This is a genomic window from Nocardioides sp., assembly GCF_964228225.1.
Classification (GTDB): Bacteria; Actinomycetota; Actinomycetes; order Propionibacteriales; family Nocardioidaceae; genus Nocardioides.
In genome coordinates, this window is record NZ_CAXQZB010000022.1 from 1 (window position 1) to 57,108 (window position 57,108).

49 protein-coding genes (1 of these 49 only partly in view) are annotated in these 57,108 nt (G+C 74.8%); 26 read left to right on the top strand and 23 right to left on the bottom strand.

Annotated elements, in window-relative coordinates:
• Nucleotides 1–48: 48 nt before the first annotated feature.
• Nucleotides 49–219, bottom strand: a complete 171-nt coding sequence (locus tag ACERUJ_RS05405) for a hypothetical protein (protein ID WP_370247440.1) — start codon at nt 217–219, stop codon at nt 49–51.
• A 250-nt stretch (nt 220–469) separates the two neighbouring features.
• On the opposite strand from ACERUJ_RS05405, the gene ACERUJ_RS05410 reads away from it, so the two are divergent.
• From ACERUJ_RS05410 to ACERUJ_RS05460, 11 genes are all read left to right on the top strand, one after another.
• Nucleotides 470–2,023, top strand: a complete 1,554-nt coding sequence (locus ACERUJ_RS05410) for a methyl-accepting chemotaxis protein (protein WP_370247443.1) — start codon at nt 470–472, stop codon at nt 2,021–2,023.
• Nucleotides 2,024–2,037: 14 nt separating this feature from the next.
• Complete coding sequence (locus ACERUJ_RS05415) at nt 2,038–2,862, top strand: protein-glutamate O-methyltransferase CheR (RefSeq protein WP_370247445.1); 825 nt, start codon at nt 2,038–2,040, stop codon at nt 2,860–2,862.
• Nucleotides 2,863–2,942: 80 nt separating this feature from the next.
• Nucleotides 2,943–5,966: an MMPL family transporter gene (locus ACERUJ_RS05420; RefSeq protein WP_370247446.1), complete on the top strand. Its 3,024-nt coding sequence runs from the start codon at nt 2,943–2,945 to the stop codon at nt 5,964–5,966.
• Nucleotides 5,967–6,078: 112 nt separating this feature from the next.
• Complete coding sequence (locus tag ACERUJ_RS05425) at nt 6,079–6,699, top strand: superoxide dismutase (RefSeq protein ID WP_370247447.1); 621 nt, start codon at nt 6,079–6,081, stop codon at nt 6,697–6,699.
• Nucleotides 6,696–6,971, top strand: a complete 276-nt coding sequence (locus ACERUJ_RS05430; RefSeq protein ID WP_370247448.1) for a hypothetical protein — start codon at nt 6,696–6,698, stop codon at nt 6,969–6,971. The genes ACERUJ_RS05425 and ACERUJ_RS05430 overlap by 4 nt, the downstream gene beginning before the upstream one ends.
• A 127-nt stretch (nt 6,972–7,098) precedes the next feature.
• Nucleotides 7,099–7,545 carry a hypothetical protein gene (locus ACERUJ_RS05435; RefSeq protein WP_370247449.1) on the top strand — a complete coding sequence of 149 codons (447 nt, stop codon included), beginning with the start codon at nt 7,099–7,101 and terminating at the stop codon, nt 7,543–7,545.
• Between the two features lie 117 nt (nt 7,546–7,662).
• Complete coding sequence (locus tag ACERUJ_RS05440; protein WP_370247450.1) at nt 7,663–8,760, top strand: hypothetical protein; 1,098 nt, start codon at nt 7,663–7,665, stop codon at nt 8,758–8,760.
• Nucleotides 8,761–8,823: 63 nt separating this feature from the next.
• The gene (locus ACERUJ_RS05445) at nt 8,824–9,279 is read left to right on the top strand and encodes a hypothetical protein (protein ID WP_370247451.1); all 456 of its coding nucleotides are present in this window, start codon (nt 8,824–8,826) and stop codon (nt 9,277–9,279) included.
• Nucleotides 9,276–10,040 (top strand): copper resistance protein CopC, encoded by a 765-nt coding sequence (locus ACERUJ_RS05450; RefSeq protein WP_370247452.1) that lies wholly within the window; start codon nt 9,276–9,278, stop codon nt 10,038–10,040. The genes ACERUJ_RS05445 and ACERUJ_RS05450 overlap by 4 nt, the downstream gene beginning before the upstream one ends.
• Nucleotides 10,037–10,657, top strand: coding sequence for a copper resistance protein CopC (locus tag ACERUJ_RS05455; RefSeq protein WP_370247453.1), 621 nt, complete (start codon nt 10,037–10,039; stop codon nt 10,655–10,657). Before ACERUJ_RS05450 ends, ACERUJ_RS05455 begins: the two co-directional genes overlap by 4 nt.
• Nucleotides 10,639–11,580 (top strand): DJ-1/PfpI family protein, encoded by a 942-nt coding sequence (locus ACERUJ_RS05460; protein ID WP_370247454.1) that lies wholly within the window; start codon nt 10,639–10,641, stop codon nt 11,578–11,580. The genes ACERUJ_RS05455 and ACERUJ_RS05460 overlap by 19 nt, the downstream gene beginning before the upstream one ends.
• 3 nt (nt 11,581–11,583) lie before the next feature.
• Here the strand turns inward: ACERUJ_RS05460 and ACERUJ_RS05465 are convergent, their stop codons facing one another.
• The 5 genes from ACERUJ_RS05465 to ACERUJ_RS05485 form a co-directional block, all read right to left on the bottom strand.
• Nucleotides 11,584–11,889, bottom strand: coding sequence for a DUF2087 domain-containing protein (locus ACERUJ_RS05465; protein ID WP_370247455.1), 306 nt, complete (start codon nt 11,887–11,889; stop codon nt 11,584–11,586).
• Between the two features lie 77 nt (nt 11,890–11,966).
• On the bottom strand, nt 11,967–12,557 hold the full coding sequence (gene lepB / locus ACERUJ_RS05470; protein ID WP_370247456.1) for a signal peptidase I: 591 nt from the start codon (nt 12,555–12,557) through the stop codon (nt 11,967–11,969).
• A 9-nt stretch (nt 12,558–12,566) separates the two neighbouring features.
• Nucleotides 12,567–14,126 (bottom strand): RNA polymerase sigma factor, encoded by a 1,560-nt coding sequence (locus ACERUJ_RS05475; RefSeq protein WP_370247457.1) that lies wholly within the window; start codon nt 14,124–14,126, stop codon nt 12,567–12,569.
• A gap of 138 nt (nt 14,127–14,264) precedes the next feature.
• Entirely contained in the window at nt 14,265–14,837 is a 573-nt protein-coding gene (locus ACERUJ_RS05480) for an HhH-GPD-type base excision DNA repair protein (protein ID WP_370247458.1), read from the bottom strand.
• A gap of 18 nt (nt 14,838–14,855) precedes the next feature.
• Nucleotides 14,856–15,230 (bottom strand): universal stress protein, encoded by a 375-nt coding sequence (locus ACERUJ_RS05485; protein ID WP_370247460.1) that lies wholly within the window; start codon nt 15,228–15,230, stop codon nt 14,856–14,858.
• A gap of 90 nt (nt 15,231–15,320) precedes the next feature.
• Between ACERUJ_RS05485 and ACERUJ_RS05490 the strand changes: the two genes are divergently transcribed.
• Nucleotides 15,321–15,776, top strand: coding sequence for a hypothetical protein (locus ACERUJ_RS05490; RefSeq protein WP_370247461.1), 456 nt, complete (start codon nt 15,321–15,323; stop codon nt 15,774–15,776).
• A gap of 3 nt (nt 15,777–15,779) precedes the next feature.
• Here the strand turns inward: ACERUJ_RS05490 and ACERUJ_RS05495 are convergent, their stop codons facing one another.
• A complete protein-coding gene (locus tag ACERUJ_RS05495; RefSeq protein WP_370247462.1) occupies nt 15,780–16,763 on the bottom strand; it encodes a DUF4192 domain-containing protein in 984 nt (327 codons plus the stop codon).
• A 99-nt stretch (nt 16,764–16,862) separates the two neighbouring features.
• Between ACERUJ_RS05495 and ACERUJ_RS05500 the strand changes: the two genes are divergently transcribed.
• Together ACERUJ_RS05500 and ACERUJ_RS05505 are read left to right on the top strand one after the other, a co-directional pair.
• Nucleotides 16,863–18,197 (top strand): DNA polymerase IV, encoded by a 1,335-nt coding sequence (locus ACERUJ_RS05500; RefSeq protein WP_370247463.1) that lies wholly within the window; start codon nt 16,863–16,865, stop codon nt 18,195–18,197.
• A gap of 10 nt (nt 18,198–18,207) precedes the next feature.
• Nucleotides 18,208–19,239 (top strand): GNAT family N-acetyltransferase, encoded by a 1,032-nt coding sequence (locus tag ACERUJ_RS05505; protein ID WP_370247464.1) that lies wholly within the window; start codon nt 18,208–18,210, stop codon nt 19,237–19,239.
• Here ACERUJ_RS05505 and ACERUJ_RS05510 read toward each other — a convergent pair.
• The 3 genes from ACERUJ_RS05510 to ACERUJ_RS05520 are packed head-to-tail and all read right to left on the bottom strand — an operon-like array spanning nt 19,217 to nt 21,368.
• A complete protein-coding gene (locus tag ACERUJ_RS05510) occupies nt 19,217–20,083 on the bottom strand; it encodes a biotin-dependent carboxyltransferase family protein (RefSeq protein ID WP_370247465.1) in 867 nt (288 codons plus the stop codon). The genes ACERUJ_RS05505 and ACERUJ_RS05510 overlap by 23 nt on opposite strands.
• On the bottom strand, nt 20,080–20,670 hold the full coding sequence (locus tag ACERUJ_RS05515; RefSeq protein WP_370247466.1) for an allophanate hydrolase subunit 1: 591 nt from the start codon (nt 20,668–20,670) through the stop codon (nt 20,080–20,082). Before ACERUJ_RS05515 ends, ACERUJ_RS05510 begins: the two co-directional genes overlap by 4 nt.
• Nucleotides 20,667–21,368 (bottom strand): LamB/YcsF family protein, encoded by a 702-nt coding sequence (locus tag ACERUJ_RS05520; protein ID WP_370247468.1) that lies wholly within the window; start codon nt 21,366–21,368, stop codon nt 20,667–20,669. Before ACERUJ_RS05520 ends, ACERUJ_RS05515 begins: the two co-directional genes overlap by 4 nt.
• A gap of 35 nt (nt 21,369–21,403) precedes the next feature.
• On the opposite strand from ACERUJ_RS05520, the gene ACERUJ_RS05525 reads away from it, so the two are divergent.
• From ACERUJ_RS05525 to ACERUJ_RS05535, 3 genes are all read left to right on the top strand, one after another.
• Nucleotides 21,404–23,542 carry a S9 family peptidase gene (locus tag ACERUJ_RS05525; protein ID WP_370247469.1) on the top strand — a complete coding sequence of 713 codons (2,139 nt, stop codon included), beginning with the start codon at nt 21,404–21,406 and terminating at the stop codon, nt 23,540–23,542.
• 225 nt (nt 23,543–23,767) lie between these two features.
• Complete coding sequence (locus ACERUJ_RS05530) at nt 23,768–24,736, top strand: RNA polymerase sigma factor RpoD/SigA (RefSeq protein ID WP_370247470.1); 969 nt, start codon at nt 23,768–23,770, stop codon at nt 24,734–24,736.
• Nucleotides 24,737–24,825: 89 nt separating this feature from the next.
• Nucleotides 24,826–25,284 (top strand): GNAT family N-acetyltransferase, encoded by a 459-nt coding sequence (locus tag ACERUJ_RS05535; protein WP_370247471.1) that lies wholly within the window; start codon nt 24,826–24,828, stop codon nt 25,282–25,284.
• On the opposite strand, the gene ACERUJ_RS05540 is transcribed toward ACERUJ_RS05535, so the two are convergent.
• Both ACERUJ_RS05540 and coaE read right to left on the bottom strand, forming a co-directional pair.
• Entirely contained in the window at nt 25,268–26,512 is a 1,245-nt protein-coding gene (locus tag ACERUJ_RS05540) for an MFS transporter (protein WP_370247472.1), read from the bottom strand. The two genes, ACERUJ_RS05535 and ACERUJ_RS05540, sit on opposite strands and share 17 nt — an antisense overlap.
• Nucleotides 26,509–27,108 (bottom strand): dephospho-CoA kinase, encoded by a 600-nt coding sequence (gene coaE, locus ACERUJ_RS05545; protein ID WP_370247473.1) that lies wholly within the window; start codon nt 27,106–27,108, stop codon nt 26,509–26,511. The genes ACERUJ_RS05540 and coaE overlap by 4 nt, the downstream gene beginning before the upstream one ends.
• Nucleotides 27,109–27,151: 43 nt before the next feature.
• Here coaE and ACERUJ_RS05550 point away from each other — a divergent pair, with 43 nt between their 5' ends.
• Together ACERUJ_RS05550 and ACERUJ_RS05555 are read left to right on the top strand one after the other, a co-directional pair.
• Nucleotides 27,152–28,402 carry a class I adenylate-forming enzyme family protein gene (locus ACERUJ_RS05550; protein WP_370247474.1) on the top strand — a complete coding sequence of 417 codons (1,251 nt, stop codon included), beginning with the start codon at nt 27,152–27,154 and terminating at the stop codon, nt 28,400–28,402.
• A 48-nt stretch (nt 28,403–28,450) separates the two neighbouring features.
• Nucleotides 28,451–29,707, top strand: a complete 1,257-nt coding sequence (locus tag ACERUJ_RS05555) for a hypothetical protein (RefSeq protein ID WP_370247475.1) — start codon at nt 28,451–28,453, stop codon at nt 29,705–29,707.
• A gap of 22 nt (nt 29,708–29,729) precedes the next feature.
• Here ACERUJ_RS05555 and ACERUJ_RS05560 read toward each other — a convergent pair whose 3' ends face one another.
• Entirely contained in the window at nt 29,730–30,695 is a 966-nt protein-coding gene (locus ACERUJ_RS05560; protein ID WP_370247476.1) for a GlxA family transcriptional regulator, read from the bottom strand.
• A gap of 93 nt (nt 30,696–30,788) precedes the next feature.
• On the opposite strand from ACERUJ_RS05560, the gene ACERUJ_RS05565 reads away from it, so the two are divergent.
• On the top strand, nt 30,789–30,935 hold the full coding sequence (locus tag ACERUJ_RS05565) for a hypothetical protein (protein WP_370247477.1): 147 nt from the start codon (nt 30,789–30,791) through the stop codon (nt 30,933–30,935).
• A gap of 68 nt (nt 30,936–31,003) precedes the next feature.
• Here the strand turns inward: ACERUJ_RS05565 and rpsA are convergent, their stop codons facing one another.
• Nucleotides 31,004–32,467 (bottom strand): 30S ribosomal protein S1, encoded by a 1,464-nt coding sequence (rpsA, locus tag ACERUJ_RS05570; protein WP_370247478.1) that lies wholly within the window; start codon nt 32,465–32,467, stop codon nt 31,004–31,006.
• A gap of 311 nt (nt 32,468–32,778) precedes the next feature.
• Between rpsA and ACERUJ_RS05575 the strand changes: the two genes are divergently transcribed.
• On the top strand, nt 32,779–35,487 hold the full coding sequence (locus ACERUJ_RS05575) for a hypothetical protein (protein ID WP_370247479.1): 2,709 nt from the start codon (nt 32,779–32,781) through the stop codon (nt 35,485–35,487).
• A gap of 28 nt (nt 35,488–35,515) precedes the next feature.
• Here ACERUJ_RS05575 and ACERUJ_RS05580 read toward each other — a convergent pair whose 3' ends face one another.
• Nucleotides 35,516–36,385: a phosphotransferase family protein gene (locus ACERUJ_RS05580; protein ID WP_370247480.1), complete on the bottom strand. Its 870-nt coding sequence runs from the start codon at nt 36,383–36,385 to the stop codon at nt 35,516–35,518.
• Between the two features lie 54 nt (nt 36,386–36,439).
• Between ACERUJ_RS05580 and ACERUJ_RS05585 the strand changes: the two genes are divergently transcribed.
• From ACERUJ_RS05585 to ACERUJ_RS05595, 3 genes are read left to right on the top strand one after another with little or no spacing between them, the layout of a single operon-like run.
• On the top strand, nt 36,440–37,315 hold the full coding sequence (locus ACERUJ_RS05585) for a class I SAM-dependent methyltransferase (protein WP_370247481.1): 876 nt from the start codon (nt 36,440–36,442) through the stop codon (nt 37,313–37,315).
• Between the two features lie 10 nt (nt 37,316–37,325).
• Nucleotides 37,326–38,021 (top strand): class I SAM-dependent methyltransferase, encoded by a 696-nt coding sequence (locus tag ACERUJ_RS05590; protein WP_370247482.1) that lies wholly within the window; start codon nt 37,326–37,328, stop codon nt 38,019–38,021.
• Nucleotides 38,018–39,073 (top strand): hypothetical protein, encoded by a 1,056-nt coding sequence (locus ACERUJ_RS05595; protein WP_370247483.1) that lies wholly within the window; start codon nt 38,018–38,020, stop codon nt 39,071–39,073. The genes ACERUJ_RS05590 and ACERUJ_RS05595 overlap by 4 nt, the downstream gene beginning before the upstream one ends.
• A gap of 7 nt (nt 39,074–39,080) precedes the next feature.
• Here the strand turns inward: ACERUJ_RS05595 and ACERUJ_RS05600 are convergent, their stop codons facing one another.
• The 7 genes from ACERUJ_RS05600 to ACERUJ_RS05630 all read right to left on the bottom strand — a co-directional run bounded on the left by ACERUJ_RS05600 (nt 39,081) and on the right by ACERUJ_RS05630 (nt 49,895).
• Nucleotides 39,081–40,106 (bottom strand): DUF3068 domain-containing protein, encoded by a 1,026-nt coding sequence (locus tag ACERUJ_RS05600; RefSeq protein ID WP_370247484.1) that lies wholly within the window; start codon nt 40,104–40,106, stop codon nt 39,081–39,083.
• Entirely contained in the window at nt 40,103–41,326 is a 1,224-nt protein-coding gene (locus ACERUJ_RS05605; protein ID WP_370247485.1) for a glycosyltransferase family 4 protein, read from the bottom strand. The genes ACERUJ_RS05600 and ACERUJ_RS05605 overlap by 4 nt, the downstream gene beginning before the upstream one ends.
• Nucleotides 41,323–42,111, bottom strand: a complete 789-nt coding sequence (locus tag ACERUJ_RS05610; RefSeq protein ID WP_370247486.1) for a glycosyltransferase — start codon at nt 42,109–42,111, stop codon at nt 41,323–41,325. Before ACERUJ_RS05610 ends, ACERUJ_RS05605 begins: the two co-directional genes overlap by 4 nt.
• A gap of 99 nt (nt 42,112–42,210) precedes the next feature.
• Entirely contained in the window at nt 42,211–42,333 is a 123-nt protein-coding gene (locus ACERUJ_RS05615) for a DUF2613 family protein (RefSeq protein ID WP_370247487.1), read from the bottom strand.
• A gap of 58 nt (nt 42,334–42,391) precedes the next feature.
• The gene (locus ACERUJ_RS05620) at nt 42,392–44,125 is read right to left on the bottom strand and encodes a hypothetical protein (protein WP_370247488.1); all 1,734 of its coding nucleotides are present in this window, start codon (nt 44,123–44,125) and stop codon (nt 42,392–42,394) included.
• Nucleotides 44,122–45,921, bottom strand: coding sequence for a hypothetical protein (locus ACERUJ_RS05625; RefSeq protein ID WP_370247489.1), 1,800 nt, complete (start codon nt 45,919–45,921; stop codon nt 44,122–44,124). Before ACERUJ_RS05625 ends, ACERUJ_RS05620 begins: the two co-directional genes overlap by 4 nt.
• The gene (locus ACERUJ_RS05630; RefSeq protein WP_370247490.1) at nt 45,918–49,895 is read right to left on the bottom strand and encodes an alpha-(1->3)-arabinofuranosyltransferase family protein; all 3,978 of its coding nucleotides are present in this window, start codon (nt 49,893–49,895) and stop codon (nt 45,918–45,920) included. Before ACERUJ_RS05630 ends, ACERUJ_RS05625 begins: the two co-directional genes overlap by 4 nt.
• 90 nt (nt 49,896–49,985) lie before the next feature.
• Here ACERUJ_RS05630 and ACERUJ_RS05635 point away from each other — a divergent pair, with 90 nt between their 5' ends.
• Complete coding sequence (locus tag ACERUJ_RS05635) at nt 49,986–51,218, top strand: polysaccharide biosynthesis protein (RefSeq protein ID WP_370247491.1); 1,233 nt, start codon at nt 49,986–49,988, stop codon at nt 51,216–51,218.
• A 6-nt stretch (nt 51,219–51,224) separates the two neighbouring features.
• Here ACERUJ_RS05635 and ACERUJ_RS05640 read toward each other — a convergent pair whose 3' ends face one another.
• Nucleotides 51,225–54,017 carry an AAA family ATPase gene (locus ACERUJ_RS05640; RefSeq protein WP_370247492.1) on the bottom strand — a complete coding sequence of 931 codons (2,793 nt, stop codon included), beginning with the start codon at nt 54,015–54,017 and terminating at the stop codon, nt 51,225–51,227.
• A 129-nt stretch (nt 54,018–54,146) separates the two neighbouring features.
• Here ACERUJ_RS05640 and ACERUJ_RS05645 point away from each other — a divergent pair, with 129 nt between their 5' ends.
• A protein-coding gene (locus tag ACERUJ_RS05645) for a hypothetical protein (RefSeq protein ID WP_370247493.1) crosses the window boundary here: on the top strand, nt 54,147–57,108 show its 5' portion. It continues 14 nt past the right edge of the window; 2,962 of the gene's 2,976 nt are visible here — the first part of the coding sequence; it begins with the start codon at nt 54,147–54,149; the stop codon falls past the right edge of the window.

Consider the following 57,108-nt stretch of genomic DNA (forward strand, 5'->3'; position numbering starts at 1 on the left):
CGGGCCCCCGGCGATCGCCGGGGGCCCGTCGCCGTTCTCAGCCCGTCCTCAGAGCCCGAAGGGTCCGGAGCTCTGGTTGCGGATGCCGTCGGCCTGGCGCGACATCGCGTCGTAGCCGGCACGGTGGTCGAGGTGGCGGGAGGCACGCGGGCCACGCCGCAGGAGCAGCAGCAGGACGACGGCGACGACGACGCCCGAGATGATCAGCACAGTGGTCATGCCCCATCGTGGCACCGGCGTGGTGAGGGCACCAGCACCAGCGACTCCGGAACGGCGGATCCGCCGATTCCTGCCCCGAACCACGACACCGGAACGTAGGATCGCGGGGCGGCCCCGAACGCCCCGATCCCTTGCAACTTTCAAGCACAACGCCTCAGATCGGATTGGTCGCGAGCGATCTATCCGGTGCGCGCCGACGCTGCGCGCCGCCCGCCGGAAGGCGGGTGAGGAGCCTGGGGCAAGGATCACGATGAAGATCACCTGGTCGGTCGGACGTCGACTCACCGCACTGTCCGGGGCCGGCGCCCTCGGGATCCTGGTCATCGGCGGGGCCGCCTGGGTCGCGGTCGGGGGGATCCGCAGCGACACCGCCGTCGCCACGCAGATCAGCGACGGCCGCACGCTGATGACGACGCTGGCCGAACGGGCCACCGAGATGCGCGTCGACGTCTACGACACCGTGCTCGTCGGGGCCTCCCGCGAGGCCTTCACCACCCACGAGCAGGAGGCGAAGGACCTCGTCGGCCAGATGCGCCAGCTCGACCTCGACGAGCACAACACGACCCAGGTCGAGACGATCGCCGGTGAGTTCGACACCGTCGCCTCGCAGTACGACGCCTTCCTCACCCGGGCCCAGGCGCAGCCGGTGGCCGCGCGGCAGGAGCTGGCGACGGTCGGGGAGATCTCCGACGCCCTCGAGCAGCAGATCGCCGCCTCCCTCGACGACTTCGCCATGGATCGCGGGGTCTCCCAGGACGCCGTGTCCGGCTCCATCGACCGGCTCCGCCTGATCGTCGCCCTGGTCGGCGGCCTGTGCCTGGCCGCGCTGCTCGGCCTGGGCCTGATCATCTCGCGCAGCATCACCCGTCCGCTCACCTCCGTGACGCGCGCCTTCGGCGCCTTCGCCCGGGGCGACCTCACCCAGCAGGTGGCGGAGGACGCCTCGGCCGAGCTCGGCGACCTGCAGCGGTCGCTGAACTCCTCCCTGTCCGCCGTGGCGTCGGTGGTGTCGACGGTGACCGAGTCGACCGACCAGGTGGCCGCGGCCGCCGTGCAGCTCTCGGCGTCGTCCCAGCAGATCGCGGCCGGCGCCGAGGAGACCTCGGTGCAGGCCAGCGTCGTCTCGAACGCCGCCGAGGAGGTCTCCGCCAACGTGCAGACGATCTACGAGGGCTCGGAGCAGATGAGCGCCTCGATCGTGGAGATCTCCCAGTCGGCCATCGAGGCCTCCCGGGTGGCCCACGAGGCGGTGTCGGTGGTCGAGCGCACGCACGGCGAGGTGGCCCGGGTCGGGCAGTCCAGCCAGGAGATCGGCAACGTCGTGCAGATGATCACCTCGATCGCCGAGCAGACGAACATGCTGGCCCTCAACGCCACCATCGAGGCGGCCCGGGCGGGCGAGGCCGGCCGCGGCTTCGCCGTCGTGGCCAACGAGGTCAAGGACCTCGCCCAGGAGACGGCCAAGGCCACCGACGACATCGTGCGACGGGTGCAGACCATCCAGGCCGACAGCGAGCGCGCGGTCAGCGCCATGGGCGAGGTGCTCACGATCATCACCGCGATCAGCAACCACCAGATGACGATCGCCGCCGCGGTGGAGGAGCAGACCGCCACCACGAGCGAGATGAACCGGATCCTCGACGCCGCCTCCACCGGGGCCGGCGAGATCGCCCACAACATCTCCGGGGTCGCGACCGCGACCGCGATGACCACCCAGGCGGTGGGCGCGAACCTCGGGGCGGTCGGCGCCCTGAGCGAACTCGCGGAGCGCCTGCGCCGCGAGGTCAGCCACTTCGGGATCTGAAGCGGCGGCCGAGGATGACCCCGACCGCACTGACCCGCGAGACCGTCGACTACCTGCGCGAGCTCGTGCAGCGCGAGAGCGGGATCGCCATCGAGGACGGCAAGGACTACCTGGTGCTCAACCGGGTCACCCCGCTGGCCCAGGAGCTCGGCTTCCCCGACGTCACCCAGCTCGTGCGGCACCTGCGCCGCTCGGCGACGACGCCGCCCGGCACCGTGGTGGCGCTGGTGAGTGCCCTGACCACCAACGAGACGTCGTGGTTCCGCGACCCCGCTGTGTTCGCGGCCCTGGCCGACCACGCGCTGCCCAGCCTCGCCGCCGCCCGCGCGGGGCGACCGCTGCGGATGTGGAGCGCGGCCTGCTCGACCGGCCAGGAGGTGTACAGCCTGCTCATCGCCGCCTCGGAGACGCCGGCGTGCGCCGCCACGGACCTGCAGGTGCTGGCCAGCGACATCAACCCGGCGATGGTCGAGCGCGCGCGGGCCGCGCGCTACAGCGACGTCGAGGCGGTGCGGGGGTTGAGCCCCGAGCGTCGGGCGCGCCACTTCGACCAGGTGGGCACCGAGTACGTGGTCGCCGCCCCGCTGCGCGCGAAGGTGTCCTTCAAGACCATCAACCTCACCCGGCCCTACCCGATCACCACGCCGTTCGACCTCGTCCTGCTGCGCAACGTGCTCATCTATTTCGACGTAGCGACCAAGGTCGAGGTGCTCACCCGCGTGCGGCGCGTGATCGCACCCGACGGCTTCCTGGTGCTCGGCACCGCCGAGTCGACCCTCGGGATCAGCGACGCCTGGGCGCCCGTCGCGGGCCGCCGCGGCCTGTACCGACCCGCCTGAGGTCGGCGAGCGGGGCCAGGCCCTACCCTCGGGGCACCCGCTCCCCCGATCGTCAGCACCGCTCCCCGAGGAGATCCGCCGTGTCCGCTCCGACGCCGTCGCGCCTCGCCGCGATCAGCACCCGCCGTCCGTGGCTGGTGGTGCTGGTCTGGGTGGGGCTCACGGTGCTGCTGAACGTCGCGGTGCCGCAGCTGGAGGAGGTCGCCGGGCGCGACTCCTCCCCCGTCGTGCCCCCCGAGGCCCCGTCGCAGCGGGCGGCGCAGCTGATGGGGTCCTCGTTCGGGTCGGCCGGCAGCCAGAGCGTGGTGGTGGTGGCCATGGAGCGCGACGGCGCCCGGCTCGGCCCGGCCGACCGGCGCTACTCCGAGCAGCTCGGCGACGCACTGGCCGCGGACCCGCAGGACGTCGTGTTCGTGCAGGACCTCACCGATCCCGCGCTGCGGCGCGCGCTGACCAGCGAGGACCAGCAGGCCCGCTACCTGCTGGTCGGGATCACCGGCGCGACCGGGGCACCGACGTCGCTGCGGCAGGTGGAGGCGGTGCGCGAGATCGTGCGCGCCGCGGCCCCGCCGGGCCTCGACGTCGTCGTGACCGGCCCGACCGCCACGGTCGTGGACGCGACGCTGGCCACCGAGAGCAGTGTCCTGCGGATCACGGTGGTCACGATCGGTCTCATCGCGCTGATCCTGCTGCTCGTGTACCGCTCCCTCGTGCTGACCGCGCTCATCCTCGGCGTCGTCGGGATCGGGCTCGGGCTCGGGCGTGCGGCGGTCGCGCTGTGCGGCGACCAGGGGCTGTTCACGGTCTCGACCTTCAGCGGCACCTTCCTCACCGCCGTCGTGCTCGGCGCCGGCACCGACTACGCCGTCTTCCTCATCGCCCGCTACCACGAGCAGCGCAGGCTGGGTCTCGCCCCGGCCGACGCCGCCGCGATGGCCGCCACCCGCATCGGCTCGGTCATCACCGGCTCGGCGGTCACGGTGATCCTGGCGACGCTGGCGATGTCGCTGGCCCAGGTCGGCTTCTTCACCACGACCGGACCGGCGGTGGCGGTGAGCATCGCGGTGAACCTGGCGCTGGCGCTCACGCTCACCCCGGCACTGCTGGTGCTCGCCGGTCGTCGCGGACTCGGCGAACCGCGCGGCGCGACGACGCCGGCCGGCTGGCAGCGGGTCGCCCGCCTGGTGATGCTGCACCCGGTGCGCGTCGCCGTCGGCGCCCTGACGCCGCTGGTGCTGCTCGCGGCCCTGCTCCCGCTCGCCGACCTGTCCTACGACTTCCGGGAGCCGCTACCCGACTCCGCCGAGAGCAACCGCGGCTACGCCCTGCTGGCCCGGCACTTCCCGGTGAACGAGGTGCTGCCCGACTACGTGGTGCTGCGCGCGGACCGCGACCTGCGCACCAGCGCCGACCTCGCGCTGCTGGAGCGGGCCGCCGCCGCGGTGGCCCAGCACCCGCAGGTGGACCTGGTCCGGACGCTGACCCGGCCTGCCGGCACCCCCATCGCCCAGGCCTCTCTGGCCGGCCAGTCCGGACGGGTCGGGGGACGGCTCGAGGCCGCCGGCCGCCAGGTCGCCGACGGCGTCGACGGGGCGCGGCGGCTCTCCAGCGGGGCCGGTGCGCTGGCCGACGGCGCCGAGCTGGCGGCCGAGGGCGCCGGCCGGCTCGCCGACGGGGCCAGCGCCGCCACGGAGGGGGCGGCGCGGATCGCCGCCGCCGGCGGTCGTCTGGCGGGCGGCCTGGACCGGCTCCTCGACGGCGCAGAGCGGGCGGCGTCGGGCAGCGGGGACCTGCGCCGCGGGATGGCCACGCTGGCCGACGGTCTCGCGGCCGGCTACGACCAGGTCGCGCTCGGGGTCGACGGGCTCGGGCAGGTCTACGACGCCCTCGACACCGCCAGCCTGGGCTGCGACGCCGACCCGGTGTGCCGGCAGGCCCGCGAGGGGCTTCGGGTGATCTACGAGGCCGAGCGCGACCAGCTGCTGCCCGGCCTGAAGCAGGCGGCCGCCGCGGCGCGGGCCCTCGCCCGTGGCGCGGGCGACCTGGAGGACGGCCTCGCGCGGCTGCGCGACGGCCTCGAGGTGGCGCGCAGCGGCACCCGGCAGCTCGCCGAGGGACAGCGCACGTTCGCCGCGCGGCTGGGCGACCTGCAAGGTGGCGCCGCCGACCTCGCCTCCGGCACCGACCGGGTGGCGCAAGGCACCCGTCGTCTGGCCGAGGGCACCACCGAGGTGGCCGCCTCGCTCCCCCAGCTGCGCGCCGGCCTGGCCCGCGCGGCGGCGCTGCTGCGCTCCACCGACCGCCAGCTCGGCGAGGACCCGCTCACCAGCGGCTTCTACCTCCCGCCGGCCGCCCTCACGAACCCCGACTTCCGCGACGCCGCCCGACTGTTCATCTCCGACGACGGCCGCGTGGTGCGGTTCGTCGTGCTCGGCACCACCGACGCCTTCGGCGAGCAGGCCTCCCAGCGGGCGCGGGCGATCGAGCGCATCGTCACCGACTCCCTGCGCGACACGCGGCTGGCCGACGTCGAGGTGAGCGTCACCGGCGTCGCCGCCACCAACGCCGACCTGCGCGAGTACGTCGCCGACGACCTGCGCACGATCGCCCTGGGCTCGCTGCTCGCGGTGTTCCTCGTGCTGCTGCTCCTGCTGCGCAGTCCGGTGGCCGCCACCGTGCTGATGGGCACCGTCGTGCTGTCCTGGCTCGCGGCCATGGGCGTGGCGACGCTGGTGTGGCAGTACCTGCTCGGCATCCCCCTGGACTGGACCGTGGCCGCGGTGTCGCTGGTGATCCTCGTGGCGGTCGGCGCCGACTACAACCTGCTGCTCACCAAGCGCATCCACGAGGAGGCGCCCGACGGCTCGGCCGACGGCGTCGCGCGCGCCACCGCCGCGACGGGCAGCGTCATCACCACCGCCGGGGTGATCTTCGCGGTCAGCATGCTCGCCCTGCTCGCGGGCCAGATCAGCACGATCGGACAGGTGGGCTCGACGATCGCGGTGGGCCTGCTGCTCGACACCTTCGTCGTGCGCAGCCTGCTCGTGCCCGCCCTCGCCACCCTCCTCGGCCCGCGGCTGTGGTGGCCGCGCTCGACCACCTAGGACCTCAGACCCCGCCGAGGTCGACCGTGCCTCCGCAGCGCGGCGTGGTCGGGACGGGCCTCACCCCTGCGCCTTGTTGCAAAGACTTTGCAAGAACAAGAGACTTGCAATCATGAGCGTCTACGCCCTCCCGGACCTGCCGTACGACTACGCCGCCCTCGAGCCCTACATCTCGGGCGCGATCATGGAGCTGCACCACGACAAGCACCACGCGACCTACGTGAAGGGGATCAACACCACCGTCGAGCAGCTCGCCGAGGCGCGGGAGTCGGAGTCCTTCGGGTCCCCCTCGACGCTGGAGAAGAACCTGGCGTTCCACCTCGGCGGACACGTCAACCACTCGGTCTTCTGGCCCAACATGAGCCCCGACGGGGGCGACAAGCCGATCGGTGAGCTGGCCCAGCTGCTGGAGGAGTACTTCGGCGGCTTCGACACCTTCCGAGCCCACTTCGAGGCCAACGCCCTCGGCGTCCAGGGATCGGGGTGGTCGGTGCTGACCTGGGACATGGTGGCGCAGCGCCCGTTCATCATCCAGCACTTCGACCACCAGGGGAACGTGCCGATCTGCATGGTGCCGCTGCTCATGCTCGACATGTGGGAGCACGCCTACTACCTGCAGTACCGCAACGACAAGGCCACCTTCGTGCAGCAGTGGTGGAACATCGTCAACTGGGAGGACGTGCAGGCCCGGTTCGAGAGGGCACGGACCCAGACTCCCGGACTGATCCTGTGACCGCGCCGGGCTACCGCCACGACCTCGCCCCCGTGGTCGCCTCGGCCCAGCGGGTCGCCGGCCTCCTCGCCGCCCGCCACCGGGGTGACGCCGAGGGGGCGCGACAACTGATGGACGGCTTCGACGGCGAGCAGGACCTCGCGCGCGGCGCCCTCCTCGTCGCCGAGCTGAGTCTGGGACTCCTCCAGCGGGAGTCGGGGCAGTCGCTCGACCAGTGCGTCCACGACCTGTGCCTGCACCTGGAGCAGGCGCTCACCGCGCCCCCGCACTGAGCCGGGTCCGGCCGGGCGCCCGCATCTCAGGTGCGGTCGCCCGGCGCGGGCGCTGCGGCACGCTGTGCCATCCTGACCCCACCTCGGTCCTCCCCACCGCGAGGGCCGTACTCCCCGAGGATCGCCGATGCCCGCCCCGACCGACGCTGCTCAGCGCCGCCGACGCACGCGCGCGCGCCGCCGGTCCGCCGTCGTCGGCGCCCTGGTCGTGGGGAGCCAGTGGTGGACCCACGGCCAGCTCGGCACCGCGTCCCACGGGACTCCCGGCGAGCACGGGGCCGGTGGACACGCCGCAGGCGGGCACGGACAGAACGTGGTCGTCCTGCACCTGGTCGGGCACACCGTGGCCGCCGTCCTGCTGCTGATGGTGCTCGCCTCGATCGAGGCCACCCTGCGTCACGTCGTGGGCATGATCAGCCTGCGGCGGCGCCCTCGCTCCGGTCTCGACCGGATCTGGGCGCTCGTGGAGCATCGGGTCTCCCCGGCGACCGCACGGGTGGACCCCCGTTCCTGCATCGACGTCGCACGCGGCCCCGCACCGCGGCGGGGACCGCCGGTCGTCGCCCTCGGCTGACCGCGCCTCCCCTTCCTTCGTGACGGGGACCGGTCGGCCTCCGCTGTCGACCATTCCCCTGTCGCCCCGTCCGTGGGCGACCGGCGCACGCCTGCGCCCCCATCCGAAGGAATCAGCATGCCCCTGCGTTCCCGCATCCCCGCGACCGTCGCCGCAGCCGCCGGCGCCGCCACGCTCACGGCGCTGCTCGCCGCCCCCGCCCAGGCCCACGTCGGCCTGACCTGGGACGCGCCCCAGCCCCCGCAGCTCAGCAAGACCACCTTCTTCAAGCTCGCCGTGCCGCACGGCTGCTCGATCACCGACGCCGCGATGCCCGCAGCGCTGGAGAAGCTCGGCCTCGGCAGCGGCTTCCTGCCGGTGGCGGTGCCCGGCCACGCCGAGAAGGCCGGCACCACCTGGGAGTTCTCCACCACGTCCGTGGAGGTCTCCCTCCCCCGCCAGGACGCCACCAAGGACGACGCCGTCGAGTGGCTCGGCGTGCGGGCCGGCGGTGTGACGGCCGAGTTCAAGCCCGGCTCGGGCTGGCGCACCTCGCTCACCGAGGGCAGCACCACCACGACCGCGACCTGGGCCATCAACACCGAGGCGCCGATCGCCGAGCAGGACTCGGCTCTGCCCTACCACGACGTGATGCAGTTCGGGCTGCGCGCCAGCATCCGCACCAACCAGAACGCCGACGGCAGCTACCAGCAGCCGACCGTCTCCCAGCCCTACACCGACCTGGCGCCGAACAAGTTCGTGCTCCAGACCCGCCAGGGCTGCGAGGTGGACTTCTCCGACGGCACCACCACCGTGCGCAAGACGATCTACGCCGGCGACATCCTCAACGGCTGGGGCAAGGAGTCGCCCACCGCGACCGTCGGTCTCGACCCGACCGCCGACCTCACCCGGGGCCCGCAGGGTCCCGCCGGCCCCGAGGGCCCGGCCGGTCCGGCGGGCCAGAACGGTCAGGACGGCGCGAGCGGCACCCCGGCCTGGGGTGGTGAGTTCACGGCCCGCTCCGCGAAGGGCGCGCTGGTGGTGAGCGTCGACGCCGCGCGTCGCTACGCCGGCAAGATGGCGCAGGTCCGCTCGGCCGGCGGCACGGTGCTGCTGAGCCGCAAGCTCGACAAGGCCGGCGACCTCGATGCCCGCGTGGCGAAGGCGGCGGCACGCGCCGGCTCCTCGGTGACCCTGGTCATCGCGGGCAAGGCCGTCGCGACGGACGCCGTCTGACCTGATCGGACACACCGGGCGCGGGACCATGCGGGTCCCGCGCCCGGTGGACCGGTCGTCGCCATGGCCCGCCACCTGCTGCGGCCCCTCGCCGCTGCCCTGTTCCTCACGTTCGTCGCCGCGATCGCCGGCTGCTCGCCGTCGTCCTCATCGTCGTCGGCTACCGCCTCGCCCTCGGGCATCGTGCTCGCCGTCACCCCGTCCCAGGCCGCCCTCACCTTCGCCGACGGCACCACCGGCAGGGCCACCTTCGGCGTCGCGGACGGCGCCACCACGATCGCCGTCGTCGTCCCGTCCTTCCCCGGATCCGGATCCGGGGCCGAGCTGGTCGGCGTGGTCAGCAGCCCCGAGGTCGCCGATCTCGAGGTCGACCTCAGTGCCGACCAGCAGGGCTGGTCGGGGGACGTCACGCTCCCCGCGGGGAGCTGGGAACTCCACCTCACCCTGTCCTTCACCGACGCCGGCTTCGTGACCACCACCGACGCCACCACGTCCTTCACCCTCCAGGAGTCATCATGATCCGTCCTGTTCCGCGACGCCGCCGCACCACCTCGGTCGTAGCCGGCGTCGCCGGCGCCCGCCTGCTGTCCCCCCTGGTCGCTACTGCCCCCGCCTCCGCCCACGCCACCCTGGTGGGCCGGACACCACAGGACGGCGCCGTCCTGCGCGTCTCCTCGACCCCGACCACCGTCTCGGTGACCTTCGACGAGGAGGTGACCATCACCCCCTCGTCCCTGCGGGTCCGGGGCCCCCGCGGCGCCGTGCTGTCGGGGAACGCCTCGCTCATCCTCCTCGAGGGCGACCAGTCACGGGTGCAGGCGACCACCCGGAAGGCCCTCCCCCGCGGGGGGTACGCGGTGGAGTACTCCATCGAGAGCGCCGACGGCCACCGGCTCACCCAGGCCACCGGCTTCGGCGTCGGCGTGTCCACGCCGGCCTCCTCCACCGCTCGGATCGCGCTCGGCTCCAGCAGCAGCGGCGCCGCGCCGCGCACCACGATCTCCGGCACCCGCGTCGGCGCGCGCTCGATCAGCGTCCGGATGCCCGCCGACACCAACGGTGGCCAGGTGCAGCTGACCTGCAACCGCGAGGGCAGCACGGCCGCCAAGGTCGGAGCACCCTTCGTCTGGGAGCTGGGCCGCACGGTGAACGGCGTCGCGACGGCGTCGGGGTACCTGCCGACGGCCTGCCGCTACACGGTCGTCGTCACGCTGAGTCGACCGTTCCCCCAGGCCGCCGGGTCCTGGCGCACCGGCACGCCGATCCCGATCACCGCATGAGCGGGACCCGCCGGATCGGACGTCTGGGAGCCCTGGCCCTCGGCCTGACCCTGCTCGCATCCGGGCCCGCAGCGGCCCATGACGACCTCGACCAGTCCACCCCCGCGGCGGACACGACCGTGGCCGCGATGCCCTCCGAGCTCGATCTGGAGTTCACCGCGACCCCGCGGGCCGTCTCCGTCACGATGCTCGACCCCGCCGGTCGGCCCGTACCGCTCAGCCAGCCCGCACGCTCCGGGAGCACGGCGACGGTCGCCCTGCCCGACGCCGCCTTCGCCACCGGCGGCTACACCGTCTCGTGGCGCATCGTCTCCTCCGACGGCCATCCCGTCGGCGGGAGCTACGGGTTCATCCTCGACCCCACCGCACCGCCCTCGACGTCGTCCGAGGGGTCGGTGCCGGCCTGGGTCGCGCCGGCCGGGCTCGGCGTCCTGGTCCTCACCGGCGGCGGGGTGTGGCTGCGCCGTCGACGACCCCGCGGCATCACCGTGTTCGGGGTCAGCTCGGAACTGGGGACCCACCCGATCACCGGCCGCCCCCACCTCAGCGTCGCCCTGCCGGACGCCCCGATGACGGACCTCAGGAACGGAGACGACCCATGCAGCTCGCCATCGTGATCTTCGAGGGGTTCACCGCCCTCGATGCGATCGGCCCGAACCAGGTACTGGCGCACACCCCCGGCATCGATCCGGTGATCGTCGCCGAACAGCCCGGCCCCGTGCTCGACAACCGCACCCTCACCGTCGTCGCCGAGCGTGGCCTGGCCGACGTGCCTCGACCCGACGTCGTCGTGGTCGCCGGCGGGGTGCCCGCCGTGCATCGCGCCACCGAGGACGACCCGATCGTGCGATGGCTCGCGCAGGTCGCGCCCACCACGACCTGGATGACCTCGGTGTGCACCGGCTCCCTGCTGCTCGGCGCCGCCGGCCTGCTCCGAGGCCGTCGCGCGACCAGCCACTGGTACACGCTCGATCGGCTCAGCGCATTCGGCGCGACCCCGGTCGAGGACCGCTACGTCGTCGACGGCCGCGTCATCACCGCCGCCGGGGTGTCGGCCGGGATCGACATGGCACTCGACCTCGCCGCCCGACTCTCCGATCCCCACATGGCCCAGATGCTGCAGCTCGACCTCGAGTACGCGCCCTCGCCCCCCCCTTCGACGCCGGCACCCCGCGCCGCGCACCCGCCGAGGTCACCGCCCGCCTGCGCTCGATGTACGACCAGATCATGGGCCCCCCGACCCCGACGCCCGACCGGTGACCGCGGCCCTCCAGTCGCTCGGCCTGTGACTATGGTGGCCCCGCGCCACCGGGGGCGCATCCTTCTCGGGGAGGTCGTCGTGAACGCACGGGAATCGAACGGTCCGCAGGTCTCAGGCGTGCGTTGTCTGCACTGCCAGGGCACCGATCTGGTCGTGGAGGAGGCGCGGCTCCCGACCAAGTGGAACGCCCGCACCCACCTCATCGAGCTGCACGTGTGCCAGGGCTGCCGATTCGTCATGCCCTTCTACGTGAAGAAGTCCTGGGTCACGAACAACTAGGGCTCACACCCCGTCGAGGTCGACCGTGCCTCCGCAGCGCCAGTACCGACCGTCCTCGCGCGCGAGGAAGCCGTCCTCGACCAGGTAGCGCCGCAGCGCGGCGTGGTCGGGGTGGGCCTCGGAGAGCAGCGCCCGCACCTCGGACTCGGGGTAGACCACGCCGAGCTCGAAGCGCTGCACGAGGTGGTCGAGCACCACCTGCCGCTTCACGTGGCGCACCGGGATCGTCATCAGCCGGCCATCGGGGGTGAAGAAGCGCTGCAGGACGCGGCGCCGGTCCTCCTCCGCGCTCAGGGGATCACTGGCCATCCGCCCAGCCTCGCCGCCCCTGCACTCGCGCGCCACCGGAATTCCGGTCTCCCCGACGCCCCGCGACGAGACCGAGGTCATGGGTCCAGGACGGCGATGATGCTGCTGATCGGGACGAACGGATCGTTCGCGTGCTCCGCGCATCGCGCTTCTCCGGCAGCCGGCGGACAGATCTGGTCGGAACTGTCGGCGGCGTAGGCGCGGTTGTCCCCCATGAGGAAGACATGCCCCTCGGGCACGGTCACCGACCAGTCGTCACGGCACAGGGAGACCATCGGACCGTTGCAGTCCTCCTGCTCCGCGAGGTAGCCCTCCACGAGGGGCTGCCCATCGAGCACCAGCGAACCGTCCGAAGCACAGCACATGACCGTCTCGCCCGGCAGCCCGATGACCCGGTGGGCGAGCGCCTCGGCGATCGGACCCCACGCCGCAGGCGGCGCGTACACGACGACCTGGCCACGCGCGGGGCTGAAGCCCTCGTCCACCCGCGAGCCCCAGACCCGCGTTCCGGCCGGGATCGTCGGTTCCATCGAGGCACCGGAGACCACGTACCGCGTGCGATCCCCGGAGACGACGTCCCCGACCTCAGCACACGAGGTCAGGAGGAGCGCACACGACAGCGCGGCGACAACCCGCGCGATGGGCCGGGGCACGTCGCTGGTCCCCACAGGAGCAGATCAGTCCAGGTAGTCGCGCAACACCTGGCTGCGGCTGGGGTGGCGCAGCTTCGACATGGTCTTGGACTCGATCTGGCGGATCCGCTCGCGGGTGACGCCGTAGACCTTGCCGATCTCGTCGAGGGTCTTGGGCTGACCGTCGGTGAGGCCGAAGCGCATGCTCACCACGCCCGCCTCGCGCTCGGAGAGCGTGTCGAGGACGGCGTGCAGCTGCTCCTGGAGCAGGGTGAACGACACGGCGTCGGCCGGGACGATCGCCTCGGAGTCCTCGATGAGGTCACCGAACTCGGAGTCGCCGTCCTCGCCGAGCGGGGTGTGCAGCGAGATGGGCTCGCGGCCGTACTTCTGGACCTCGATGACCTTCTCGGGGGTCATGTCGAGCTCCTTGGCGAGCTCCTCCGGGGTGGGCTCGCGGCCCAGGTCCTGCAGCATCTGGCGCTGGACGCGGGCGAGCTTGTTGATGACCTCGACCATGTGCACCGGGATGCGGATCGTGCGGGCCTGGTCGGCCATGGCACGCGTGATCGCCTGACGGATCCACCAGGTGGCGTAGGTCGAGAACTTGGACCCCTTCGTGTAGTCGAACTTCTCGACCGCACGGATCAGACCCAGGTTGCCCTCCTGGATCAGGTCCAGGAACAGCATGCCGCGGCCGGTGTAGCGCTTGGCGAGGGAGACGACCAGACGCAGGTTGGCCTCGAGGAGGTGGTTCTTGGCGCGGCGCCCGTCCTCGGCGATCCACTCCAGCTCCTCGCGGACCTTCTCGCTGACCTTGCCGCCCTTGCCGAGCTTCTCCTCCGCGAAGAGGCCGGCCTCGATCCGCTTGGCGAGCTCGACCTCCATCTCGGCGTTGAGCAGCGGGACCTTGCCGATCTGCTTGAGGTAGTCCTTGACCGGGTCGGCCGTCGCGCCGGCCACCATGACCTGCTGCTCGGGCTCGTCGGTGTCGTCGGCCGCGGAGACGACGAAGGTCGCCTCCTTCTCGTCCTCCTTGATGGAGGGGTCGGAGGCGACGTCCTTCTCGAACTGCTCGTCCGAGACGTCGGGCAGGATCTTCTTGCCGTCGGGGCCCACGGCGGGCGCGGCCACGGCCGTGCCGCCGGCCTCGCCGGACTCGGTGGCGTCGTCCTCCACCAGCACCTCGAGGTCGAGGTCCTCGACCGCCTCGACGTCGCTGAGGTCGGGCTCGTCGCCCTCGGGGGCGTCGGCGGCCGGCGCAGCCTTCGCGGGGGCCGCCGCAGCCGCCTTGGCGGGCGCGGCCTTCTTGGCCGGGGCGGCCTTCTTCGCCGGTGCCGCCTTCTTCGCGGTGGCGGTGGCGGTCTTCTTGCTCGTGGTGGCGGCCGCGACCTTGGCCTCGGCGGGCAGGACGACGTTGAGCCCCAGGTCGCTGAGGTGGGCGAGCAGCGCCTTGAGGTGGCGCGGTTCCACGCCGGCGTCGTCACTGGCCTGGCGCACCTGCGCCGGCGTGAAGGTCCCGGTCGGACGTGCCTGGTCGATGAGCGACACCACCGCGGGGTGGGTGAGGACGTCGTCAGGGAGCTTGCGTGCGTTCGAGGACACGAACACCTCTCGTGGGGCTGGCGGAATCTGCGGCCTGGCGCGGAGCCGGACGACGGTGGGCGCGACAAGGCCCGCTGTCGTCAAGAGCCGCTCGCGCCATTCTGCCACGCGGATCCCAGGACCCGTGCCCGAGGGGCCTCACTCGGCCGCGGCCGCCTTGGCGGCGGCCTTCTTCTCCTTCTTGAAGTCGCGCACCTTCTGCAGGCTGTCGGGGTCGACGACGTCGGCCACCGAGCGGAACCCGGGCAGCGCGTAGTCGCCGGCCGCGGCCTCCCAGCCGGGCGGACGGACGCCGAGCTGCTTGGCGAGCAGGGCCACGAAGATCTGCGCCTTCTGCTTGCCGAAGCCGGGCAGCTGCATCACCCGGGCCAGCAGCTCCTTGCCGGTCCCGGCCTCGGTCCACAGCCGGGTGACGTCGCCGTCGTAGCGCTCCTCGACCAGGGCCGCGAGCTCCTGCAGCCGACCGGCCATCGACCCCGGGAAGCGGTGGATGGCGGGCGGCTCGCTGCACATCCGCTTGAACTCCTCCGGATCGGCCGCGGCGATCGCGGCGGGCTCCAGGGTCCCGAAGCGGCTCAGCACCTTGTAGCCGCCGCGGAAGGCGTGCTCCATGCCGTACTGCTGGTCCAGCATCATGCCGACCACGACGGCGAAGGGGTGGGAATCGAGGACGGCGTCGGCCGCGGGCTCACCGGCGATCTGGAAGGCCATGGCCCCCATGATCCCAGGTCAGGCCTTGACCGCCAGCACGGGGCAGTGCGCGTCGAGCAGCACCCGCTGCGCGTTCGAGCCCAGGATCAGCTTGCCCACCGGCGTGCGCCGCCGCAGGCCGATGACGATGAGGTCGGCGTCGTGGGACTCCGCCACGCTCACGAGGTCCTCGGCCGCCTCGAACCCGCGCGCGAGCTGCCGCACCTCGTAGGCGATCCCGGAGTCCTCCAGCCGGGCCCGCACCGCGCCGAGATCGACCTCGCCGTCACCGCGCTCGCGGTGCGAGTTGACGACGACGAGGGCGGCGCCGCGCAGCGTGGCCTCCTCGATCGCCCGCTCGAGCGCGGCCTCCCCCTCGGGCTTGGGCACGTATCCCACGACGACGGTCGGCATGGGCCGCACGCTACCCCGCCGACGTGCTGCTGCCGAGGGCCTGTGGAGGACCGGCGCGCCGCCCGACCCCGAGGGCGCAGGCTGGGGCCCATGACCCCCTCCGTGCCCGCGCCACCCGAGCTCCAGGATCGGCTGCGCCTCGCCGTGGTGCAGCACGGCGCCGCCGAGTCCCGGCGGGTCCACCCGGCGGTGGTGCGGGTCGGCGATCCGGGGGACCCTCGCGGACCGCTGGCGTGTTGGGAGCTGGCGGGCCCGCTGGCCCCCGCCCACTGGGACCACGCGCTGCGACTGGACGTGCTGGGAGCCGCGTCCCGTCGGCTGACGCCGACCGCTCCCCCGCCGGCGCTGGTGTGGGTCACCCGCACCGGCGGGCTGGAGCTGCAGGACCTCGACCTCGCGTGGTTCGCCGCCACCACGGCCGCAGCGGGCGAGACCGGCGTCCCGCTGACGATGGCGGTGGTCACCCGCTTCGGGTGGCACCTGCCGGGCACCGGCATGCGGCGCTCGTGGGTGCGCCCGCGCCGCGGCCGCTGGGCGACGGCCTAGGCCTCAGGCCGCCTCGATCTCGGCCCAGGCCTCGGGCGGGATCGCCCGGACGAGCACCTGGGCCATCAGCTCGGAGAAGCGGTGCCCCGGCCGGGCTGCGAGCGCGGTGTCGACCGCACACCACGCCAGGGCGCCGTCCCCGGACTGCCACGCCGCCCACGCCAGGAGCCCGGCGGCGCCGGCGCGGACCTGCGCCGGGCTGCTGCGCACGAGGTCGCACAGGGCGTCGATCGCGCGCCGAGGGCGTCCCTGGCGCAGGTGCACCAGCGCCTCGTCGCGCAGCACCGGCACCATGAGGGCGGTGAGCAGGCGCGCCCGGTCGTCGGCGTCCAGCCCGCAGGTGGCCTGCGGTGGTCGGGCCTCGTCGGCCCAGCGCCGCATCGCGGTGGCGACCAGCCCGATCTGGTTCCACCGTTCCTCGGGGCCCGGCGCCGCGGGCAGCCGGCCGAGCGCCGCGGCGACCTCGGCGACCCGCACCGGGTCGGGCGCCAGCAGGGCCGCGAGCTCGGCGCGGTCGCGCCGGGTGACACGCCCCGACAGCACCGCCGCCGCCACGAACGGGTGGTCGGCGAGGTCGAGCGTGCGCCACGGCTCGGGCGGACCGGGCACGCACCGCCGGACCCTCCCGCCGGTGCACCACCACACGCCCACGACCTCGACGCCGGCCCCCTCCAGGCCCGCCACGACCGCCTCCCAGCGCCAGGGGCGCGCCTGGGCAGCCTCGCCGTAGAGCACCAGGGCGGCCTGCCGGACGCCGTGGCGGCGGGCGGGCTCGACCAGCGCTCCCGCGACCGTGGCGGCCTCCTGCCGGGTCGCGGGCAGGTCGACGCGGGCGTGGAACGAGCGCACGGCACCGAAGGTGAGCATCACCACCGAGTGGGTGGGGTGGAATCCGAGCACGAGCGGCGGCAGCGCGAGGACGTCCTCCTCGGTGCGCACGGTGAGGTCGAGCCGGTCGGGGTTCAGGGGCAGGTCGGGCGTCGTCATGCGCCCGACGCTCCCCGAGACCGCCGTCGCCGCACCGGGCCGGCGAGGTCGACCGGTGGAGATCGTCGGCCTGCGGGCGGCTGGGGATAACGTGCGGCCATGCGCACCCACGCATCGGTCCTGCACCTGGACCTCGATGCGTTCTTCGCCGCCGTGGAGCAGCGCGACAAGCCCTCGCTGCGCGGCCGGCCCGTGATCGTGGGCGGCACCGGCGGTCGCGGCGTCGTGTCGACCGCGTCCTACGAGGCCCGGGCCTTCGGGGTGCGCTCAGCGATGTCCACCCGCGAGGCCCGGTCGCGGTGCCCGCACGCGGCCTACCTCGGCGGCCGGTACGAGGTGTACCGCGAGGTGAGCGTCGTCGTCATGGGGCTGCTGCGCGAGGTCTCCCCCCTCGTGGAGCCGCTCTCGCTGGACGAGGCGTTCGTCGACCTCGCCGCCGCCGACCTGCCCGACCTCGAGCTGCCGACGGTGACCGCGCTGGCCCGCGACCTGCGCGCACGGGTGCAGGAGGCGACCGGCGGCCTCACGGCCTCGGTGGGGCTGGGCACCAGCAAGTTCATCGCCAAGATCGCCAGCGACCTCGACAAGCCCGACGGCCTCGTCGTGGTGCCGCCCGGCACGGAGCAGGAGCTGCTGCGGCCCCGGCCGGTGACCGTGATCCCCGGCGTCGGCGCCGCCACGGCCCAGCGGCTGCGGGGGGCCGGCGTGCAGACCGTGGCGGACCTGGAGGCCCTGGGGCTGGACGAGCTGGTGCGCCTGCTCGGGCAGGCCCAGGGCGCCGCGCTGCACCAGCTCGCGCGGGCCGAGGACCGCCGGCCGGTGGTGCCCGAGCGCGAGGCGAAGTCGGTGAGCACCGAGAACACCTACGCCACCGACCTCACCGACCGCACCCTCATGGCCGAGCTGCTGCGCCGCCAGGCCGGCGACGTCGCCCGGCGTCTGCACGCCTCGGGACTCTCGGGGCGCACGGTGTCGATCAAGGTCCGGCTGCACGACTTCACCACGCTGAGCCGCTCGGCCACGCTGCCCGAGCCGACCGACACCGACCGCGTGATCGCCCGCACCGCCACCGCGCTGCTGGGCGAGCTCGACACGACCGGGGGCGTGCGGCTGCTCGGCGTCGGCGTCAGCGGGCTGGCCGACTGGGTGCAGGACGACCTGTTCGGCGAGAGCACCGCCGACCCCGCGCCCGAGCCGGAGCTGCCGCTGCCCGAGACCGTGCGGTCGCGCTCGACCTGGCACCCCGGTCAGGACGTCGAGCACGACGAGCACGGCCGGGGCTGGGTGTGGGGCTCGGGCCGGGGGGTGGTGACCGTGCGCTTCGAGACCGCCGAGACCGGGCCGGGCCCCGTGCGGAGCCTGGCCGTCGACGATCCCGCCCTGCACGCCTGGGCGCCGCCGAAACCCGTCGCGCCGGAGGACGGCGAGGGCTAGCGTCACGGCGGTGACCGCCCTGCGCCCCCTGCGATCCCTGCGACCGCTCGACACCGCCGACGACGCCGCACTCGCCGAGGCCCACCGGATCTGCGCCGCCGCCCTGCAGCAGGGACGCCCGCACGCGCCCGTGTGGAGCCTGGCCGAGCTGGCACACACCTTCCGCGATCCCGACCCGGGCGAGGAGGCACGGCTCTACGGCTGGTTCGCCGACGGCGCCATGGTCGGCACCGGATCGTTGTTCCTGCCCCTGCTCGACAACCGGGAGAAGGCCTGGTTGCTGGTCTTCGTCGACCCCGCCGCGCAGGGGCGCGGTCACGGCACCGCGCTGCTCGCCGCACTCGTGGCCGAGGCGCAGGCCGCGGACCGCACCACCCTGCTCGTCGAGGCCTTCCTGCCCGCCGGCGCGGGCCCGGCGCACCCGGCGCACCGGATGGCCGCGCGGGCCGGGTTCGAGCTCGCCACCAACGAGGTCGTGCGCCACCTCGACCTGCCCGTGCCCGAGGAGCGCCTCGACGCCTGGTGCGCCGAGGCCGCCCCGCACCACGAGGGCTACGACGTCGTGACCTACGTCGACGACGCGGTCCCCGACGACGTCGTCGCCTCGCTGGTGGTGCTGCACGGCCAGCTCGCCGTGGACGCCCCCACCGGGTCGGTGCAGTGGGAGGAGGAGCGGATCACCCCCGAGCGGTTCCGCGCCCAGCGCGCCTCGAGCATCGCCAGCGGACTGCGGATGTACGAGACCCTGGCGATCGCCCCCGACGGCGCCGTGGCGGCGCAGTCGACGCTCGCGGTGCGCCTCGCCGACGACGACGTCGCCCAGTGGGGCACCTTCGTGCACCGGGAGCACCGGGGCCACCGGCTCGGGCTGGCGGTGAAGGCGGCCAACCTCCGTGCCGTGCAACGGGCGCATCCCACCGCCTCGCGCGTGCACACGCAGAACGAGGAGACCAACCGCTGGATGATCGCGATCAACGAGCGGATGGGGTTCCGGCCGGTGGAGGACTGTCTCGCGTTCGTCAGGAACGCCGCGAGGCCGTGAACCGCACCGCATCGCCCGGGGCGACCTGCGCCAGCAGCGCGAGGTCCTCGGCGTCGACGACCGCCACCACGGGGTAGCCGCCGGTGGTGGGGTGGTCGGCGAGGAACACCACCGGTCGGCCGCCGGGCGGCACCTGCACCGCCCCCGGCACCAGGCCCTCGCTCGGCAGCTCCTCGGTGCGCACCCGGGTCAGCGGCGGGCCGTCGAGGCGCACCGCCACGCGGTCGGAGTCGGGCTGGACCCGCCACACCGACCCCGTGAGCACGCCGAGGGTGTCCGGCGCGCACCAGTCCAGCCGCGGACCCACGGTGAGGCCCACCGGCCCGGCACGACCGGCCACCGCCGCCGGGGCCACGACGTCGGCGAAGCGCGGGGGCGCCACGGGAACGCCGAGCGGCACGACGTCGCCCGCCCGCAGCGGCGCCGGGCCCAGGCCGCCCAGGGTGTCGGTGGCCCGCGACCCGAGGACGGAGGGGACCTCGAGGCCCCCGCCGACCGCGAGGTAGCGCCGCACCCCGCGCACCGGCCGCCCCACCCGTACCCGCGCACCGGGCTCCCAGCGGAAGGGCACTCCGTGGGCCCGGGGCCGGCCGCCGCAGACGAGCGGACCGGGCGCGCCGGTGACCACCGCCCAGCGCGCCGGGCCGAGGAGCCCGACCTCGAGGGTGCCGAGCACCTCCAGCAGCGCCCCGCCCTCGGGCTCCCCCACCGCCCGCAGCGCCGCGCGCGCGGCCGGGTCGTCCAGCCAGCCGGCCCGCGGCACCCCGAGGTGCGCGTGACCGCGCCGTCCGGCGTCCTGCACGGTCACCTGGCCGATCGCCTCGTGCACCTCCAGCCCCCTCATCGCGGCACCAGCCTCACGCGGGTGCCCGGGGCGAGCAGGGCGGGCGGGTCGCGGTCGACGTCGAACAGCGCGACGTCGGTGCGGCCCAGCAGCCGCCAGCCGCCGGGCGAGGCCGTGGGGTAGAGCCCCACCCATCCCCCGCCGATCGCGAGCGAGCCGGCCGGCACCCGCGGTCGTGGGGACGCCAGCCGGGGCAGCGCGAGCCGCGCCGGCAGCCCGGCGAGGTAGGCGAACCCGGGCGCGAACCCGCAGAACGCCGAGGTGAGCCGCAGGTCGGCGACGCGGGCGGCCACGCCGTCGACGTCGGTGTCCCAGGCCCGGGCGACGTCGGCGAGGTCGGCGCCGTCGAGCACCACCGGCACCTCGACGGTGCGTGTCGGGGCGACATGCTCCGGCGGGGTCCAGTCCGCGACGGTCCGCAGCAGCGCCGCCCGGTCGGCGGGCTCGCGCACCAGCACGGTGGCGGCCCCCGGCACGACCTCGCCGGCCTCGGCACGCCCGCGCAGCCACGTCGTCAACGCCACGGCCTCGCGGGCGTCGGCCACCTCGATCAGCAGCGCGTCGCGGCCCATCGGGCGGACGCTCACCGCCACCGGTGCAGCCCCACGAGCCGGTGGCCGGCAGCCTCCAGCGCCGCGCGGCAGGCGCGGGCGTGGTCGACCGCCGTCGGACTGTCGCCGTGCACGCACACCGAGTCGACCTCGGCGGCGAGGACGACCGCGCGGGCGGCGATCTCGTCGCTGTCGTGGAGCAGCGCACCGGGCCGGTCGCGCGGCAGCAGCCGGCCGTCGGGACCGTAGCCACGGTCGGGGAATCCCTCGCGCAGCACGGTGCGACCCGCGGCGGCGGCCCGGGTGAGCAGCTCCCCCGCCATGCCGAGCACGGGGAGGTCGCCGGAGCCGGCGAGCACGGCCTCGGCCTGCTCGGGATCGACCATCGTGCGGTGGTAGAGCGCCCCGTGCGGCTTGAGGTAGCTCACCACGAGCCCGGCGGCCCGGGCCGCCTCGGTGAGCACCCCCACCTGGTCGGCCACCTGCGCGCGCAGCACGTCGGGGTCTACGTCGCGCGCCACCCGGCCGAAGTTCGCCCGGTCGTCGTAGGACACCTGCGCCCCGATCGCGACGTCGCGGCGGGCCGCCTCCTCGCAGACCGCGCGCATGATCGCCGCACTCCCGGCGTGGTAGCCGCAGGCCACGTTGGCGCTGGTGACGACGGCCAACAGCGCGGCATCGTCGGTGACCTCCTCGCCGAGGTCGGCGTTGAGGTCGATCGGACGGGTCGCCACAGGCAGCAGGGTGCCACCTGACTACCGTTCACAGCATGTCCGACCAGATCGCCGCCGCACCGCTGGCACCCGCCCGCCCCGTGACCACCACCCACCACGGCCGGACCCGGGTGGACGACCACGACTGGCTGCGCGACAAGGAGTCGCCGGAGGTGCTGGCGCACCTGGAGGCCGAGAACGCCTGGACCACGCAGCGCACCGCCCACCTGGCCGACCTGCGCGAGACGATCTTCGGCGAGATCAAGGCCCGCACCCGCGAGACCGACCTCTCGGTGCCCACCCGGGTGCGCGGGCACTGGTACTACGGCCGGTCCTTCGAGGGCCGCGAGTACGGCGCCTCCTGCCGGGTGCCGGTGGGCGACCCCGACGACTGGACGCCGCCGCAGCCCGCCGACGACGCGCGTCCCGACGAGCCCGCGCTGCCCGGCGAGGAGGTGCTGCTCGACCTCGACGCCCTCGCGCAGGGCCACGACTTCTTCAGCCTCGGCGGCTCGAGCATCAGCCGCGACGACCGGCTGCTGGCCTACGCCACCGACGTCGTGGGCGACGAGCGGTACACGATCCGGGTCAAGGACCTCGCCACCGGCGAGCTGCTCGCCGACGAGATCACCGGGGCGCTGGGCGGCGCCACGTGGGGTGCGGACTCCGGCGAGTTCTACTACACGACGGTCGACGCCAGCTGGCGGGCGGACACGATCTGGCGCCACCGCGTGGGCACCCCGCAGAGCGAGGACGAGGTCGTGTTCCACGACCCCGACGAGCGGTTCTGGGTGGGGGTCGGACGGACCCGCAGCCAGGCCTACCTCGCGATCGCCACCGGCTCGAAGACCACCAGCGAGTACCACCTGATCGACCTGCGCGAGCCCGGCGCCGCCCCGGTGTGCTTCCACCCCCGCGAGGAGGGCCTGGAGTACTCGGTGGAGCACGCCGTGATCGGCGGGGAGGACCGCTTCCTGGTGCTGCACAACGGCACCAGCGCCGACTTCGAGCTCGCCGTCACCCCGGCCGCCCCGACGCCGCGCGCGCAGTGGGTGCCGCTGCTCCCGGCCGCCGAGGGCGTGCGCCTGGAGGACGTTGACGCCTTCGCGACCCACCTGGTGGTCAACCAGCGCAGCGCCGGGCTCACCCAGCTGCGCATCCTCGACCTCGGCCCGGACGGCATCACCGACGACCACCTGGTCGAGTTCGACCGGCCGGTGTACACCGTGGGCTCGGGCAGCAACCCCGAGTTCGCCCAGCCCACCGTGCGGCTGGGCTACACCTCGATGGCGCTGCCGTCCTCGGTCTACGACTACGAGGTCGCGACCCGCTCCCTGCGGCTGCTGCGCCAGGCGCCCGTGCTGGGCGGCTACGACCCGGAGGACTACGAGGAGCACCGGATCTGGGCGCCCTCCACCGACGGCGCCTCGGTGCCGGTCTCGATCGTGGTGCGCCGCGACGCGCGCGCCGCGGGAGCCCCGGTGCCGCTGCACCTGTACGCCTACGGCGCCTACGAGGCCTCGATGGACCCCGGCTTCTCCATCGCCCGGCTCTCCCTGCTCGACCGCGGGGCGGCGTTCGCCATCGCCCACGTGCGCGGCGGCGGCGAGATGGGGCGGCACTGGTACGACGACGGCAAGCTGAGCCGCAAGCAGCACACCTTCGACGACTTCGTGGCCGCCGCCCGCCACCTCGTCGCGACCGGCTGGACCACCCACGACCGGCTCACCGGCGAGGGCGGCAGCGCGGGCGGGCTGATGATCGGCGCGGTCGCCAACCAGGCCCCCGAGGCGTTCGCCGGGCTCGCGGCCGGCGTGCCGTTCGTGGACCCGCTGCGCAGCATGCTGGACGCGAGCCTGCCGTTGACGGTCACCGAGTACGACGAGTGGGGCAACCCCGAGGCCGACCCCGAGGCCTACGACACCATCGCGGCCTACGCCCCCTACGACAACGTCACCGCCCAGCGCTACCCGCGGATCCTCGCCGAGACCTCGCTGCACGACACCCGGGTGCTCTACGTCGAGCCTGCGAAGTGGATCGCCCGGCTGCGGGAGCGGGCGATCGAGCCCGACGTGCTGCTGCGCATCGAGATGGCCGGCGGCCACGGCGGCGCGTCGGGGCGCTACCAGGCGTGGCGGGACCGGGCGTTCACCCTCGCCTGGATCCTCGACGTGCTCGGCCTCGCCGAGGCGTGAGGCCCCGAACCTGAGGATCATCCTCAGGAGACTGAGAAGTCGCTGAGATCTCCTCCTGCATGCAACTCCGGCGGCATCCGGTTCGTCGTCACCTTCGAAGGCCCAGTGAGGGAGCGAGCACCACCGGCTCCCCGCTGTGGGACTTCGGGGTGTGGCGGGAATCCTCCGCACCTCGTCACCGTTGACGTGGATGGACCGATGACCCGGTCCAGTGAGGAGGGCCTCATGGCCACCCGGACCGCCACCCGCCCCGCGGGCGGACAGACCCGAGAGATCGAGGGCCGCGACAGCGTCGGCCTCTACCTGGACGAGATCGCGCGCAACCCGCTGCTCGACGCCGCCCAGGAGGTCGAGCTCTCCAAGACCATCGAGGCCGGCCTGATGGCCGAGTACCTCCTGCGCGAGGGCCGCGTCGGTCGCAAGAACGGCGGTGCCCCGCTGCGCGCCACCCGCGAGGAGCTGGAGTGGCTCGCGGAGGAGGGCCAGCGCGCCGTCGACACCTTCATCACCGCCAACCTGCGCCTGGTGGTCTCGATCGCCCGCAAGTACGGCCGCTCGCAGATGCCGATGCTCGACCTGATCCAGGAGGGCAACACCGGCCTGATCCGTGCGGTCGAGAAGTTCGACTACACCAAGGGCTACAAGTTCTCCACCTACGCCACGTGGTGGGTGCGCCAGGCCATCACCCGCGGCATCGCCCAGCAGGCCCGCGTCGTGCGGCTGCCCGTGCACGTCGTGGAGGAGCTCAACCAGGTCTCCGGCGCGCGACGCACGCTCGAGCGCCAGCTGGGCCGCGACCCCGAGCCCGAGGAGATCGCCGCCGAGCTCGGCATGGAGGTCGAGCGGGTGCTCGACCTCATCGCCTGGGGCCGCGAGCACGTCTCCCTCGACACCCCGGTCGACGAGGACGGCGACACCTCGCTGGGCGACCTCATGGCGCAGGAGACCTCCCCCGCCCCCGACTCCACCGTGCTGGACGCCGACGCCCGCGAGCGTCTGAACAGCCTGGTGGGACAGCTCGACGACCGCGCCGCGGACATCATCCGCAGCCGGTACGGGCTCACCGACGGTCGGCAGCACAAGCTGGCCGACATCGGCGCCAAGCACGGCATCTCCGCCGAGCGCGTGCGCCAGCTGGAGCGGGAGGCGCTGCAGAAGCTGCGTCGACTCGGCGACCCCGACCTCGCGGCCTGACCTCCGCACCCCCGGTCCCCCCGCCACAGCCCCGGCTCACCCATGGCCGGGGCTGTGGTGCGTCCGGCGCCGGCCCTACGCTCGGCCGTGTGCTGATCGCCCCCGACCCGCTCGCCGACCACGCCATCGCGGCGTTCCTCACCGCCCACCTCGCCCAGATGCACGCCACCAGCCCCCGGGAGTCGGTGCACGCCCTGGACCTCGACGCGCTGCGGGCGCCGGGGATCCACTTCCTGTCCGCACGCGACGACGCCGGGCGGGTGCTGGGCTGCGGCGCACTGAAGGACCTCGGCCGCGGTGAGGGCGAGCTGAAGTCGATGCGCACCGACCCCGCGCTGCGGCGTCAGGGCATCGCGTCCGCGATCCTGGCGCAGCTGCTGGACCACGCCCGCGGCCTCGGGATGCACCGGGTGAGCCTCGAGACCGGCAGCCAGGACTTCTTCGCCCCGGCGCGCGCCCTCTACGAGCGCCACGGGTTCACCCCGTGCGGGCCGTTCGGGGGCTACCGGCCCGACCCGAACAGCGCCTTCCTCACCCGGAGCCTGTGACGCCGGCGCCCACCGCGGCGGGCAGCTCGTCCTCCACGTGGCGCGGGCGCGAGAGGGCCACCGAGCCCAGCGCCAAGGGCACCGCGAGCACGGAGAGCACCATCAGGGGCACCTGCCAGCCGCCCGTGGCGTCGTGCAGCACCCCGACCCCGAACGGACCGATCGAGGCGATGAGGTAGCCCACCGACTGGGTGAACCCCGAGAGCGCCGCCGTGCCGCCCGGGGTGCGGGCCCGCAGGCCGATGAGGGTGAGGATCAGCGGGAAGGTGCAGGTGGCGGCGCCCACCACGAGCGCCCACACGACCGGAGCGGCGGTGGGGGCGAACGCCAGACCGCTGTAGGCGATCGGGTAGCAGACGGTGAGCCCGAGCATCAGGGGCCGCAGGTCGTACCAGCGGGCGGTGGCCAGCGGCACGAGCAGCGAGAGCGGGATCGAGATGCCGGTGACCAGGCCCATGTAGCCACCCGCCTGCGCATCGGTGTAGCCGGCGTCGCGGTAGACCGCCGGCACCCAGCCGAAGATGGCGTAGGCCTGCAGGGCCTGGAGCCCGAAGGTCACCGCCATCAGCCAGCCCGTGCGGGTGCTCGCGATGGCGCCCAGCGGGACCGCGGCCCCCGCCTCGCCGCCCCCCGCCGCCTGGGCCGGTGCCCCGCGACCGTCCAGGCGCGCCAGCCACAGCCACGGCGCCAGGGCGAGGAGGGCCAGCAGGCCCCAGATCCCGAGGCCCTCCCGCCAGCCGTCGGCACCGCCGGCGGTATCGGCCACCGGCACCGTCAGGGCCGCGGCGGCGGTGACGCCGATCGCCAGGCCGGTGGAATAGACGGCCGTGAGCGGTCCGACCCGGTCGGGGAAGTGCTGCTTGACCAGCGAGGGCAGGACGACGTTGGCGGCGGCCATGCCCCCCAGCGCCACGAAGGACCAGGCGAGGAAGGCGGGCGCGGTGTCGACCGTGGCCCGGAGCAGCGCCCCGAGCGCGACGACGAGCAGCGCGAGGGCGGTGAGCCGGTGGCGCCCGACCCGTGCCGCCAGCCGGGGCGCCAGCGCTCCCACCGAGGCGAAGGCGAGCACCGGCAGCGACGTGAGCAGACCGGCCCCGCCCGCGCCCAGCCCGAGGTCGGCGCGCAGGTCGTCGAGCACGGGACCGACCGAGCCCGCGACCGGTCGCAGGTTGAGGGCGAGCAGCACGATGCCCGCCACCATCAGGGCGCCCCCGCGCGTGCGGGTCATCCGGCGGCCGCCGCGGCACGCAGGAGGGCGTCGACCTCCGCGACCCGCGCCGCCAGCTCCTCCCGGGTGCCGGTGTTCTCGATGACGTGGGTGGCGATCGCCAGCCGCTGCTCCCGGGTGGCCTGGGAGGCGATCCGGGACTCGGCGTCCTCACGCGTCCACCCGCGGTCGCGCAGCATCCGCTCGATGCGCAGCTCGTCGGGGGCGTCGACCACCACGACGGCGTCGAAGTCGGCGGCGCGGCCGGTCTCGGCCAGCAGCGGGATGTCGTGCACGACCAGCGCGGCGTCGGCCGCGCCGGCCTCCAGTGCGGCGTAGCGCTCGAAGATCAGCGGGTGGGTGATCGCCTCCAGCGCCCGGCGCCGCTCGGGGTCGGTGAACACGATCGCCCCGAGCCGGGGCCGATCCAGCGAGCCGTCGGGCAGCAGCATCTCCTCGCCGAACTCCGCCACGACCTGCGCCAGTCCCGGCGTGCCGGGCGCCACGACCTCGCGCGCCAGCTTGTCGCCGTCGATGATCACCGCACCGCGCGCCTCGAACAGGTCGGCCACGGTGCTCTTGCCCGAGGCCACGCCTCCGGTGAGTCCCACACGCATGGCCTCACCGTACGCAGCCGCGGCGCGATGCGACGATGGCGGGGTGAGCGAACCCCTGGCCCCCGGCTCCCGGGTGGCGCTGCTGGTGCCCGGGTCGCCGGCCTACCTCGACGCCGTCCTCGCCCTGCTCGAGCGCGGGGTGTTCCCGATCCCGCTGGACCCGCGGCTCACCGATCACGAGCGCGAGCGCATCCTCACCCCGCTGGCCCCGGACCTCGTGGTCACCGATCCCGACGGGCTCCGCGGGCTCGGCGGCTGGCGGGGCGGGCTGCCGCAGGGCCGGCCGATGCACTGCACGAGCGGCACCACCGGGGTGCCGAAGGGCGTCGACAGCGGACTGCTCGGTCCCGAGGCCGCCCGGGCGCTGGTGCAGGAGGAGCGCGAGCTGTGGGGGTTCGCGGCCGACGACGTGAACCTCGTGCTCAGCCCGCTCTACCACTCCGCGCCGCTGCGCTTCGCGATGGGCACCCGGCTGGCCGGCGGCCGCGTCGTGCTGCCCGGGCCCTTCGACCCCGCCGTCGTCACCGCCGCGATCGTCGAGCACCGTCCCACCACGATGTTCTGCGTGCCCACCCACCTGCAGCGGCTCTTCGCCCACTGGGACGAGGTCGGCGTGCCGGACCTGAGCAGCTTCCGGCTCGTCGCCCACGCCGGCGCGCCCTGCCCCACCGACCTGAAGCGGCGGCTGATCGCGACCTTCCCGCCGGGCAGCACCTGGGAGTTCTACGGCGCCACCGAGGGGCAGTTCACCGCCTGCCGCAGCGAGGAGTGGCTGGAGCGTCCCGGCACGGTCGGGCGCGCGCGTCCCGGGCGCCGGCTGCGGCTCGACGACGACGGCACCATCTGGTGCGCCGTGCCCGACCACGCCCGGTTCACCTACGTCGGTGCCCCCGAGCAGACCGCCCGGGCCTGGCGGCCCGGCCCGGAGGGATCCGCGGGCCCGTGGGAGTTCAGCGTGGGCGACCTCGGCCGCCTCGACGAGGACGGCTACCTCTACCTCGACGGCCGTCGCAGCGACCTCCTCATCACCGGCGGGGTCCACGTCTACCCGCTGGAGGTCGAGCAGGTGCTGGGCGAGCACCCCGACGTCGTCGACGTCGCCGTGTACGGCGAGCCCGACCCGACGTGGGGCACCCGGGTGTGTGCCGCCGTCGTCGGCGAGGTGGACCTCGAGGACCTGCGCGCCTTCGCGCGGGAACGGCTCGCGCCGCCCAAGCGGCCCAAGACCTACCGCCGCCTGCCCGAGCTGCCCCGCACCCTCACGGGCAAGGTGCGCCGCGACCTGCTCGGCTAGTCTCGGCCCGCCCCCTGCTCCCCTGCTCCCCAGTCCCGGAGGAACCCGATGTCCCGTCGTCCCCGCACCCTCGCGACCCTCGGCACGGCCGCCCTCGCCGGCGCCGCCCTGATCGCCGCCGCGACGCCCGCGCAGGCGTTCTACCTCGTGCCGCCCTTCGACACCGAGGCCGGTGTGCTCAGCTTCGAGGACTACCAGAACACCGACGACTCCTACGACCTGGTGTGCACCGACGGCGAGGTGCGCACCGGCGCCCCCGACTTCACCGGAGGCCCCAACGACGCCAACGGCACGGGCGTCCGGTGCGACCAGGTGCGCATCGTCAACATCTACGAGGACACCCACGGCATCGAGGACGTCGACCTCACCGCCGTGACGGCCGCCGACTTCCCGCTGCTCAAGCGCACCCGGATCGACACCCGCGGCAACGGTCAGAACGGCTCCGAGACGGTGGTCGGATCCTTCCTGCCCGACCGCATCGCTGGGGCGAACACCGCCTCCGGCGGCGCCGGTGACGACGTGTTCGTGGGCATCACGCCGGCGTCGACCGGGACGGCCTCGGTCGACGGCGGCCCCGGCGACGACCTGGCCGCCTGGGACTTCACCGAGCGCGAGATGCGCGTCCTGACCCTGGGCTCCGCCGGGTTCACCTACCGCACCAACGCCGACAGCCCGGTGAGCACCGTGGCGCTCAGCAACGTCGAGCGCGTGCGCGTGCTGCTGTCCGACCGCTTCTACATGTCCGGCATCCCCACCTCCTTCGACGGCGCCGGCACCACCATCGGCGTCGACCTGGTGGCCGGCACGAACTCCAACGACCTGACCCTGACCACCGGGTCCGGGGAGGACGCGGTGGAGTCCGGCTCCGGCGACGACACCGTGACCCTCGGAGGAGGCGCTGACACCGCCCGCACCGGAGGTGGCGCCGACACGATCTCCAGCCGCGACGGCGCCGTGGACCGGGTGTTCTGCGGCAGTGGCACCGACAGCGTGACCGCCGACGCCGAGGACGTGCTGGTCGGCTGCGAGACCGTGTCGGTCTCGGCCCCGCAGACCCGCGGCATCGTCGGCCCGACCCGGGTGATCCGCGGCGAGCAGGGCGTGTTCGGCTTCAGCGCCAGCACCGAGGCGGCCACCTTCCAGTGCTCGGTGGACCGGGCCGCGTTCACGACCTGCCGCTCCCCGCTGGCCGTGGCCACCAAGAAGCTCAAGGCGGGCAAGCACACCCTCGCGGTGCGCGCGGTGGTGCGCGGCGTGGCCGACGCGACGCCCTCGACGGCGACCTTCACCGTCGTCGAGCGCTGAGGACGGGGGCCGCAGGGCCTGCTCAGCACGCGAACTGGCGGCGGTAGGCGCCGGGGCTGATGCCCCGTGCCCGGAGGAAGTGGTGGCGCAGGGTGGCGGCCTGGCCGAAGCCGACGCGCGCGGCGATCTGGTCGATCGGCAGGTCGCCGCGCTCCAGCAGCTCCTCGGCGGCCTGCACCCGCTGGGCGGTGACCCAGGCGTGCGGGGTCGTGCCGGTCTCGTCGCGGAATCGCCGGGCGAAGGTGCGCGGCGACATGTGGGCGCGTCGCGCCAGCGACTCGACGTCGAGGTCCTCGGCGAGGTGCGCGAGGATCCAGGTGAGCAGCGGCCCCAGGGTCTCGGCCTGCACGTCGGGCAGCTGGCGGGCGATGTACTGCGCCTGACCACCGTCGCGGTGGGGCGGCACCACCATGCGGCGCGCGGTGGTGGCCGCCACCCCGGCACCGAAGCGGTCACGCATCAGGTGCAGCGAGGCGTCGATGCCCGCGGCCGAGCCGGCGCCGGTGAGCACGGGGCCGTCGTGGACGTAGAGCACGTCGGCCTGCACGTCGGCCTGCGGGTACAGCGAGGCCAACAGGTCGGTGTAGCGCCAGTGCGTCGTGCAGGAACGCCCGTCGAGCAGGCCTGCCGCCGCGAGCTCGAACACGCCCGAGCAGTGGGCGTACACGGTGGCTCCCCGGTCGTGCGCGGACCGCGCGGTCGCGAGCACCCGCGGGTCGTGGGAGCGGAAGTCGCGGTGCGGAGCGAAGCACACCAGGTCGGCGTCCGCGGTCGCCTCCAGGCCGTGCTCCACCCAGAGGTCGAAGCCGGCGCGTCCCGGGACGCGTCCGGGGTCGGGCGTGCACACCCGGAAGTCGAAGACGGGGTTGTCGTCGTCGGGGTGGTAGGGCTCGCCCCACACCTCGACGAGGGAGCCGAGCCCGAACGGCTCCGGATAGGGCTGGACGACGACGGCGACGGTGGCCACCGGCGGCGGAGCAGACGTCATGGGGCCAGCATGCCACGCCGATGGCAGGAAAACGACGCAGCATGTCATTCCTGCCACTCGTGGCAGGAAGTGATCGAGAGAATGATTTCTGCCATGACCACCACGCTGATGCTGCTCCTGATCCTGCTCCCCGGGCTCGCCGGGCTCGCCGTCGCCCTCGGCGTGCGCACCGACCGGCCGCGCGAGGTCCCGCGCTCGCACGCGATCGACCCCCGCTTCCTGCCGCCGGCGCGCGGATAGCCGAACGGCCCGCCCCCCGAGGGGGACGGGCCGTTGCGGATGGATCAGGAGCGAGACGCCCCGGAGGCTCAGTTGCCGCCGGTGAGCTTCTCGCGCAGCGCCTGCAGTGCCTCGTCGGAGGCGAGCGAACCGCCGTCGGTCTCCTCCACACCCGCGGAGGAGTACGAGGTGGCCTCGCCGGCCTCGGCCTCGGCGGCACGCGCCTCGGCCTGCTGCTTGACGTGGGCCTCCCAGCGGGCGTGGGCCTGGGCGTACTGCTCCTCCCACTTCGCGCGCTGCTCGTCGAAGCCCTCGAGCCACTCGCCGGTCTCCGGGTCGAAGCCGTCGGGGTAGACGTAGTTGCCCTGGTCGTCGTAGGTGGCGGGCATGCCGTAGAGGGTCGGGTCGAACTCCTCCACGTCGGCCGCGGCGACGGTCTCGTTGGCCTGCTTCAGCGACAGCGAGATCCGGCGACGCTCGAGGTCGATGTCGATGATCTTGACCATGACGTCGTCGTTGACCTGAACGACCTGCTCGGGGATCTCGACGTGACGCTCGGCGAGCTCGGAGATGTGCACCAGGCCCTCGATGCCCTCCTCGACGCGGACGAAGGAACCGAAGGGCACCAGCTTGGTGACCTTGCCCGGCACGATCTGACCGATCTGGTGGGTGCGGGCGAAGTGCTGCCAGGGGTCCTCCTGGGTCGCCTTCAGCGACAGCGAGACACGCTCGCGGTCCATGTCGACGTCGAGGACCTCGACGGTGACCTCGTCGCCGACGGTGACGACCTCGGAGGGGGGGTCGATGTGCTTCCCGGACAGCTCGGAGACGTGCACCAGACCGTCGACGCCGCCGAGGTCGACGAACGCACCGAAGTTGACGATCGAGGACACGACACCCTTGCGGATCTGGCCCTTCTGCAGCTGGGTGAGGAAGCCGTGGCGGACCTCGGACTGGGTCTGCTCGAGCCAGGCGCGGCGGGACAGGACCACGTTGTTGCGGTTCTTGTCCAGCTCGATGATCTTGGCCTCGAGGGTCTGACCCACGTAGGGCTGCAGGTCGCGGACGCGACGCATCTCCACCAGCGAGGCGGGCAGGAAGCCGCGCAGGCCGATGTCGAGGATGAGGCCGCCCTTGACGACCTCGATGACGGTGCCCTCGACGACGCCGTCCTCCTCCTTGACCTTCTCGATCGTGCCCCAGGCGCGCTCGTACTGGGCGCGCTTCTTGGACAGGATCAGGCGACCCTCCTTGTCCTCCTTCTGGAGGACCAGGGCCTCGACCTCGTCGCCGACGGCGACGACCTCGGAGGGGTCGACGTCGTGCTTGATCGAGAGCTCGCGGCTCGGGATCACGCCCTCGGTCTTGTAGCCGATGTCGAGCAGGACCTCGTCGCGGTCGACCTTGACGATGGTCCCGGCGACGATGTCGCCGTCGTTGAAGTACTTGATCGTCTGGTCGATGGCGGCCAGGAAGTCCTCTTCGGACCCGATGTCGTTGATCGCCACCTGGGGGGCGTCGTAGTCCGGAAGAGTGTGGAGGGTGCTGGTCATGGAGGGAAACGGATCCTTGAGGGTGGACAGATGTCGGTGGACGCGCGGGAGCCGGTCTCGTCACGGTCGGTGACCGCACTGCGCCGCAGCCCCGAGGAGGCGGTGCGGACGCACGAGGAAGGCCGGTGTCCGCTCCTGTGGAACAGCGGCAGACTCCAGCGCAACCCTCAGGCTACGCCCGCGGGTCCGCGAGCGTCCAACCGGCGTCGGTACTCCCTGGTGTACCCCGCGTGCAGTTAGGGTGCACACACATCACGTCCGGACTCCCCCCGACCGGATCCGTCCGTCACTCACTTGCGAGGACTCCCCACATGACTGAACGCCCGCCCGTCGCCCGCCACGGCCGCCGGCTCGCCGCCGCGGCCGTCGCCTCCACCCTGGGGCTCTCGCTCGGCCTGAGCGCCGCGGCGCCCGCCACCGCGGTCGCGCCGGGCTTCTCGACGACCACCTCCGCGGCCCTGCTCGACGTCGACGCCGTGGGCGTGGCGAGCCTGCTCAACCTGCTCGACCTCACCCTGGGCGACGCCGACAGCAACGCGTCGTCGACCGCGTCGACGGCCTCCTCGGCCAACCTCGTCGCGGCCCTGGGCGGGACCACGCTGCCCGCCCTGCTGGCCACCGCGACCCAGAGCGCGCCGCCGGACAACACCACCCCGGCCAGCAGCACCTCCATCCCGCTGTCGATCCCCGCGGTCGCGGACCTCGGCGTGTCCACCGCCTCGGCCCTGGCGCGCGTGACCCCGCTCGACCGCTGCCTGCCGGTGGGCCGCGCGTTCAGCGACGCCTCGGTGACCACCGCCGACGTCACCGTGCTCCCCCAGGACACCCTGGGCTACCTCGCGGCCCTGCCGGGCACCGCCTCGGCCCGCGCCACCGGCTCGCTCAGCGCCACCGGCGCCGGCAACGGTCGCGCCGCCACCAGCGTGGCGACCTCCACCACCGCCGACGTCAGCCTCCTCGGCGGCCAGCTCGAGATCTCGGTGCTCGAGGCGCCCCGCCTGGAGGCCCGCGCGTCCGGGGTGACCGGCGGCGCCTCGGTCACCTGGACCGCCCCGCTGCTCAAGGTCACCGCCAACGGCACCGAGCAGGCCCTGCCGGTCGACGGCAGCCCGCTGAACATCATCGCCCCCGACAACCCGCTGCTCACGCTGCGCCTGCGCCTGGGCCAGCTGGACAACGAGGTCGAGGCCGCCAACGGCACGAGCGCCTCGGGCACCGCCTCCGCGCTCGAGGTCGAGGTCGGCGTCGGACCGCTCACGGTCGCGCGCCTCAAGCTCATGCCGCTCAGCGTGGCCGCGACCGCGCCGGCCGGCGGGTTCAGCTGCCCGGCCGACTCCGACGGCGACGGGCTCACCGACGCCCAGGAGGACACCCTCACCCTGACCGACCCCGCCGACGCCGACTCCGACGACGACGGCACGAACGACGGCGCCGAGGACCTCGACAACGACGGTCTGACCAACCTCGAGGAGGTCAACGGCACCAAGAACACCGGGTTCGGCAACGCCCCGACCGACCCGCGCGACGACGACTCCGACAACGGCGGCGTCAAGGACGGGGCCGAGATCACCAACGCGACCGACCCCAACAACGGCGCGGACGACCAGAGCGGCACCCGCGACAGCGACGGTGACGGGCTCACCGACGCGCAGGAGAACAACCTGACGCTGACCGACCCCAACGACGCCGACACCGACGACGACAACGTCAACGACGGCGCCGAGGACCTCGACAACGACGGGCTGACCAACCTGCAGGAGGTCAACGGCACCGCCAACACCGGCTTCGGCAACGCTCCGACCGACCCCCGCGACGCCGACTCCGACAACGGGGGCGTCAAGGACGGCGCGGAGACCACCGCGGGCACCAACCCGAACAACGGCACCGACGACGTGCCGAACAACGACCCCGACGGTGACGGTCTGACGAACCTGCAGGAGAACACCCTCACCCTGACCGACCCCAACGACGCCGACTCCGACAACGACGGCACCAACGACGGCCTGGAGGACCCCGACAACGACGGGCTCACCAACCTCCAGGAGGTCAACGGCACCGCCAACACCAACTTCGGCAACGCCCCCACGGACCCCCGTGACGCCGACTCGGACAACGGCACGGTCAAGGACGGCGCGGAGATCGCCAACGGCACCAACCCCAACAACGGGGCCGACGACGTGCCGAACAACGACCCCGACGGCGACGGCCTCACCACGGCGCAGGAGAACACCCTCACCCTGACCGACCCCAACGACGCCGACTCCGACAACGACGGCACCAACGACGGCGCCGAGGACCCCGACAACGACGGGCTCACCAACCTGCAGGAGGTCAACGGCACCGCCAACACCAACTTCGGCAACGCCCCGACCGACCCGCGCGACGACGACTCCGACAACGGCGGCGTCAAGGACGGTGCCGAGATCACCAACGGCACCAACCCCAACAGCGGCGCCGACGACGTGCCCAGCAACGACGCCGACGGCGACGGCCTGCCGAACGACCAGGAGACCCTGGCCGGGACCGACCCGAACGACCCCGACACCGACAACGACGGCCTCGGCGACGGCACCGAGTTCTACGGCATCACGATGACGCAGTTCGTCCGGGCCTGCACCGGCCGCGGGACGATCGGCACCGTCAAGCCCGACCCGACCAAGGCCGACACCGACGGTGACGGCTTCAACGACGGCCTCGAGGTCCGTGGCTACCTCGTGCGCGGCAAGGTCGTGCGGCTGGGTCCGGACCGCCAGCGCCAGACGGTGGCGATCGGCCGCGTGGCGACCGACCCGACCAAGGCCGACACCGACGCCGACGGCCTGGCCGACCGCGTCGAGGCCAAGGGCACGGCCAACACCGCCTACACCCGCAAGAACACCAACCCGACGGAGTGCGACTCCGACCGGGGCGGGGTGAACGACGGCCGCGAGGTGCAGCTGGGCTCCAACCCGGCCGACATCAACTCCACGCCGCGCAACCCGCAGGGCATCCCCGGGCGCAAGGGCCGGCAGTACGCCTGAGTCCCGCGCACCACGCCAGGGCCGTCCGTCACCTCGGTGACGGGCGGCCCTGTCGCATCCCGGGCGGAGCGGCGTCGAGCCCTCCGGCCGCGATGGCGGCCACGAGGTCCGCGGCGCGTCGCGCCGGGGGCGAGTCGCCGCGGGCGGCGAGGTCGAGCAGGGCCGGCAGGTCGGCCGCGCGGGCCGCACCCAGGGCCGGCGCGGCCCAGCGGGGATGGCGGGCGGCGAACCCCGCGAGGACCCCGGCCACCCAGGGCGGGTCGCGGTCCAGGCGCAGGAGGTTGCCCAGGTCGCTGGCGGGGTGGCCGACGTGGGCGTACTCCCAGTCCACGACGCCGGTGACCTGGAGCGTGTCGGGGTCCACGAGCAGGTTCTTGGGGTTCAGGTCGGCGTGCACCAGGCTGTGCCAGGGCCACGCGGCGAGCCGGTCCTCGGCCTCCAGCGCCAGCGCCTCCCCCAGCACGGGTGCCGGGTCCACGTGCGCCAGCTCCGCCGCACTCCACGGCACGACGGTGAGGGCCGCGTCGACGAACCGACCGGGACGGGGGAAGGTCGTGCCGGCCAGCACTCCGGCGACGTCGCCGCAGGCGCGGCCGAGCCGCTCGAGGCCGTCGTCGTCACCCCGCTCGCGCAACCGGTCCAGCACGAGGTCGCCGCGCTCCCCGGGGAGCAGGCCCGTGAGCAGCAGGCCGGGGGCCTCCGTGCCGCCGGGGCGGACCTCGAGCACGGGCGGCACGGGCAGCAGCCCCCGCACCAGGGACAGCACGGCGGCGTCGATGACCGCCCGGCCGGGATCGCGGGCGTGGATCCGCACGACCACGGGCTCGCCCCCGAGGTCGCTGAGGAAGGTCTCGCCCGACCAGCCGCCCGGCAGGGGGCGCAGGGTCCCGTCGTCCATGGCGCCCATCCTGCCCGGTGCCCCGACCGCGAGCCCGCCCACTAGATTGCGACCGTGAGCGGAGCCGCCCCCGACCCCCACGCCCCCGACTCCCGGCACCACCCGCCCATGCCGGCCGTGACCGCCCATCGCCGGGCCGTCACCGAGGCCGACTCACGGCGCGCCAACGAGGCCGACTGGGACCGCTACGCCGACGAGTACCAGGCCACCCACGGCGCCTTCCTCGGCGACGCCGGGTTCGTCTGGGGGCCGGAGGGACTCACCGAGGCCGAGGCCGGCGTGCTCGGCGACGTCACCGGGCGGGACGTGCTGGAGGTGGGCTGCGGGGCCGCGCAGTGCTCGCGCTGGGTGCGCGCCCGGGGCGGTCGCGGGATCGGGCTGGACCTCTCGTTCCGACAGCTGCAGCACTCCCGGCGGCTCGACGACGCGACCGACCTCGTCGTGCCGACGGTGCAGGGCACCGCGACGCACCTGCCCTTCGCCGACGCCGCCTTCGACGCGGTGTTCTCCAGCTTCGGGGCGCTGCAGTTCGTCGCCGACCTCGACCGCGCCGTCGCCGAGACCGCCCGGGTGCTGCGGCCCGGCGGCCGGTTCGCCTTCTCCATCACCCACCCGACGCGCTGGATGTTCCCCGACGACCCCGAGGAGGGCGGCCTGGTGGCGACCCAGTCGTACTGGGACCGCACGCCCTACGTCGAGGTCGACGACGACACCGGCGAGGTCAGCTACGTCGAGCACCACCGCACCCTCGGCGACTGGGTGGCGGTGCTGGCCCGCCACCACTTCGCGATCGTCGCCCTGCTCGAACCGCCGTGGCCCGAGGGGCACGACCGGGTGTGGGGCGGCTGGTCGCGCACCCGCGGCCTGCTCACCCCCGGGACCGCCGTGATCGCCGCCGATCTTCGTCCCCCGACGCCCGCCACCGCCTAGGGTCGAGGGCGTGGACGAGGACGAGATCCGGAAGTCGGCCGCGCTGGAGGACCGCCACTGGTGGTACGCGGAGCGGCGCGCGATGCTGCGCCGTCGGCTGCGCGACCTGACCCCCGGCCGCGCGCTCGACGTCGGCTGCGGCGGGGGCGGCAACACCGCCGTGCTGCGCGAGCTCGGCTGGCGGGTCACGGGGCTGGAGTACTCCCCCGAGGCCGCCCGGCTGGCCCGCTCCCGCGGTCTGCCGATCATGCGCGGCGACGCACGCCGGCTGCCCGTCGCCAGCAGCAGCCAGGACCTGGTGGTCTCCACCGACATGTGGGAGCACATCGACGACGACGCCGCCGTGGCGCGCGAGACCGTCCGCGTGCTGCGACCGGGCGGGGAGGTGCTGGTCGCGGTGCCGTGCTCGATGTCGCTGTGGAGCGGGCACGACGTCGCGCTGGGTCACGTGCGCCGCTACGAGCGCGCCGAGCTGCTCGCCCTGCTGGCCTCGGTGGGCCTGGAGGTCCACGACGTGCGCTCCTGGAACGTCCTGCTGCGCCCGGTGGTGCGCGCCCGGCGCCGCAGCAACACCAGCGAGAGCGAGATGGAGCGGGTCGCGGCGCCGCTCAACGCCGCGCTGCGCGCCGTCGTCGCCAGCGAGCGGGTGCTGCCGGTGCACCGACTGCCCGGCGTCAGCCTGGTCGTGCGGGCCCGCAAGCCGTGACCGGCTCCGGCCGCGCGTGGGTGGCCGACCCCGGCATCGCCTGGCGGATCCTGCTGCGGGCCACCTGGCCCACCCCGTCGGAGGCGCCGTCGGCGGGGTCGCTGGCCCGGGCCCAGGACCTGCTCCACGCCGCGCAGGGCTGGGCACGGCCGGAACCGGTGGCGCTGGGGCCGGCCCGCACTCTGCAGGACGCGCTCGCGACCGCCCCCGGTGAGTCGCTGCTGCTCGGGCTCGACACCGACGCCGGGACGCTGGTCGTGTCCGGGCACCACCGCCACCTCGACGGCCTGGGCCTGCTGGCGGTGCTCGCCGCCGTCACCGGCCTCGAGATCGCCTCCGACGCGCGCGGCATCGGCGAGCGCCCCGCCGCGGCCGGTCCGCTGCGCGGCGCGCTGGCCCGGCTCGGCGAGGCGCTGCTGGCACCGCCGGCCCGACCGGACGCGCGGGGCGGACGCCCCGGCGATCCCGGCGAGGCCTGGGCCGAGCGGACCGTCCTCGGCACGCCCCGCACCCGCGACCTCGTGGCGGCGGTGCGGGGTGGCCCGTGGGCGGGGCGCCGCACCGCCGTCGCGGTCGGGGTCAGCCGGCGGGCCGGGGTGCCGGCGCCCGGCACCCTGTTGGCCGACCACAGCGCGCTGCTGCGGCTGCGCGGGGTGGAGCGTCTCGACGACGCCGCCCTGACCCGCGCGCTGCGCGAGGCCGCCCCGGAGCCGTCCCCCGACGCCGGCGGCGGGTCGCGGGTCGCCGCCCTCCAGCGGCCCCTGCTGCGGGCACTCGCCCCGCGACTCGGCTCGACACTGCTCGTCTCCCACCTCGGCGTGGTCGCCGCCCCCGGCCTGGCATCGCTCGCGTTCGCGCCCGTGACCGCCGGCGGGTCGGGCCTGAGCCTCGGCGCCGTCACGCTCCACGGCACCGGCACCGGCACCGGCACCGGGTCCGGCACCGTGCTGACCCTGCGCGGCCGGGCCGCGCGGTGGAGCGACGAGGCCCTCGAGCGACTGCTCGAGGGCCTCACCGACCAGCTCACCGACCAGACCACCGACCCGCGGTGACCCCGGATCAGGCGTCGACGAGCTCCCGCTGCGAGGCCGCCGGCGCCGCCTCACGACGGGCGAGCACCACCCCGGCCACGAGGGCGAGCAGTCCCAGCCCACCGAGACCCAGCGGGAACAGGCCCCGCAGGCCGCCCAGCAGGAAAGCCTGGGTGCGGGCGTCGTCGACCAGCGCCGAGACCTCGTCGTCGGTGTAGGCGATCTGGCCCACGAAGGCGGCCACCTCCTGGCCGTCGTAGACGAACACCTGGCGGCGGTCGTCGACCCGGTCCACGGGAGCGCCGGTGACCGGCTCGACCCACAGGGTGCGGGTCATCGCGTAGGAGACGTCGGCGGTGACGGTGTCGGCGTCCACCCCGAAGACCGAGCCCGGCAGGTCCTGGGTGCCGACGATCGTCTCGGGCACCTCCTGCACGAACTTGTAGACCCTCAGCCCGTCGAGCTCCTCCTCGCCCTCGAAGCGCGCCGGGGTGGCCTCCTGGGCCGAGGAGTCCCACCACGGGTAGTCCCGGGCCTGGGTGTCGATCGGCATCTTGTAGACCTGGCCCGTGCGCACGACGTCGGTCGGCACCCCGACGTACTCGTTGCCGACGATCTCCTGGCGGTCGTAGGTGGACACGCAGCCGTCGCACTCCCCCGCGGCCGGCGCGGCGCCGCTGACGACGTCGAAGGGCACCTGCTCGGAGTCCTGCTTGAAACAGCCCGGCTTCGCCGGGTCCACCGCGGGGTCGCAGGTGGCGCCCGGCACGTCGGCCCGCACGATCGAGGTGCGGTTGATCCAGGACGTGAAGCCGTCGGCGACGTCGGCCGAGGTGTCGGCGATCGTGTAGGAGGTGATCGCGAGGTCGGTGGTGATCGGCGCGAGCGTGGCGGCGTCGAACACGGTCGCGCCGCGCGCCTCGAGCCGGGTGGTCGACTCGTAGCTGGCCGGCACCCGCGCGAGCTGCGGGTAGGCGTAGAAGCGCACGAGGCCGGCGGCGACGACGAGGAACACGCCGAGCCCGATCAGGACCTGGGTGGAGATGCGTCTCATGGGGTGACTCCCTCGAACTGGGTGACGGGCTGGGTGACGGGCTGGGTGACACTCAGGTGCCGGAGCAGCTGGGCGTGCATGCGGGGCCAGGTGTAGGCGGCGGCGTGGGCGCGGGCGGCGGCGCGGACGCGGGCACGCGTCGCCGGGTCGGCCAGCTCGCGCAGCGCCCGGTCGACCGTGGCGACGAAGCCCGCCGCGGTGTCGGCGGTGTCGGCGGTGGCGGGCACCAACCAGCCGGTGACGCCGTCGCGCACCGAGTCGCGCAGGCCGGGCACGTCGCGGGCGACGGTGGGCAGACCGTGAGCGGCCGCCTCGACCACCACCTGGCCCCAGCCCTCGGCGTCGGACCCGCACAGGTGCAGGGTCGCGGCGTCGAGCAGCTCGGCCTTGCGGCGCTCGGACACGAAGCCGTGGAAGGTCACGGCGTCGGCGACGCCCAGCTCGCGGGCCCGTGCGAGCAGCGCCGGGAGCTCGGGCCCCGCGCCCGCGACGTCGAGCCGCAGCCCGGGATGCGCCGGGCGCAGGGCGGCCAGGGCCGCGAGGGCGAGGTCGACGCGCTTGTGCGGCACGAGGCGGCCGAGCACGAGCAGCCGCGGCGGCCCCGCAGGTCCTGGGGGCCCCGGGGGCACCGGGGACGCGCCGGCGTCGGGCTGGGCGGCGCCGTTGGGCAGCAGTCCGATGTCGCCCCGCCAGCCCAACCGGCGGCGCATCTCGGTGCGGGTGGAGTCGGAGACCGCGACGACCGGTCGGCGGCGGTAGACCCGCGGCATCGCGACCCGCTCCAGCCACCGTCCCAGCGCCGCGACCGGGGCCGGGAAGTACGTCCCGAACTGGTCCTGGTGGACGTGGTGCACGACGAGGAGCACCGTCGTGCGGCGCGGCAGCACCAGCGGGGTGAAGGTCGGGATACCGCAGGCGGGGTCGATCACCAGGTCGATCGAACGGCGGTGGCGCAGCAGCCACAGCAGGGCCCGGGGGTAGAACCCGAGGGTGCCGCCACCGCGCACGACGTCGATGCCGTCGACCACCTCCCGCGCCGACTGGCCGGTGGTGCGGTCGCGCGCGGTGACGAAGTCGACGTCGGCGCCGGCGTCGCGCAGGGCCAGGGCGGCCTGCCAGGCGTAGTGCTCCGAGCCGCCGGCCCGGGAGTGCCCCAGGTCGCGCCAGTTGACGACGGCGGCGCGGCGTCCGGTCAGCGGGCCGGTGCGGGGGCCGCTCATGCGGGGGCCTCCAGGGCCGGCCGGGGCGCGAGGGTCGGCAGTGACACGGGGATGGACACCGGCGCGGGCAGGGCCCGCTCGCGACGCAGCAGCCAGGCGATCGCGGCGAGGTCGCGGAACGCCGCCGCGCCGTGGCGCACCGGGTCGAACGTCGACCCGGGCACGTCGGTCCAGCGCACCGGGACCTCGACCATCACCGCGCCCTCGCGCTGGAGCCGCGCGAGCAGCTCGACGTCGAAGGAGAAGCCGTGGGTGCGCAGGCGCGCACAGGTGCGGCGGGCGAGGTCGCCGCGCAGCACCTTGAACCCGCACTGGGTGTCGCGCACGCCGGGCACGACCCGGCCCGCGAGCCCGCGGTAGCAGCGGGCGCCCGCGGCGCGCAGCGCGGAGTGCCGGGCCTCGCAGTCGGCGTCGGCCACGGCGCGGGAGCCGATCACGACGTCGGCACCGGTGGCGTGCAGCCGCACCGCGGCGAGCAGCGCCTGCAGGTCGGTGGCGCCGTCGGCGTCGAGGTAGGCCACCAGCTCGGCGTCGGTGGCGGCGACACCCGCGGCCACGGCCGCGCCCTTGCCGGGCACGGCGCAGCCGATCACCCGCACCGGCAGGGTCGCGGAGCTGGCCCGGGCCGCGACGTCGGCCGTCGCGTCCGTGCTGGCGTTGTCGACCACGATCACCTCGACGACGCCGAGCACCCCGCGGTGGCGTCGCACGAAGCGACGCAGCTCCCGCAGGGTGCGAGGCAACCGGCCCTCCTCGTTGAACGCCGGGATCACCACTTGCAGCATCAGGCCCTCCCCAGCCCATGCAGGCGCGACCGGACCACGCCGCCGGACCGTCAGGTCCGAGGGCGGGACCGCGCGCGATGCGTGCGGATCAGCCGCAGGTCACTCGCTCGAGTACTGGCTGAGCTGGGTCTGCGAGACGGGTTTCTGATCGCCCTTGGCGGCCTGCACGCCCCCCACGAGGGTGACGGTGGCCAGCGCTGCGCCCACGAGGGCAGAGATCAACAGATTCATCGTGAGGTCCCCTCCCAAAGACCGCACGGAGTCGGCATCGCGAGCCCCCTCATGGGGTGTGACGACCGTTACTCCTGCTCCTGAGTATGGTCACCGCACCCACCAGCAGCAAGCCGAAACCCCCCACCTGGCCCGCGATGACCAGGAGGATCTGACCGATCGGAGGATCCGGCACCACGCTCGCGCGTCCTCGCGCCGGCGGAGGCTCTCCCAGGTCCAGCAGCTGCAGGTACGGGCCTCCGTAGACCGGAACCGCCCCGGCCACGGGCTCGTCGGGCAGGCCGAGGCCCTGCTCCACCAGCAGGTAGCGCACCCCGATCGCGCGCAGCGCGGCCCCCCGCTGGTCGACCGGAGCGGCGAGGGCCCGGGCCACCCGTCCCACCGCCGGGTCCTCGCTCGGGACGACGACGAGCCGTCCGGTGGCGGGGTCGGTGAGCAGGGTGCGGTCGTCCACCAGCACCCGGCCGGGCAGGGCGCGCGGGGCGGGGTCCAGCCAGGCACGTCCGCCCGCCCAGGCGAACGCCCGGTAGGAGCCCTCCCAGGGCATCACCACGACGGCGCCGGGCCGGGCGCGCAGTACCGCACCGACCTCGGCGTAGTCGGCCGGGTAGGCCGCCCGGGTGAGGCCGGGTCCCCACGCCAACGAGGGCAGCAGGAGCACGGGCGCCGCCACGAGGGCCGCCGCGAGCGCGGTGGCGCCCGGTCGGGCGCGGGCGGCGCGCAGGCGCGCCACGAGGGCGGCCAGCCCGAGCGCGAGCGGCAGCACGGCGGGGATCAGGAAGCGGTGGGCGTCGCGCAGCATCGCCAGCGGCGCCACCCGCTCGGCGAGCGCGGCGAGCAGCGGCGCGCCGCCCAGCGCGGGCAGGGCGGCGACGGCGAAGGCACCGGCCCCGAGGGCCAGCCAGCGGCCCGCCCCCGGCCCACCCCCGTCGGACAGGTCCGCGCGGGCGAGCGCGACCAGGGCGGCCGCGGAGATCAGCGCCGTCGTGGCGACGACGAGGGCGACCTCGCGCTCGGGCGGCACGAGCGACAGCTTCCAGCTGCCGCCGAGCCCGAGCAGGCTGGGCACGACCCCGAGGCCGGACTCCGCGCGCGGCGCGAAGGCGGCGAAGACCTCCCCGGTGGAGACCCGCGCGGCGGTGGCCGCCACGAGAGCCGGCACCAGCCACGGCAGGTTGGCCACGGCCCCCAGGCCGAGGGTGCGCGGCAGCGCACGGCGGGGGCCGAGCACGAGGGCCACCACCACGGCGCACACGCCGCTGGAGGGCGAGCAGATCGCGCTCAGCACCAGGACGACGCCGAGCCGCGCCCACCCGACGTCGCGCCCCGCACCGTCGTCGCCGATCGCGGCCAGCGCCGCCCACGGCAGCAGCAGCGCACCGGCGAGGATCGCCCACTGGCCCTGCTGGAGGTGCACCTGCACCCACGGGTTCCAGCACACCGTCAGGATCGCCGCCGCCCGCACGACGAACGGCTGGGGCCCCAGGACGCGTCGCACCAGTCGGCCCGTGCCGACGGCGGCCGCGACGAGGGGCAGGGTGAGCAGGAGCCGCTGCAGCACCTCCCCCGGCACCGCCTCGTCGAGCAGCGCCAGCAGCCCGTCCATCGGGACCGCACGGGGCAGCGCACCGTCCAGACCCCAGGACCCGGCGGTGAGCGGCTGGTCGGGCACGAACACCATGTCGCCGACCAGCCAGAACCCGCCGCCGAGCCACAGCGGTCCGGTGACGAGCAGCGCGACCACCAGCCCGAGGGCGGCGTCGGCGCGGGTCGCCCGGCTCATGGGAGCACCGGCAGCCCGACGTCGAGGCTGGCCAGGCACACCGTCGCGCCGGCGGCGCCGGCGAGGTCGGCGCCCCGCAGCCGGAACCCGATCCGGTCCACCGGGGCACCGGTGTCGGGCAGGACGAACCACAGCTCGTGGGGTCCGGGCCGGGCGAGGAACTCCTGCTGGCGGCCGGCGACGTCGAGCACCACCACGACCTCGCGATCGGTGAAGTACCCGACGTGGGCGACCAGCCGGCCCTGCACCGGCACCTGCAGCGGCACCGCCCGCGGTGTGGTGCGGATCGGGTGGCCGCAGCCGGGCAGCGGACCCGGGACGGCCGGGACCGGCGCGGCGAGCTCGACGGGTGCGAGCCGGCCCTGCGGCGTGACCACCCGCATCCGCTCCGACGGCTGGTCGAAGACCGGCTGCTCGGGCAGCGGGGCGAACACGCGCGAGAGCAGGGCGTCGTCGCCGACCAGCGGGAGCACGATCTCGGGCGGCACGAGCGCGTCGACCACCACCTGCTGGGGGTCGGCGGCGAGGTCGGCGCGGAAGGCCGCGACATAAGCGCGGTCGGCGGGGTTCTGGAAGTGGGGCACGAGCACGGCGGTGCCGGCCACGCAGCCGGCGGTGTAGGCCGCGCCGAGGCCGAGCAGCCACTGGGCGCGACGCCGCCCCCACGACGCCCGCCAGGCGATCCCGTAGTGGTGGGGCGCGTCGCGCAGCGCGAACGCCGCGGCCAGCACGGCGGCGTGCAGGGTGTCGGAGGAGTAGCGCGGGTCGAGCCCGATCACCCGTCCGAAGCCGCTGCGGCCGGCGAGCACGAGGGTGAGGTCGGCCAGCACGTAGAGCACCAGGAACGCCACCGCCCACCGACGGGCGGGGCCGCCGACGCGCAGCACCGCGACCGCGACGACGGCGGCCAGCACGGCGGCCAGGACCGCGGCCCACGTCGTGGTCTCGACGGCGCCGCCGACCAGCCGGGCCGACCACGGCCCCGACAGCAGCCCCGGCAACACGTTCTGGCCGACGTAGGCGCCGGTGATGTCGACCGACTCGCGCAGGCCGGCGCCCCCGCCCTCCACGGTGGTGATCGCACGGTGCGCCAGCAGGAACGCGGCGTGCAGGACGAGCAGCCCGATCCACAGGCCCCACAGCCGTGCGAGGCCGCGGGGCACCCGGCGCCAGCCCGCGGTCGGCTCGAGCAGCACCGCGGCCGCGAGCAGCGTCGGCAGGATGAGCACGGCCCGCTCGTGCCAGAGCAGCCCCACCACCTCGGCCAGCACGACGCCGGTCAGGTTGGCGGCCCGCGCCCCCACTCCCTGCCGTTCGCGCACGAGGAAGAGCACCGCGGCGAAGGAGCAGGTGACGTGCGGCCACAGGCACACCGCGGCGGCGTACCAGAGCGTGGTGGCCAGGGTGAGCGGGGCGAGGGCGAAGCCGGCGAGCAGCAGCACCCGCACCCAGCGCCCCGGCAGCAGGCGGCTCAGCAGGTGCCACAGCACCACCACCGCCAACGCCTGGGAGGCCACGAGGAACACCGCGATCGGCGTCCAACCGAAGGGCGCGGCCTTGACGAAGAGCCAGAACGTGAGCTGCTGCAGCGGGTTCACGTGGCCCGCGTTGGGGGTGAGGAACAGGAACTCCAGGTCCAGCGGCGAGGCGTCGGCACGGCTGGCGAAGAAGTAGTCGTCCTGGTTGAACGAGGACCCGCCCACCAGCACGCCCCGCCACACGACCATCACCAGCAGCACCAGCAGGGCCGCGCGCCCCTGCGGGCCGGCCCAGACCGCCCGGATCCGCCCGATCACCGCTCCTCCTCCCCCGCCAGGACGATCGCCAGCACCAGACCGACCGCCAGCGCGCCGACGACGTCGCCCGCGGGCAGCGGGCCGCTGGACTGCGCCCCGACCACGACGTCCAGGACGCCGGTGAGCGCGACGAGGCCGCCCGCCAGCGCCGCGCGCCGCAGCCGTGCGCTGCTCGCGCCTGCGACCAGGCCCACCAGCGCGACCGGGCCGAGGAGCACGCCGGTGGTGACCGCGCTGCCGAGCCACGTGACGGGGCCCGGACGACGCCGGTGCTGCTCGCGCACCGGCCGGGGGCCGGTGGGCGCCGGCCGACGCAGGAGCAGGACCAGGCCGAGCAGGAGCATCGCGCCGCTGACGCCGAGGCCGACGACGAGGGCGGCGGCGTAGGAGCGCTGGGCGGCGAAGACGAGGTCCACCCGCACGTCGTCGGTCGCGGCGGGGAGCAGCCAGCCCTGCTGCCAGCCGTCGACGGTGATCGGCGCGAGGGCCACGCCGTCGATCTCGGCGCGCCAGCCGGGATTGGCGTTCTCGGGCAGGTGCAGCAGGGCGGCGGCGCCGGGCGCCACCGCCACCGTGCGGTGGTCGTCGTCCCAGCGCTCGACCGTGACCGCACGGGCGTCGCGCGGCCCGCCCGCCGCGGGGCGGGCGTCCAGCGCGAGGGCCGTGACCTGGAACTCCGCGCTCGGGACGGCGCGCACCCGCAGCCCGCCCGGCGGGAGATCCACCGGACCGTCGCAGGCGCGCAGGCGCAGCGCCTGCCCGCGCACGACGTCACCCATCGTGCCGCTCACGGCGGTGCGGACCAGCTGCGCACCCAGGCGCAGGTTGGGGCCCAGCCCGCACACCGCCCCGGTGGGGGCGTCGGGGTCGAAGGGCCGGGCCAGCCGGACGCCGGTCAGCGCGAGCTCGCGCACCACCACCCGGTCCCATCCGGGGGCCGGCTCCAGGCTGATCTCGAGCTCGGCCGTGCGCAGCGGCCGCACCCGGCTGGTGCCGGCGCCGAGGTCGACCGCGACCTCGCGCCGCGGCGTGCGCAGGACGGCGCGCACGGGCGCCCCGGGGCCGGGGCTGAGCCGCAGCCCGGTGATCGTGCGCGGCTCGGCGAACCGCAGCACCACGGTGGGGCCGGGGTCGCTCGGCGCCGAGACCCACGCGGTGGTGGGGTCGTCGTCGTAGAGGAAGCGCGGGGCCACCCGCGGGTCGCCGCCGTACACCGAGCTCGCGCCCACCTGCCGGCCGGCGAGCGGGTCGAGCAGGCGGGAGGCCTCCGGGGTGCCGCGCGCCACCACGAGCCCGGAGACGGCCGGGCGCAGGTCGGCGGCGAGGGTGAGGGTGCGGTCGAGACCCGCGGGCTCCTCCTCGCCGCGGATCCGGGCGACGTCGCAGTCGGGGTCGGTCGGCGCCGGACGACAGGCACGCTGCTGGGGCGGGGTCTGCAGCACCGCCGCACCGTCGGCCGGCACGGGCGTGGGCACCACGAGCGTGCGCGCGGCGGCGCGACCGTCGACGCTCACCTCGCGCAGGCCGACCCGCCCGCGCGCGGCGTCGCCGCGCACCTCCACGACCCGCACCTCCACCCGGTCCACGGGGGTGCCGTCGAAGTGGGCGGTGACCGGAGCCCCGGTGGGGCCGACGGCGAGGCGCTGCACGGCCTCGCCCGCCCGGACCTCGAGGGTCGTGATCGCGGCGACGGCGTCGTCCTGCGCCACGGGCCACACGGTGACCTCGCGCACCGGCCGGTCGGCGTCGAGGTCCAGGCGGAGCCAGGCGGTGCGCGGGTCGGTCGAGGAGGAGGTCACCCAGCGGGTGCGCAGCAGCCCGTCCACCGCCGCGGCGGGACCCTCGGCGGGCACCACGGGACCGAAGTTGTCGGCGTAGCCCTGCGAGGAGGACGCGGTGAGCCGGCGCAGGCCGTCGTAGCGCGCGACCGTGGGGGGCACGGCGGTGCCGTCGGCGAAGAGCGGGTAGTCGTGCACCGCCCGGCTCGTGCGCCACGGGTCGTCGGGACCCATCGGAGCCGAGAGGGCCTCGTCGGGGCCGCCGAAGGAGCGTTCGCGGCGCTGGTCGGTGTCGGTGACGACGCTCGGGGCGGCGTCCCAGCCGGCCTGGCCCGCCAGCACGGCCGCCGCCGGGAGGCCCCCGGGCAGGTCGAGCTCGGCGAGGGCGGACAGCGCCTCGGGGGCGCCGGCCAGGGTGGCGACGTCGGTGAGCGGGGTGGCGACCACCGTGGCGGGCACCCCCGGCACGTCGTAGACCTCCACCTCCGCCCCGCCCTCGCGGGTCCCGCCGAAGCGACCCAGGGACACGAACCCGGCCTGGGCCAGGGAGGCGGTGGCGCCGGTGGGCGAGGGGCTGGAGGTGACGGTGCGCAGCAGGTCGCGGCGCACCACCACGGTGCCGACACCGACGCGGCGCAGCTGGGCGGCGAGGGCCGGACCTGCACGGCCGGAGGAGATCCGGCGGTCGAGGTCGTCGAGCACCCGGATCGTCGGCCCCGGGACCAGCGGCACCTGGCTGCGCGTCACCAGCCGGGTGCCCCCGAGGATCAGCAGTGGCTCGTCCAGGGTCCACCCCCAGGTCTGCTGGGCGAACCCCGAGCCCGGCACCACCAGCGCGGCGCCGGCGTCGTCGACGGGCAGGGAGGCCACCAGGTCCCGGGCCTGCACCCAGGGGGTGGCGATCTCGTCCCAGCCCGGGGTGCGGCCCTGGCCGAGGAGGAACGGCTGGCCCAGGCTCAGCACCAGGGCGCCGACCAGCACCGGCGCCCACGCCGGCCGGGGCCGGAGCCGAGCGGCAAGGCCGGTGACCAGGTGGGCCAGGCCGAGGGCGAGCGGCAGCCGCACGCTGGGGTCGATCTTGTGCACGTTGCGGAAGATCTGCAGCGCGCCGTCGAGCAGGTCGCGCACCGGCCCGGCCACGGGCGCTCCCGCCGCGCCCCCGTGGCCGATGGTGAGCAGCGTCAGCCCCAGCACGAGACAGGCCAGGAACGGGGCGCGCAGCGGGTGCCGCCAGCGCAGCAGACCGGCCACGCCGCCGCCGGCCAGGACGGCGGCCACGACGACCAGGAACGTCGACGTCGCGAGGGCGTAGGCGGCCGGCCACCACGGCTGTCCTCCGACCACGAGGTAGCTCACCCAGTGGGTGCTCCCCCGCCACGCCTCTGACCAGCCGAGCAGGGCGGTGGTGTCGCGGGCGCTCTCGACGTAGGCGTAGAACGGCGGGGCGTAGCGCCCCAGTAGCAGCAGCGGCAGGGCCCACCACAGCGAGGCCGCCGCCACGGCGGCGAGCCATCCCAGCGCGACGCGGCGGCGCAGCCAGCCGGCGCGCACGCCCCAGAGCACCACGAGGGCGGCGGGCGGCAGGCTGCCGGCGTTCTCGACCGCGTTGACCCCGCCCATCGCCGTGACCGCCGCCGCGGAGAGCAGCACCCCGCGCCACGCGGGGCTGCGGCCCCGCCACACCGCCAGCAGCGGCAGCACGACCCACGGGGCGACGGCACCGGGCAGCGACTCGCCGGTGAGCACGCCCACGGTCCCGAGCAGTCGCGGGGCGAAGGCGTAGGCCAGCCCCGCCACGGCCGCGGGGGCCGGGGCGAAGTCCAGGCGCTCGGCGACCCGCCGCACCCCCTCCGCGGCGACGACCAGCACCAGGGCGGTCCAGAGCCGCTGCGCCACCCATTCCGGCGTGCCGAGCAGGTCGTGCAGCCAGAACCACGGCCCCTGCGGGAAGAGGTAGCCGTAGGCCTGGTTCTGCACCTCGCCCAGGCCCGACTCGGGGTGCCAGAGCGCGAAGGCGCCCGCGAGGAAGTCGCCGGGACGCTGGGTGAGCTCGGCACGGGTGTCGTAGGTGACCAGGCCGGGCTGCTGCAGCAGCGACAGCGCCACGACCACCAGGTACACCCCGACCAGCGCCGCGCGGACGCCGCGCGTGGCGGGGTCGCCCGGGCGCACGTCGTCGTGCGTCCGCGCCGTCACCGCACCTCCCCTGCGTCGCGCCGATCCCCGGGACCGGCATCGTCCGTGTCCCGTGTCTGTCGCTCAGGCTAGTCGTGGGAGACTCCCGGCGTGCCGGAAACCTCCACCCCGCCCACCCGCGGGGCGGTCGCCTCCGGCGGCGTGATCGCTGCGGCGATCGCGGTGATGAACGTGGCGACCTACGGCTTCACGATCCTGGCCGCCCGCGCGCTCGGGCCCGGCCCCTACGGCGGGTTCGCCGCGGTGATGAATCTGCTGCTCGTGGTGAGCGTGGCGTCCCTGGCGCTGCAGGCCACCGCGGCGCGCCGCATCTCCGCCCGCCCGGAGGACGCCGCCGTCGTGGAGGCGGCCGTGCGCCGCGTGACGCTGCGCACCGCGCTGGTGTTGGGGGCGGTGCTGCTTGCGGCCGCTCCCCTGCTCCACCGGGCGCTGCGGCTCGACGACCCCCTCACCGCCGTGCTGATCGGTCTCATCGCGGTGCCCCTCACCCTGCTCGGCGGGCTGTGCGGCACCCTGCAGGGCGAGCGCCGCTGGCGGCCGCTGGCCCTGGTCTACCTCGCCGCCGGTCTGCCCCGGCTGGCGATCGGGCTGGCCCTGCTGGCGTGGCAGCCCAGCGAACGCAACGCCACCCTCGCGGTGCTGCTCGGCGCGATCGCCCCGATCCTCATCGGCGTCCTCGCGCTGCGTCACCGCCCGCCGGCCGACGACGCCGACGCCGCGGTGGCGCCGCTGCGCGGGCGCACCCTGGTGCGCGAGTCGCTCGGCAACGCCCAGGCGCTGCTGGCGTTCTTCGCCCTCGGCAACCTCGACGTGATCGTGGCCCGCCACGTCCTCGACGGCCACGACGCCGGGCTCTACGCCGGTGGTCTGATCCTCACCAAGGCCGTGCTCTTCCTGCCCCAGTTCGTGGTCGTCGTCGCCTTCCCCGACCTCGCCGACCGCGGCACCGACGGCGTCCGGCGCCGCGCCCTGCAGCTGAGCCTGGGCCTGGTCGGCGCGCTCGGCGTGGTCGGGGTGCTCGGTGCGTGGGCGCTGTCCGGGCTGGCGCTGACCTTCGTCGGCGGGGCGGAGTACGCCGAGATCGAGGACCGGCTCTGGCTGTTCGCCGTGCTCGGCACGCTGCTGGCGATGATGCAGCTGCTCGTCTACGCCCTGCTCGCCCAGGCCCGCGCCCGCGCCGTCGGGGCGCTCTGGCTCGGACTGGCGGTCCTCGCCGTGCTCGGCGGCACCGCCGACTCCCTCACCGGCCTGCTGGTGCGGGTGATCGCGATCGACGTCGTGGTGCTGCTCGGCCTGCTGCTCTCGGTGCTGCGTCGCCGCTGATCGGTGTCACCGTGAGGGGTCGGCCAGGGCCGCCGCGAGGTGGTCACGAGCCTCGATCCCGAGCTTGCGGTAGGCGTGCCCGAGGTGCCACTCGACGGTCTTGACCGAGACCTGCAGCTCCGCGGCCACCTCGGCGTTGGTGCGACCGGCCGCGGCGAGCTCGGCGACCCGGCGCTCCGTGGGGGTCAGGGCGGCGAGGCCACTGCTCGCCCGTTCCCGCACCCGACGCCCGCCGGAGGCCTGCAGCTCCGCCTCGGCGCGGGCCAGCAACGGCGCCGCGCCGCTGTGCCGGGCGAGGGAGATCGCCTCCCGCAACGGTCCGCGCGCCTCGCGGGGACGGCCGGCCCTGCGCAGCGCCCCGCCGAGGTCGGCGAGCGCATGGGCCCGCTCCAGCAGGGCCGGGGAGTCCGCCAGGACCGTGACCGCCTCCTGCGCCAGCGCGAGGTCGTCGTGCACCCGTGCGGCCACGCGCAAGGCGCGGCCCAGGGCCCGGCGGGCGCCCACCTCGCGCGCCACGACGACGGCGGCGTCGGCGTGGCGTCGCGCCGCCGCGGCGTCACCGAGCGCCAGGGCGGCGAGGGCGGCGCCGGACTGCCAGGCCACCGCGCCGGGGTGGCGCACCCCGAAGCGCTCCAGCACCGCGCCGGCGTGCTCGAAGCGGGCCAGGGCGGTGGCGGCGTCGCCGCGCACGAGGGCGATCTCGCCGGCCGCCTCGGCGACGAACGCCTCCTCCATGCGGCCCTCGGCGTCGGCGTCGCCGAGCGCGTGCTCGGCGAGGTCGACCTCCCCGGCCTCCAGGTGGGCCTGGGCGAGCCGCGCCGCGGTCCAGGACCGGTACAGCGCCCAGCCGGTGCGGCCGAGGTCGAGCGGCAGCCGCGACGCCTCGATCGACTCGGTGAGTCGGCCCTGACGCAGCCGCAGGTTGGCGCGCAGCTGGGTGCTCGCGGCGAAGGCGGTCAGCGAACCCAGGTCGTGGGCCCGGGCCGTGGCGGCCTCCAGGACCTGCTCCGCGGCGTCGAGCTCGTCGCTCCACAGTAGGGCCACCGAGGAGAAGGAGGTCCCGACCGTCACCCCCACCAGGTCGGCGTCGGCGATCCGGGCCGGCACGCCGGCGGTCACGCGACGCACGGCGGCCGGCGGCGCGCCGGCGCCCGCGAGCACGGAGGCGAGCAACCCGGTCGCGGCCAGCGACGCCGGCGGCTCCCCCGCCTGCCACTGCGCGGCCACCGCCTCGCGGGCGCGCAGCGCCTCGCCGGCCCGCGTGGGCTCGAAGGCCAGGGCGGCGAACCGGATGTTCTCCAGCGCGGTCGCCACCGGTCGGCGCGGCTCCACCAGCGCCAGGCCGCGGTCGCACCAGTCGATGGCGGCGGCGTAGGCACCCTGCAGGTAGTCGCGCAGCGCCAGGGCCCGGCAGGCCTCCCCCACGAGCGCGGCATCGGCGATCTCGTCGAGCACCGCCCCGGCGTCACGCTCCGAGAGCTCGCCCGTGGCCACCCGCGCCAGGGCGAGCGCGGCCTCGGCCCGCCAGCGCTCCACGGGCTCGAGCCGCTCGGCCAGGGCTCGCGCCAGCATCCGCTGGGCGGTGCCGTGGTCGCCGTGGGCGGCGGCGTGCAGGCCGGCTTCGGCCAGCAGCGTGCCGGCCCCGGCGGCGGTGCCCGGGCGGGTCTGCACCAGCTGCGCGGCCACCACCTCGACCGGTGCCCCGGCGTCGGCGAGCAGGCGGGCGGCGTCGGCGTGCAGTCGACCGAGGGCGAAGGGGGCGATGGTCGTCCGCACCGCGGTCGCCACCGTCGGGTGCCGGAACCGCACGACGTCGGCGACGGTCACGACGTCGGCGCCGGCGAGCGCGTCGGCGGCGTCCTCGGCCTCGCGCAGGTCCAGCCCGGCCAACGAGGCGGCGACGGCGAGGTCGGCGCCGTCGCCCAGCACGGCGAGGGCACGCGCCAGGGCCCAGGCCGGCTCCCCGAGGCGGTCCAGGCGCAGGCTCACGGTGCGCAGCACGCCGTCGGGCAACAGCTCGTCCAGGCGCAGCGCCGCCTCGGCGGTGGCCGGTTCCCCCGTGCCGGCGTAGGTGCGCACCAGCTCCTCCACCAGGAACGGGTTGCCGCCGCTCAGCTGCGCACAGCGCCGCGTGAACGCCGGCGCGGGCGCCTCGAGGCGCTGCCGCACGAGACTCCCCACCGCGGTCTCCGAGAGCGGCTGCGGGGCCAGCCGCACGACGCCGGGCAGGCCGGCGAGCCGTCGTAGCAGCACCCCGACCGCGCCCGCCGGCTCGGGACGCGTGGCCGCCAGCACCCGCAGGCCGGGCGTGGCGTCGCCGACGGCCGCCGCAAGGGCCGCGAGGGAGGGCTCGTCGGCCCACTGCAGGTCGTCCACCACGAGCACCAGCGGCGCCGCCGCGGCGAGCAGGAAGCGCACGCCCTGACCGATCCCCCGGCCCTGGTCCTCACCCAGCCCGGCTCCCAGAGGGCTCCGACCGGCGTCCAGCAGGGGCGAGACGAGGCCGGCCGGGCCGGCGAGCAGCTCCGCGGGATCGCGGTCCACCGCCTCCAGCGTGGCCAGCACGAGTCGCGTGGCGAGCGCGAACGGCGCCTCGGCGTCCAACTCCTGCGCCGCGACCCGGGCGACCGGCAGTCCGCGGGAGACCGCCTCGACCGCCGCCGCCGCCAGGAGCGCGGACTTGCCGATGCCGGGCGGCCCCGCGCACAGCACGAGCGGCGGCGCGCCGACCGAGGCGTCGAGGGCCCGGGAGAGTGCCCGGAGCTCGGCCTCCCGCTCGACCAGCTGAACGGCGTCCATGGCCGTGGAGAGTATCCCGGGCCCGCCTCGCCCGTTCGTGGGGCCTCCCCTCGATCCCAGGGTCGAGGTTCTTGTGTCCCGGGGTCGACCCCGTGGCTATCCCGCACGGAGGTTGAGAGGGTCCGGCCCATGCTGAAACGCGCGCTGCTCGTCCTCCTGGCCCTGATCGGGAGTCTCCTCGTCACGGTGCCGCCCGCCTCCGCCCTCGCGACGGCGAGCTTCTCCGACGGCTTCCAGGGCGACACCCTGGAGACCACCGACACCACCGCGACCTTCGACTCCTTCTACATCGACGGCAGCGGCGACCTGAGGTTCACCCTGGCCGTCTGCGAGAAGGTCGACGAGACCTACTGCATCACCGAGTCGGGCGATCCCTCGAAGAGCGTGTACCGCACGGTGGTCCAGGCCACCTACACGCAGGCGCAGTACGAGGCGTTCCCCGAGTTCCGCCGGCTGAAGATCACGGTGACCGGCTTGAAGCCCAACACCACCTACCGCTGGTACGCGATCTCCGACCGCGGGCCGAACCAACCGCCGGCCACCCAGGGGTTCTTCGAGGAGGAGAGCTTCACCACCAAGCCGCCGAATGCGTCGCCGTTCGCCATCCAACCGTTCGCCGACTCGGTCACCACGTTCAACGCCCAGGTGAGCGCCCTGGTCGGCGCGGGTCGCAACGCCGAAGGCACGTACCGTAGTGGCACCTACCAGTTCGTCTACGGCACCAGCCCGACCGCACTGACCTCCGCGAGCGCACAGCTGCGGTTCACCGGGGTCGAGAACGGTCTGCGGGTCAAGTCGTTCCTCCTCTCCCTCGCGTCGGACACGACCTACTACGCACGCGCGGTGGTCCGCCCCGACGTGACACCCGCTCCGTCCCCGACCCTCAGCCCGATCTTCAGCTTCCGCACCGCGGCCGCGGCCGGCACCTGCGCGAGCGGCTTCTCCCAGCGCACCCTCAACGTCGGCAAGCTGAGCCTCACCGGCTGCCTGGCCATCAACGGCACGCGCGCCGTGGCGCGGGGCACCGTGCGTCTCAACGGTCTCAACCTGGAACCCGGCGGTCGCCCCTTCGTCGCCAAGCGCTCGTTCCGCGACTGCGTCAGCGAGGGGTGCAAGGCCCTGCAGCAGCTCGCCAACGACCAGACCCAGTCCAATCTGGTCTTCGACGCCACCCAGAAGACGCTGAACCTCGCCACGACGGGGGAGGTCCAGATCAAGGCCGGCACCACCGTGCTCTACAAGGGCGCCCTGAACGAGCAGGGTCGACCCGTCGACGGGTCGGAGCCGATCATCTCGCTGTTCAGCGCCGCTACCGGGAGCGACCGCGACATCCTCGGCTTCGCACTCGACGGTGGTCCGAACTTCACGCCGAATGAGGACGGCAAGACGGGTCGGATCAACATCAACGTGAGCCCGCCCTTCCTCGGCGGGGTCACCGGCGAGGTGCAGTTCGCCACCCTCGAGGACGGCGGGGCGAAGTTCGACGGCATCGGCGCCTCGTTCGGCTACACCACGATCGGCATCTTCGACCTGCCGAAGGTCTCCTTCCGCTACTCCGGGAGCGAGAAGCTGTGGCGCGCCACCGCCTCGGTGCCGCTGCCCACCCCCAAGCCGGTCACCGTTGAGGCGATCATCGAGGTCAAGAACAAGAAGCTGTCCAAGCTGTCGGTCGCCGCCGACGACATCAACCAGCCCATCGCCAAGGCGGTCTTCCTGCAGAAGATCGGCTTCGACTCGACCTTCGATCCCTTCGGCTTCTCCGGCACGATCGGCCTGTCGGCCGGACCGCAGGTGATCGGGAAGTCGTTGCTGCGGGTCGACGGCACCGTCGGCTACGCCGGCGCGAAGGACGGCCGGCCCGCCAGCCTGTTCCTCGGCGGCGAGCTGTCCGTGGTCAGCATCAAGCTCGCCACCGCGGAGGCCCGGGTGTACCTCACCTCCTCACCCTGGGTCACCGCCAAGGGCACCTTCGGCGTCGACCTCGACCCGTTGACGGTCAACATCAACGCCGACTTCCTGCTCAACGGCGACCAGTGGTTCGTGCGCGGCGGCGGACGCGTGTCGTACGGCAAGCTCGCGGCGCAGGTGATCGCCCTCGCGGGCAACGACGGGTTCGGCGCCTGCGGCGGGATCGACGACAGCGACTTCGCGCTCGGCTTCTACCAGCCGTGGGGCGGCAAGCCCGAGGTCAGCTTCAAGTGCCCGCTCTCGCAGTTCCCCTCCGCAGCACGCCCGGCTCGCGTCGCCCGGGCCGCGGCGGCCCGCGCCACCACCGGGGGCGAGTTCACGATCGCACCCGGTGCCGGGCGCACGCTGGTGCGCTTCCTCGGCACCACCGACCACCCCGAGATCCTGCTCGAGGGACCGAACGGGGAGACCGTGTCGATGCCGGCCGCGGACGAGCCGGTCGACGTCGGCCTCACCGCGAGCGTGCTGCGCGCGCTCAACAGCCCGGTCACCGAGGTCGCGCTCCTCGCGCCCGCCGCCGGCACCTGGACCTGGTCCGTGGTCGACGGCTCGGCTCCCGTGGAGTCGGTCACCGTCGAGAAGCTGCTCGGTCCGGCGCAGATCACCGGATCGGTCACCGGCACGGGCGCCAGGCGCACGGTCACCTGGCGCTCGGACCTGCAGCCCGGGGAGCGGCTGGAGCTGGTCGAGATCGGTGAGGGCGTCGCCCCGCGCCGGCTGCTGAGCACCACGAAGGCCTCGGGCAGCCTGACCTTCGCCCCGCGCGTCGCCGCGAACCGTGCCCGGCGCATCCAGGCCCAGGTCGTGCGCGCCGACGGCGCGCTGCGCGGGTCGGCGGTGATCGACACCTTCACCGCACCGAAGCTCGTGATCGGCCGGGCCACGAAGCTGGCCCTGGACCGTGGCAGGTCGCGGTCGGTGCTCACCTGGAAGCGGGCTCCCGGGGCCGTGAGGTACCGGGTGCTGGTGGACCGTCCCGACGGCCGCCGGCTGCTCTACCCCACCACGAAGCCGCGGCTGACGATCCCGGGGATCGGGCAGCGCTCGCGGGTGGCGGTGACGGTGCGACCGGTGCTGGCCGACGGGCGCGACGGGCCCGCGGTGCGCAAGGTCTTCACGGTCC

Coding starts and splice junctions, on each gene's coding strand:
- ACERUJ_RS05405 (WP_370247440.1), bottom strand. CDS start 219: ATGACCACTGTGCTGATCATCTCGGGCGTCGTCGTCGCCGTCGTCCTG.
- ACERUJ_RS05410 (WP_370247443.1), top strand. CDS start 470: ATGAAGATCACCTGGTCGGTCGGACGTCGACTCACCGCACTGTCCGGG.
- ACERUJ_RS05415 (WP_370247445.1), top strand. CDS start 2,038: ATGACCCCGACCGCACTGACCCGCGAGACCGTCGACTACCTGCGCGAG.
- ACERUJ_RS05425 (WP_370247447.1), top strand. CDS start 6,079: ATGAGCGTCTACGCCCTCCCGGACCTGCCGTACGACTACGCCGCCCTC.
- ACERUJ_RS05435 (WP_370247449.1), top strand. CDS start 7,099: ATGCCCGCCCCGACCGACGCTGCTCAGCGCCGCCGACGCACGCGCGCG.
- ACERUJ_RS05440 (WP_370247450.1), top strand. CDS start 7,663: ATGCCCCTGCGTTCCCGCATCCCCGCGACCGTCGCCGCAGCCGCCGGC.
- ACERUJ_RS05445 (WP_370247451.1), top strand. CDS start 8,824: ATGGCCCGCCACCTGCTGCGGCCCCTCGCCGCTGCCCTGTTCCTCACG.
- ACERUJ_RS05450 (WP_370247452.1), top strand. CDS start 9,276: ATGATCCGTCCTGTTCCGCGACGCCGCCGCACCACCTCGGTCGTAGCC.
- ACERUJ_RS05455 (WP_370247453.1), top strand. CDS start 10,037: ATGAGCGGGACCCGCCGGATCGGACGTCTGGGAGCCCTGGCCCTCGGC.
- ACERUJ_RS05460 (WP_370247454.1), top strand. CDS start 10,639: ATGCAGCTCGCCATCGTGATCTTCGAGGGGTTCACCGCCCTCGATGCG.
- ACERUJ_RS05465 (WP_370247455.1), bottom strand. CDS start 11,889: ATGGCCAGTGATCCCCTGAGCGCGGAGGAGGACCGGCGCCGCGTCCTG.
- ACERUJ_RS05480 (WP_370247458.1), bottom strand. CDS start 14,837: ATGGCCTTCCAGATCGCCGGTGAGCCCGCGGCCGACGCCGTCCTCGAT.
- ACERUJ_RS05485 (WP_370247460.1), bottom strand. CDS start 15,230: ATGCCGACCGTCGTCGTGGGATACGTGCCCAAGCCCGAGGGGGAGGCC.
- ACERUJ_RS05490 (WP_370247461.1), top strand. CDS start 15,321: ATGACCCCCTCCGTGCCCGCGCCACCCGAGCTCCAGGATCGGCTGCGC.
- ACERUJ_RS05495 (WP_370247462.1), bottom strand. CDS start 16,763: ATGACGACGCCCGACCTGCCCCTGAACCCCGACCGGCTCGACCTCACC.
- ACERUJ_RS05500 (WP_370247463.1), top strand. CDS start 16,863: ATGCGCACCCACGCATCGGTCCTGCACCTGGACCTCGATGCGTTCTTC.
- ACERUJ_RS05510 (WP_370247465.1), bottom strand. CDS start 20,083: ATGAGGGGGCTGGAGGTGCACGAGGCGATCGGCCAGGTGACCGTGCAG.
- ACERUJ_RS05525 (WP_370247469.1), top strand. CDS start 21,404: ATGTCCGACCAGATCGCCGCCGCACCGCTGGCACCCGCCCGCCCCGTG.
- ACERUJ_RS05530 (WP_370247470.1), top strand. CDS start 23,768: ATGGCCACCCGGACCGCCACCCGCCCCGCGGGCGGACAGACCCGAGAG.
- ACERUJ_RS05540 (WP_370247472.1), bottom strand. CDS start 26,512: ATGACCCGCACGCGCGGGGGCGCCCTGATGGTGGCGGGCATCGTGCTG.
- coaE (WP_370247473.1), bottom strand. CDS start 27,108: ATGCGTGTGGGACTCACCGGAGGCGTGGCCTCGGGCAAGAGCACCGTG.
- ACERUJ_RS05555 (WP_370247475.1), top strand. CDS start 28,451: ATGTCCCGTCGTCCCCGCACCCTCGCGACCCTCGGCACGGCCGCCCTC.
- ACERUJ_RS05560 (WP_370247476.1), bottom strand. CDS start 30,695: ATGACGTCTGCTCCGCCGCCGGTGGCCACCGTCGCCGTCGTCGTCCAG.
- ACERUJ_RS05565 (WP_370247477.1), top strand. CDS start 30,789: ATGACCACCACGCTGATGCTGCTCCTGATCCTGCTCCCCGGGCTCGCC.
- rpsA (WP_370247478.1), bottom strand. CDS start 32,467: ATGACCAGCACCCTCCACACTCTTCCGGACTACGACGCCCCCCAGGTG.
- ACERUJ_RS05575 (WP_370247479.1), top strand. CDS start 32,779: ATGACTGAACGCCCGCCCGTCGCCCGCCACGGCCGCCGGCTCGCCGCC.
- ACERUJ_RS05580 (WP_370247480.1), bottom strand. CDS start 36,385: ATGGACGACGGGACCCTGCGCCCCCTGCCGGGCGGCTGGTCGGGCGAG.
- ACERUJ_RS05600 (WP_370247484.1), bottom strand. CDS start 40,106: ATGAGACGCATCTCCACCCAGGTCCTGATCGGGCTCGGCGTGTTCCTC.
- ACERUJ_RS05605 (WP_370247485.1), bottom strand. CDS start 41,326: ATGAGCGGCCCCCGCACCGGCCCGCTGACCGGACGCCGCGCCGCCGTC.
- ACERUJ_RS05610 (WP_370247486.1), bottom strand. CDS start 42,111: ATGCTGCAAGTGGTGATCCCGGCGTTCAACGAGGAGGGCCGGTTGCCT.
- ACERUJ_RS05620 (WP_370247488.1), bottom strand. CDS start 44,125: ATGAGCCGGGCGACCCGCGCCGACGCCGCCCTCGGGCTGGTGGTCGCG.
- ACERUJ_RS05640 (WP_370247492.1), bottom strand. CDS start 54,017: ATGGACGCCGTTCAGCTGGTCGAGCGGGAGGCCGAGCTCCGGGCACTC.